At 38.1% G+C, this 57,671-nt stretch carries 49 protein-coding genes and 3 tRNA genes (2 of these 52 only partly in view); 30 read left to right on the top strand and 22 right to left on the bottom strand.

From position 1 onward, the window contains the following. A protein-coding gene (locus DSM106972_RS22260) for a glycosyltransferase (protein ID WP_127082767.1) crosses the window boundary here: on the top strand, positions 1-1,130 show its 3' portion. Its footprint begins 685 nt before the window's first position; 1,130 of the gene's 1,815 nt are visible here — the last part of the coding sequence; its start codon lies beyond the left edge, outside the window; it ends in the stop codon at positions 1,128-1,130. A 36-nt stretch (positions 1,131-1,166) separates the two neighbouring features. Here DSM106972_RS22260 and DSM106972_RS22265 read toward each other — a convergent pair whose 3' ends face one another. Continuing rightward, positions 1,167-2,528, bottom strand: coding sequence for a TrpB-like pyridoxal phosphate-dependent enzyme (locus DSM106972_RS22265; RefSeq protein WP_127082768.1), 1,362 nt, complete (start codon positions 2,526-2,528; stop codon positions 1,167-1,169). Positions 2,529-2,830: 302 nt separating this feature from the next. Beyond that, the gene (locus DSM106972_RS22270; RefSeq protein ID WP_127082769.1) at positions 2,831-3,991 is read right to left on the bottom strand and encodes a lipocalin-like domain-containing protein; all 1,161 of its coding nucleotides are present in this window, start codon (positions 3,989-3,991) and stop codon (positions 2,831-2,833) included. A 221-nt stretch (positions 3,992-4,212) separates the two neighbouring features. Here DSM106972_RS22270 and DSM106972_RS22275 point away from each other — a divergent pair, with 221 nt between their 5' ends. Both DSM106972_RS22275 and DSM106972_RS22280 read left to right on the top strand, forming a co-directional pair. Continuing rightward, positions 4,213-4,833 carry a hypothetical protein gene (locus DSM106972_RS22275; RefSeq protein ID WP_127082770.1) on the top strand — a complete coding sequence of 207 codons (621 nt, stop codon included), beginning with the start codon at positions 4,213-4,215 and terminating at the stop codon, positions 4,831-4,833. A 71-nt stretch (positions 4,834-4,904) separates the two neighbouring features. Then, entirely contained in the window at positions 4,905-5,693 is a 789-nt protein-coding gene (locus DSM106972_RS22280) for a dienelactone hydrolase family protein (RefSeq protein ID WP_127082771.1), read from the top strand. Between the two features lie 49 nt (positions 5,694-5,742). On the opposite strand, the gene DSM106972_RS22285 is transcribed toward DSM106972_RS22280, so the two are convergent. Continuing rightward, positions 5,743-6,285, bottom strand: a complete 543-nt coding sequence (locus DSM106972_RS22285) for a hypothetical protein (protein ID WP_127082772.1) — start codon at positions 6,283-6,285, stop codon at positions 5,743-5,745. A 122-nt stretch (positions 6,286-6,407) separates the two neighbouring features. Between DSM106972_RS22285 and cbiE the strand changes: the two genes are divergently transcribed. Next, positions 6,408-7,619 carry a precorrin-6y C5,15-methyltransferase (decarboxylating) subunit CbiE gene (gene cbiE, locus DSM106972_RS22290; RefSeq protein WP_127082773.1) on the top strand — a complete coding sequence of 404 codons (1,212 nt, stop codon included), beginning with the start codon at positions 6,408-6,410 and terminating at the stop codon, positions 7,617-7,619. 19 nt (positions 7,620-7,638) lie between these two features. Here the strand turns inward: cbiE and DSM106972_RS22295 are convergent, their stop codons facing one another. From DSM106972_RS22295 to DSM106972_RS22310, 4 genes are all read right to left on the bottom strand, one after another. Continuing rightward, positions 7,639-7,989, bottom strand: coding sequence for a hypothetical protein (locus tag DSM106972_RS22295; protein ID WP_127082774.1), 351 nt, complete (start codon positions 7,987-7,989; stop codon positions 7,639-7,641). A gap of 60 nt (positions 7,990-8,049) precedes the next feature. After that, complete coding sequence (locus DSM106972_RS22300) at positions 8,050-8,799, bottom strand: cobalt-precorrin-6A reductase (RefSeq protein ID WP_127082831.1); 750 nt, start codon at positions 8,797-8,799, stop codon at positions 8,050-8,052. A gap of 68 nt (positions 8,800-8,867) precedes the next feature. Continuing rightward, complete coding sequence (gene cbiD, locus DSM106972_RS22305) at positions 8,868-9,941, bottom strand: cobalt-precorrin-5B (C(1))-methyltransferase CbiD (protein ID WP_127082775.1); 1,074 nt, start codon at positions 9,939-9,941, stop codon at positions 8,868-8,870. Between the two features lie 119 nt (positions 9,942-10,060). Then, on the bottom strand, positions 10,061-10,576 hold the full coding sequence (locus DSM106972_RS22310) for an Hsp20/alpha crystallin family protein (protein ID WP_127082776.1): 516 nt from the start codon (positions 10,574-10,576) through the stop codon (positions 10,061-10,063). Positions 10,577-10,631: 55 nt separating this feature from the next. On the opposite strand from DSM106972_RS22310, the gene DSM106972_RS22315 reads away from it, so the two are divergent. The 4 genes from DSM106972_RS22315 (at position 10,632) to DSM106972_RS22330 (ending at position 14,204) form a co-directional block, all read left to right on the top strand. Continuing rightward, positions 10,632-11,483 carry an alpha/beta fold hydrolase gene (locus DSM106972_RS22315; RefSeq protein ID WP_127082777.1) on the top strand — a complete coding sequence of 284 codons (852 nt, stop codon included), beginning with the start codon at positions 10,632-10,634 and terminating at the stop codon, positions 11,481-11,483. 458 nt (positions 11,484-11,941) lie between these two features. Next, positions 11,942-13,261, top strand: a complete 1,320-nt coding sequence (locus tag DSM106972_RS22320) for a PhoH family protein (protein ID WP_127082778.1) — start codon at positions 11,942-11,944, stop codon at positions 13,259-13,261. Positions 13,262-13,353: 92 nt separating this feature from the next. Further along, positions 13,354-13,710: a Spx/MgsR family RNA polymerase-binding regulatory protein gene (locus DSM106972_RS22325; RefSeq protein WP_127082779.1), complete on the top strand. Its 357-nt coding sequence runs from the start codon at positions 13,354-13,356 to the stop codon at positions 13,708-13,710. Between the two features lie 80 nt (positions 13,711-13,790). Then, positions 13,791-14,204, top strand: coding sequence for a hypothetical protein (locus DSM106972_RS22330; protein WP_019489103.1), 414 nt, complete (start codon positions 13,791-13,793; stop codon positions 14,202-14,204). 24 nt (positions 14,205-14,228) lie between these two features. Here the strand turns inward: DSM106972_RS22330 and DSM106972_RS22335 are convergent, their stop codons facing one another. After that, positions 14,229-15,137 carry a phosphodiester glycosidase family protein gene (locus DSM106972_RS22335; RefSeq protein WP_127082780.1) on the bottom strand — a complete coding sequence of 303 codons (909 nt, stop codon included), beginning with the start codon at positions 15,135-15,137 and terminating at the stop codon, positions 14,229-14,231. A 27-nt stretch (positions 15,138-15,164) separates the two neighbouring features. Between DSM106972_RS22335 and DSM106972_RS22340 the strand changes: the two genes are divergently transcribed. Together DSM106972_RS22340 and aspS are read left to right on the top strand one after the other, a co-directional pair. Next, positions 15,165-15,977: a pentapeptide repeat-containing protein gene (locus DSM106972_RS22340; protein ID WP_127082781.1), complete on the top strand. Its 813-nt coding sequence runs from the start codon at positions 15,165-15,167 to the stop codon at positions 15,975-15,977. A gap of 286 nt (positions 15,978-16,263) precedes the next feature. Beyond that, positions 16,264-17,559 (top strand): aspartate--tRNA(Asn) ligase, encoded by a 1,296-nt coding sequence (gene aspS, locus DSM106972_RS22345; protein ID WP_127082782.1) that lies wholly within the window; start codon positions 16,264-16,266, stop codon positions 17,557-17,559. A gap of 68 nt (positions 17,560-17,627) precedes the next feature. Here aspS and DSM106972_RS22350 read toward each other — a convergent pair whose 3' ends face one another. The 4 genes from DSM106972_RS22350 to DSM106972_RS51500 all read right to left on the bottom strand — a co-directional run bounded on the left by DSM106972_RS22350 (position 17,628) and on the right by DSM106972_RS51500 (position 22,980). Then, positions 17,628-18,335 (bottom strand): hypothetical protein, encoded by a 708-nt coding sequence (locus DSM106972_RS22350; protein ID WP_127082783.1) that lies wholly within the window; start codon positions 18,333-18,335, stop codon positions 17,628-17,630. Positions 18,336-18,471: 136 nt separating this feature from the next. Beyond that, positions 18,472-20,592 carry a WD40 repeat domain-containing serine/threonine-protein kinase gene (locus DSM106972_RS22355; RefSeq protein ID WP_170213592.1) on the bottom strand — a complete coding sequence of 707 codons (2,121 nt, stop codon included), beginning with the start codon at positions 20,590-20,592 and terminating at the stop codon, positions 18,472-18,474. Between the two features lie 168 nt (positions 20,593-20,760). Further along, positions 20,761-21,873 (bottom strand): WD40 repeat domain-containing protein, encoded by a 1,113-nt coding sequence (locus tag DSM106972_RS22360; protein WP_127082784.1) that lies wholly within the window; start codon positions 21,871-21,873, stop codon positions 20,761-20,763. Between the two features lie 957 nt (positions 21,874-22,830). Then, on the bottom strand, positions 22,831-22,980 hold the full coding sequence (locus DSM106972_RS51500; protein WP_158632862.1) for a hypothetical protein: 150 nt from the start codon (positions 22,978-22,980) through the stop codon (positions 22,831-22,833). 207 nt (positions 22,981-23,187) lie between these two features. Here DSM106972_RS51500 and DSM106972_RS22365 point away from each other — a divergent pair, with 207 nt between their 5' ends. From DSM106972_RS22365 to DSM106972_RS22390, 6 genes are all read left to right on the top strand, one after another. Then, on the top strand, positions 23,188-23,709 hold the full coding sequence (locus tag DSM106972_RS22365) for a P-loop NTPase family protein (protein WP_127082785.1): 522 nt from the start codon (positions 23,188-23,190) through the stop codon (positions 23,707-23,709). Next, on the top strand, positions 23,699-24,355 hold the full coding sequence (locus DSM106972_RS22370) for a tetratricopeptide repeat protein (protein ID WP_127082786.1): 657 nt from the start codon (positions 23,699-23,701) through the stop codon (positions 24,353-24,355). Before DSM106972_RS22365 ends, DSM106972_RS22370 begins: the two co-directional genes overlap by 11 nt. Before the next feature lie 62 nt (positions 24,356-24,417). Beyond that, entirely contained in the window at positions 24,418-24,756 is a 339-nt protein-coding gene (locus DSM106972_RS22375) for a type II toxin-antitoxin system PemK/MazF family toxin (RefSeq protein WP_127082787.1), read from the top strand. A gap of 345 nt (positions 24,757-25,101) precedes the next feature. Next, positions 25,102-26,607: a C-3',4' desaturase CrtD gene (crtD, locus tag DSM106972_RS22380; protein ID WP_127082788.1), complete on the top strand. Its 1,506-nt coding sequence runs from the start codon at positions 25,102-25,104 to the stop codon at positions 26,605-26,607. Positions 26,608-26,760: 153 nt separating this feature from the next. Then, positions 26,761-27,468, top strand: coding sequence for a hypothetical protein (locus DSM106972_RS22385; protein ID WP_127082789.1), 708 nt, complete (start codon positions 26,761-26,763; stop codon positions 27,466-27,468). Positions 27,469-27,509: 41 nt separating this feature from the next. Further along, positions 27,510-27,731 (top strand): hypothetical protein, encoded by a 222-nt coding sequence (locus DSM106972_RS22390; protein WP_019489093.1) that lies wholly within the window; start codon positions 27,510-27,512, stop codon positions 27,729-27,731. Between the two features lie 204 nt (positions 27,732-27,935). Here DSM106972_RS22390 and DSM106972_RS22395 read toward each other — a convergent pair whose 3' ends face one another. From DSM106972_RS22395 to hslO, 3 genes are all read right to left on the bottom strand, one after another. Continuing rightward, positions 27,936-28,589, bottom strand: a complete 654-nt coding sequence (locus DSM106972_RS22395) for a Uma2 family endonuclease (RefSeq protein ID WP_233787403.1) — start codon at positions 28,587-28,589, stop codon at positions 27,936-27,938. Positions 28,590-28,681: 92 nt separating this feature from the next. After that, positions 28,682-30,790, bottom strand: a complete 2,109-nt coding sequence (locus tag DSM106972_RS22400) for a coiled-coil domain-containing protein (RefSeq protein ID WP_127082790.1) — start codon at positions 30,788-30,790, stop codon at positions 28,682-28,684. Positions 30,791-30,946: 156 nt separating this feature from the next. Beyond that, a complete protein-coding gene (gene hslO, locus DSM106972_RS22405) occupies positions 30,947-31,849 on the bottom strand; it encodes an Hsp33 family molecular chaperone HslO (protein ID WP_127082791.1) in 903 nt (300 codons plus the stop codon). 218 nt (positions 31,850-32,067) lie between these two features. Here hslO and DSM106972_RS22410 point away from each other — a divergent pair, with 218 nt between their 5' ends. From DSM106972_RS22410 to DSM106972_RS22420, 3 genes are all read left to right on the top strand, one after another. Continuing rightward, positions 32,068-35,571: a WD40 domain-containing protein gene (locus DSM106972_RS22410; protein ID WP_127082792.1), complete on the top strand. Its 3,504-nt coding sequence runs from the start codon at positions 32,068-32,070 to the stop codon at positions 35,569-35,571. A 203-nt stretch (positions 35,572-35,774) separates the two neighbouring features. After that, positions 35,775-37,448 carry an AAA-like domain-containing protein gene (locus DSM106972_RS22415; protein ID WP_127082793.1) on the top strand — a complete coding sequence of 558 codons (1,674 nt, stop codon included), beginning with the start codon at positions 35,775-35,777 and terminating at the stop codon, positions 37,446-37,448. A 78-nt stretch (positions 37,449-37,526) separates the two neighbouring features. After that, a complete protein-coding gene (locus tag DSM106972_RS22420) occupies positions 37,527-39,155 on the top strand; it encodes an AAA-like domain-containing protein (protein ID WP_127082794.1) in 1,629 nt (542 codons plus the stop codon). 173 nt (positions 39,156-39,328) lie between these two features. Here the strand turns inward: DSM106972_RS22420 and DSM106972_RS22425 are convergent, their stop codons facing one another. After that, positions 39,329-40,084 (bottom strand): sterol desaturase family protein, encoded by a 756-nt coding sequence (locus DSM106972_RS22425; RefSeq protein ID WP_127082795.1) that lies wholly within the window; start codon positions 40,082-40,084, stop codon positions 39,329-39,331. 166 nt (positions 40,085-40,250) lie between these two features. Here DSM106972_RS22425 and DSM106972_RS22430 point away from each other — a divergent pair, with 166 nt between their 5' ends. Then, on the top strand, positions 40,251-41,882 hold the full coding sequence (locus DSM106972_RS22430) for an MFS transporter (protein ID WP_233787404.1): 1,632 nt from the start codon (positions 40,251-40,253) through the stop codon (positions 41,880-41,882). Positions 41,883-42,114: 232 nt separating this feature from the next. Here the strand turns inward: DSM106972_RS22430 and DSM106972_RS22435 are convergent, their stop codons facing one another. Continuing rightward, complete coding sequence (locus DSM106972_RS22435) at positions 42,115-43,485, bottom strand: carotenoid oxygenase family protein (protein ID WP_127082796.1); 1,371 nt, start codon at positions 43,483-43,485, stop codon at positions 42,115-42,117. A 157-nt stretch (positions 43,486-43,642) separates the two neighbouring features. Between DSM106972_RS22435 and DSM106972_RS22440 the strand changes: the two genes are divergently transcribed. From DSM106972_RS22440 to DSM106972_RS22460, 5 genes are all read left to right on the top strand, one after another. Beyond that, a complete protein-coding gene (locus tag DSM106972_RS22440; RefSeq protein WP_127082797.1) occupies positions 43,643-44,212 on the top strand; it encodes a hypothetical protein in 570 nt (189 codons plus the stop codon). 214 nt (positions 44,213-44,426) lie between these two features. Next, complete coding sequence (locus tag DSM106972_RS22445) at positions 44,427-44,768, top strand: hypothetical protein (protein ID WP_127082798.1); 342 nt, start codon at positions 44,427-44,429, stop codon at positions 44,766-44,768. Next, entirely contained in the window at positions 44,768-45,892 is a 1,125-nt protein-coding gene (locus tag DSM106972_RS22450; RefSeq protein WP_127082799.1) for a M14 family metallopeptidase, read from the top strand. Before DSM106972_RS22445 ends, DSM106972_RS22450 begins: the two co-directional genes overlap by 1 nt. 153 nt (positions 45,893-46,045) lie before the next feature. Beyond that, positions 46,046-47,002 carry a GTPase Era gene (era, locus tag DSM106972_RS22455; protein WP_127082800.1) on the top strand — a complete coding sequence of 319 codons (957 nt, stop codon included), beginning with the start codon at positions 46,046-46,048 and terminating at the stop codon, positions 47,000-47,002. Positions 47,003-47,122: 120 nt separating this feature from the next. After that, positions 47,123-47,362 carry a hypothetical protein gene (locus DSM106972_RS22460; RefSeq protein ID WP_127082801.1) on the top strand — a complete coding sequence of 80 codons (240 nt, stop codon included), beginning with the start codon at positions 47,123-47,125 and terminating at the stop codon, positions 47,360-47,362. A 38-nt stretch (positions 47,363-47,400) separates the two neighbouring features. Here DSM106972_RS22460 and DSM106972_RS22465 read toward each other — a convergent pair whose 3' ends face one another. Together DSM106972_RS22465 and DSM106972_RS22470 are read right to left on the bottom strand one after the other, a co-directional pair. Then, complete coding sequence (locus DSM106972_RS22465; RefSeq protein WP_127082802.1) at positions 47,401-48,183, bottom strand: TrmH family RNA methyltransferase; 783 nt, start codon at positions 48,181-48,183, stop codon at positions 47,401-47,403. A gap of 117 nt (positions 48,184-48,300) precedes the next feature. Next, positions 48,301-48,382, bottom strand: a tRNA-Leu gene (locus DSM106972_RS22470). 177 nt (positions 48,383-48,559) lie between these two features. Between DSM106972_RS22470 and murA the strand changes: the two genes are divergently transcribed. The 4 genes from murA (at position 48,560) to DSM106972_RS22490 (ending at position 51,798) form a co-directional block, all read left to right on the top strand. After that, positions 48,560-49,939 carry a UDP-N-acetylglucosamine 1-carboxyvinyltransferase gene (gene murA / locus DSM106972_RS22475; RefSeq protein ID WP_127082835.1) on the top strand — a complete coding sequence of 460 codons (1,380 nt, stop codon included), beginning with the start codon at positions 48,560-48,562 and terminating at the stop codon, positions 49,937-49,939. Between the two features lie 130 nt (positions 49,940-50,069). Further along, the gene (locus DSM106972_RS22480) at positions 50,070-50,948 is read left to right on the top strand and encodes a M48 family metallopeptidase (RefSeq protein ID WP_127082803.1); all 879 of its coding nucleotides are present in this window, start codon (positions 50,070-50,072) and stop codon (positions 50,946-50,948) included. After that, positions 50,927-51,011, top strand: a tRNA-Leu gene (locus DSM106972_RS22485). The genes DSM106972_RS22480 and DSM106972_RS22485 overlap by 22 nt, the downstream gene beginning before the upstream one ends. 232 nt (positions 51,012-51,243) lie before the next feature. Beyond that, positions 51,244-51,798, top strand: coding sequence for a peptidoglycan-binding domain-containing protein (locus DSM106972_RS22490; RefSeq protein ID WP_127082804.1), 555 nt, complete (start codon positions 51,244-51,246; stop codon positions 51,796-51,798). 132 nt (positions 51,799-51,930) lie between these two features. Here the strand turns inward: DSM106972_RS22490 and DSM106972_RS22495 are convergent, their stop codons facing one another. From DSM106972_RS22495 to DSM106972_RS22505, 3 genes are all read right to left on the bottom strand, one after another. Next, positions 51,931-54,363, bottom strand: a complete 2,433-nt coding sequence (locus DSM106972_RS22495; RefSeq protein WP_127082805.1) for a two-partner secretion domain-containing protein — start codon at positions 54,361-54,363, stop codon at positions 51,931-51,933. A 124-nt stretch (positions 54,364-54,487) separates the two neighbouring features. Further along, positions 54,488-56,905 carry a sucrose synthase gene (locus DSM106972_RS22500; protein ID WP_127082806.1) on the bottom strand — a complete coding sequence of 806 codons (2,418 nt, stop codon included), beginning with the start codon at positions 56,903-56,905 and terminating at the stop codon, positions 54,488-54,490. 535 nt (positions 56,906-57,440) lie between these two features. Continuing rightward, positions 57,441-57,513: transfer RNA gene (locus tag DSM106972_RS22505), tRNA-His, on the bottom strand. Between the two features lie 115 nt (positions 57,514-57,628). Here DSM106972_RS22505 and DSM106972_RS22510 point away from each other — a divergent pair. Then, positions 57,629-57,671 carry the 5' portion of a DUF4359 domain-containing protein gene (locus DSM106972_RS22510; protein WP_127082807.1) on the top strand. 335 nt of this gene lie beyond the right edge of the window, so only the first 43 of its 378 coding nucleotides appear in the window; its start codon is at positions 57,629-57,631; the stop codon falls past the right edge of the window.

Genomic DNA, 57,671 nt, shown 5'->3' on the forward strand with positions numbered 1-57,671 from the left:
TTTACACACACTACTTGTTCATGGATGATGATATTGAACTTGATAGTGAAGTAATTTATAAACTTTTTCCCTTATATGAATATGCAAAACAAGATTTTGCTATTGCAGGGGGAATGTTAGACTTGTATAGAAAGTGTATTTTACATGAAGCTGGAGCTTTGTACAACAAATATACTGATGATGAAGGGAATCGAGAAAACCGAGATTTTAATATTACCTCTCTCAAAAAGAATACCGACTTAAGCGACCCTAATAATCTTAATCTATTTTTAGTAGAAGACCAAGCAGATTATGGCGCCTTCTGGTTTTTTGCGTTCTCACATGAAGTAGTGGAAAATATTGGACTACCATTACCTTTCTTCATCAAAATTGACGATGTAGAATTTGGTTTAAGAGTTAAGCAATATTTAAATAATGCAATTGTACCATTTCCATCGTTAGCAGTATGGCATGAACCTTTTTATGCCAAAAATCCCATATGGGATATCTATTACACCTTACGCAACGTACTTATCGCTAATACAATGCATGGGTATTTAGAATATTGGGCTACATTAAAAACAATATCCGGAGGAATGTTTTATAATTTGTTGCTTTTCAACTACAACAGCGCGCAAATGCATGTCAAAGCTTTTGAGGATTATTTGAAAGGCCCTGACTTTATCAAAAAAAATGACTCTGAAGCGCTACATAATCAAATATCAGCGTCTGTCAAAAATTTCAAAAGCCAACAAGTAATATCATCATCAGAAGACGTACCGAAAGATTATCAAATCACTAAAGTTGGAAAACTGCAAAAACTGATGACATTGATAACGCTCAACGGTCATTTACTACCACCATTCATGATTCGTAATGAAAGCGCGTTTATACACTACCCTGAAGAAATGACAAAACGCGATTCTATCTGCAAAGCATTCTCCAAGAGAAAAATTATAATAAAGTACAGCAAACTACCAGCTTTATATCACAACGAGCTAGATAATAAAGCTGCATTCAACATTTTGTCAACTTGGATAAAGTCCATAATTAAAAGCACTTTCGGATGGTCACGTATCACCAAACAGTGGAAGCAAGCATCAAAAGAATTAGCGTCAACAACATTTTGGCAAAACTACCTAAACTCATAAATTCTTGTGGAGCGGGCATCCCTGCCCGCCCCCTATTTAACCAACAACAGGCAACCCAGCCAAAGCCATCCCAATCTCTTCTGAACTGTATTCCAAATCAACCAAAAGCCCAGCTTGATAATCCGTATAAGCCTGCATATCAAAATGACCATGACCGCATAAATTAAACAAAATGGTTTTACTTACACCTTCTTCCTTACAACGCAACGCTTCATCAATGGCGCCTTTCACAGCATGGTTAGCTTCAGGTGCAGGCAAAATACCTTCCGCACGAGCAAAACTCAAACCAGCAGCAAAACAATCAAGCTGTCCATATGCTTTTGGCTCAACCAAACCCAACTCAACAATATGGCTTAACAAAGGCGCCATTCCGTGATAACGTAATCCACCCGCATGAATTCCTGTAGGTATGAAAGTGCTACCTAAAGTGTGCATTTTTACCATAGGTGTTAAATGTGCCGTATCACCAAAATCATAAGCATACTTACCTTTAGTTAAAGTCGGACAAGCAGCAGGTTCTACCGCGACAAAGTTAATATCTTGTTTTTCACCACGAAGCTTGGCGCCGATAAACGGAAAAGCAATACCAGCGAAATTACTACCACCACCAGTACAGCCAACAATAATATCAGGATAATCACCAGCCATTTCTAATTGAGCTAACGTCTCAATACCAATAACAGTTTGATGTAGTAGCACATGATTTAGAACACTACCCAAAGCATATTTAGTTTCGGCATCTTGTACCGCCATTTCCACCGCTTCGCTAATAGCAATGCCCAAACTACCAGTACTATTAGGATATTCCTGAAGTATTTTGCGTCCCGACTCAGTTTCATTACTCGGACTAGCAATAACTCTGGCGCCGTAAGATTCCATAAATGCTCGACGGTAAGGCTTTTGATGATAGCTAACCTTAACCATGTAAACTTCAACATCTAAACCAAAAAAGGCGCCGGCAACAGCAAGCGAAGAACCCCACTGTCCGGCTCCAGTTTCAGTTGTTAAACGTTTTGTACCCGCAATTTTGTTGTAATAAGCTTGAGGAATAGCCGTATTTGGTTTATGACTACCAGCAGGACTAGTACCTTCATATTTATAATAAATTTTAGCTGGAGTATCTAACGCTTTTTCTAAACGTCGGGCACGGTAAAGAGGAGTTGGGCGCCATTGACGGTAAATAGATTGTACTTGCTCTGGAATTTCAATAAAACGCTCAGTACTAACTTCCTGCTCAATTAACTGCATTGGAAACAGTGGTTCCAAATCACCAGGTGTAATTAATTTTCCCGTACCAGGATGCAACACAGGTGGCATTGGCTCAGGTAAATCAGCCTGAATATTATACCACGAATCAGGCATTTGATTTTCTGAAAGTAAGTATTTAATAGTATCCATAATTTATCAAGTAAATATTAATACTCATAGCTTGGGTAGAGGCTTTGCAGAACCCAACACCAATATCTACATATATATTACAGCTTGCGAAGATTATATATTTGTCATATTTTTCGTAGGTAAGAAGATTGGCAACGGAGTCTGGAATGGATGTAACGGATAAGTAATTTTAAAGAACTGGAATTTGTTTGTAACAAATAAATCATCCGTTACATCTGTTGAATCCGTTGCTAATCAACCCATTAAAACTAATGACATGAACTATTACAACTTAATATCATTAATTTTGTCGGACATCTGTGCTACAAGACTTCACTCAAATCATTATCAGCATAGCCAGTTAATTCAACATAGCCCTTTGCTTCAACCCTTTCCCCTTTCATCTCACCATTAAAACCAACCGCACCTTCCCAATAAACAGTGGAAATATCTAATTCTTGATTAGCCATTAACGGTTTTCCTTCCAAAGATAAATCTAATTTTGGAATATTAATCTGCCATTTTGAAGGATACTTAGCGCCATTATTCGGACTTTTCCAAGTATCTAAAACTTCTATTTGCCAATCTGTTGGCGCCAATTTTTGAACACTTCCATCAGCAGCAATAAAATTCCCACTAGAAAGTGGTTCAATTGTTCCATCTTCACGACGTAGCAAATACAGCATTAAAGCCGTATCGTTATTTAACTGTAGAGAAAACCAATCCCAACCAATATCACCTTTACTCAAGAAACTAGTAGAAAACTCGTGGTCTTTCCAACTTTTACCCGTAACTTGATAACTTTTATCTCCTATTGTTACAGTTCCAGCAGTTTTCTGCTGCACTATCGAATAATAATAAGATGCATTTCCAGGTTCTACACCTTTACGACTGTAACCTTTATCCCCTTGCAATACAGGTGGAATTGTTTGTTCTAGTACTAAATTTAAACTAACTTTATCAGTTTGTGCTTTTAGTTGAACTTTACCAGGCGCCATTTCTGACACAGACCAATTATTTAACCACACTCCATAAGGTTCAGACTGTGCTGAGGCAATATTAGCTGCTCCACGACTAAATTGTTCTTTTGGATAAAATTTATTAGCCGCAATATCACTGATAGTAAAGTGAGCAAAATATACTTGATTACTACGCCATTGCGAATTAGAGGTAAGTGTAACTTGTGGAGTTAACGCGCGTCGAAAGAAAGTTAACTCATATCCAAAAGGGCGCCCTGTATCGGTTTCCAAATTACCAGTATAGTACCACCACTCGGTTTGATAATCATTATGGGGTCCCAAGTCACGAGGAAATTCTAACTGTCGAGGCGCCAGTGCTTGTTTAAATTCACCAATAACAGGTTGATTATCAGCTAACCATTGAACTGTAGTACCTGTAGCAGTAACTCGTTGCCCAGGATAAAGGAAAGCAATGGCGCCAACGATAACGGCAATTGCTGTAATTATAGAAAATAGCTTTTTCATTTTGAGGCACGCGAGTTAAATATACTTATATAATACGTAAACACCAGCTATGGGGAATACAATAGAACTTTAGTACTTGAAGTCAATAAATTGTTATGGTGAGACTGCAACTTAAACAAATTAAAATCCTACATTACCAACTAAGAAAAATTACAATAATTATCAATTTCAGTATTTTCATTTATAATTAAATCTATAAACATAACAACCTTGAAAAGAAAATGGCTTTTAGCGATTACAGAATCATTGCCGAAGTACTTCAAGAATATCAGGTGACTTACATCGAAGATAATTTTATAGTTGAAACAGCATTTAATATATCAGACTACTTTCGTGAAGACTTAGAATTAATGCTGCGCGATGCAGTTGTCGATTGTTCAGAGTATGCAATTTGTGAAAATCTGATTTACCCTGTTATAAAAGAAGTTTGGAAAGCCTACCGTAGTAAGTTTATTTTGTGGAGTCACCGTTCTTTAAATTGTGACAAAAAATTATCAGGATACCCTGAATATATTTTAGCAACAAAGTCTCCTCTAGGAAAAATCGTATTCGATAAACCCTATTTTATTTTAGTCGAAGCCAAACAAGATGACTTTGAAGGCGCCTGGGCACAGTGCCTAGCAGAAATGATTGCCGCTCAAAGACTAAATAATAAATTGAAAGTAACTATCTACGGTATTACTTCTAACGGAGGATTTTGGCAGTTTGGCAAATTAGAAGAAAGTATTTTTACTAGAAACATAAAATACTATACCATTCAACAATTAGACGAACTATTCGCGGCAGTTAATTACACTTTCCAGCAATGTGAAATTCAACTAGAAAATTTAGTAGCTGCATAAACAGACTTGATATGAGAACACAAAACCAAGATTTTACAATGAAATGGCACGCACGGTTTTACTGAAAAAATATGACAAACATCGAAATTAACACTTCAATTGTTCAAATACCTAACAATGGCTTACAAATAGATGCTTATGTAGCTCAACCAGTATTGTCAGGAACGTTTGGCGCCGTTATGGTTTTTCATGAAATTTTTGGAGTTAATAGTAATATCAGAGATATTACCGAATTAATTGCGAAACAAGGATACGTAGTAGTGGCGCCTGCAATGTATCAACGTATTGCTCCCGGTTTTACCGCTGACTTTAGTCAAAAAGATATAGGATTTAGCCCAGAAGCCTTTCGGCTTGGCTTACAATACTACCAACAGGTAAAATATGAAGAAATATTAAGTGATATTCAAGCTACTATTGCCTACCTAAAAACTTTACCTAATGTAAAAGCTTCGGGTATTGGCGCCATTGGTTTTTGTTTTGGGGGTCACGTTGCTTATATGGCGGCAACTTTACCCGATATCAAAGCGACAGCTTCGTTTTATGGTGGTGGAATTACCACTTCGAGTTATGGCGAAGAAATTCCAACCATTAATCGCACAAGAGAAATAAAAGGCGCCATTTATACATTTTTTGGCACAAGAGATGTATATGTATCACAGTCAGAAAACGAACAAATCGAGGCAGAATTAAAAAAACATCAAATAAATCATCGTGTAATTAGATATGATGCAGAACATGGATTTTTCGCAGGATTATTCGTAGACAAGTACCCATTCTTAAAGCAGCACCCCAGTTACAACCCTGATGCTGCTGCTGATGCTTGGAAACATGTTTTAGAACTTTTTCAAAACAACTTGTAATTAAATTATAAAATTCCTGATTTATTGAAGTCGGGAATCTTTTTTACAATTAATCTCGATAATAAGGCTCATTTTCTAATAAATATTTAACATCAGAGTCTAGTAAATCTGATTGGTGTGGTACAGAAATACGATACATCTTTACCTGATAAGAGTGCTTACCAATTTTATGTCGTTTACTATAACCAAAAATGCCATCTCTTAAAAAAACTGTACCACCTTTCATTTTTATAACTGCTTTGTTGTTAAAAACTCTTAAATCCTCATCTCCTGACCAACTAACTGTCAGTTGGTTATCTTGATATCTTCCTTGGATATGAGGGTCCCAAGCTGTGTCTCGTTTTGGGTCAAACATCACTGGATGGTGAAGTCTTTTATTGCTAGGATAATTTTTTGTATCAGCTTCTCTAGCTCTTTGTTTAACTCTTTTTATTCCGAAGCAGGCACTTGCAAAAACGACCATGACTATGCCGGCAATTCCTGCAAATGACTCGGCGTCAATACCATTATCTCTACTAAAAGCTGATGGGTTCCGGATGAAGGGGTTATTATCCGGAATTGATGTAAAATTGTTTTTGGGACCTCTTGCCATTGTTGTAGACTTGAAATTTTATATCTTTAGTTTAGTTTATGGCTTTCTTTTTTACCACGGAGACACTCTTAGCGCAGAGAGTTATTGACGAGAAGAAAATGATATAGCAAGGTATGTATGAAATGAAATGGTTATCTGTAGTTGGGATAGGTGAGGATGGGCTTTCGGGGTTAGGTAATATTGCACGGTCTCTAGTTGACCAAGCATCTATATTGGTTGGTGGACGGCGCCATTTAGCGATGCTCAGTAATAATGATGGTCGGGAAAAAGTTGTTTGGAGTTCACCGATACAGCAAACTGTGGAAGAAATTATTAGAAGGCGCCCGAAGTCTGTTTGTGTTCTTGCTAGTGGTGACCCAATGTGTTTCGGGATTGGAGTTACGCTCACACGTTTTATTGATATATCAGAAATGACTATTATTCCCGCACCTTCTGCATTTAGTCTTGCTTGTGCGCGTTTAGGATGGTCTTTGACTGACGTGGAAACTTTTAGTTTGTGTGGGCGCCCAGTTGAATTAGCTAATTCATATTTTTACCTTGGCGCCAAATTACTTATTTTAAGCGCGGATAAACATACACCTGGAATTATTGCTGATAACTTGACAAAATCAGGATTTTGTGAAAGCAAAATTACGATTTTAGAACGAATGGGTAGTGTTGATGAGCGCATTGTTACAGGTATTGCTTCGCAAAATGGCGCCAATTTTAGAGATTTAGCGGATTTAAATACTATTGCAGTTGAGTGTATAGCTGATGTTGGAGTTACTGGCTTATCAAGATTAGCAGGTTTACCCGATAATGCTTATCACCATGATGGACAGTTAACCAAGCGCGAAGTTAGGGCAGTAACTCTAGCTGCACTGGCGCCAAAACCAGGAGAATTGTTATGGGATGTAGGTGCAGGTTGTGGTTCGATATCTATAGAGTGGATGCGAAGTCATTCTTCGTGCCGTGCAATTGCAATTGAACAAAGTACATCAAGATTAAAATATATATCTGATAACGCAGCAAGTCTGGGTACTCCATATATAGACATAATTCAAGGAAAAGCACCTAATGCTCTACAAAATTTATCTACACCCAATGTCATATTTATAGGTGGTGGTGTAACATCCGAGGGGGTATTAGAAACTTGTTGGCAAGCATTACCTAAAAATGGGCGCCTAGTAGCGAATGTCGTCACTATAGAAGGAGAGCAAAAACTATTTGAATGGTATCAAAAAGTTGGAGGAGAATTATCTCGCATTGCAATTCAAAGAGCAGAACCTATAGGTAAATTTATGGGGTGGAAAGCAATGGCGCCTGTTACACAATGGTCTGTAATAAAATCATAATTTTTCATAATCTCTGAAACTATTTATACTCTTCATTTTCTATGCATTTACGTAAATTTTGAAGAATTATTAATCTATATGTAGCATCTTGATAATTTTGCTTAGATGAAGAATTACCTAAAGAACCAACTAATTCGTCACTCTCTTGAACAATAGCGTTACGGAAGAAGTCGCTGAATTTCCTCCGGTTCATACCTTCAAGTTGAATTGCAGAAACTTTTGCAGTTTCTCCATCTACCGTAATTTCTTGAGTTTGAGGTTGACCAATTTTAGAAAATTGGGATTGAGCTAACCAATGATAAAAATCATCAGAAATTTCAATAGCTTCAGCTTCTTCTTTATTATGTAAATAAAATGTGATATCTAACATTAACTATCCTCCTGAACTATCAATTGTGTAAACTTAACTTCAAAACTTTCTTCAAAAAATTTAATAAACACCTAGTTTAGACACTAACCACGCCATCGCACCCTCAACGCAAGCAGTCCTTTTTACTTCTGGCATTGCTGAACGCTGTACCATTAGGACTTTTATGCCTAGTTCCCGTGCTGCGATAATTTTTGCATAAGTGGCGCCACCACCGCTATTTTTACTGACAATAGTATCTATATCGTACTCAAGCAAAAGTTTCTTTTCGTCTTCGAGTGAAAAAGGTCCACGTGCAAGTAATAATTTGCCCTGCGGTAAAGGTGTGTCGGGTGAGGGAGGGTCTATCGCGCGCATCAAAAACCAGATATTATTGAGATTGGCGAAAGGCGCCAGTTGTTGTCTACCAATGGTGAGAAATACTCGTTTTGCTAAACTAGGGAGAATATTTGCTGCTGTTTCGACACTTTCTACTTCTATCCAGTTATCATTTTTGTCTTTTTCCCATGCGGGACGAACAAGCATTAAGCTAGGTATTTTAACTTCCTTGACAGCTGCTGCTGCATTCCATGATATTTGGGAAGCAAATGGGTGAGTTGCGTCGATAAGTAAATCTATTTGTTCTGTTTGTAAATATTTTACTAAGCCATCAATACCACCGAAACCACCTATCCTAACAATTCCTGATACTTCACCCGGTTGGCTAGTGCGACCTGCAAGTGACACTCTTACCTCCAAACCAGGTATGTTAGAAGCCATTGCCGCAAGTTCGGAAGCATCACCAGTCCCACCCAATATTAACAATCGTTTCAACATCATACACGTATGTAAATAGACCCAACTAGCAACGGATAGAGCGGATGTAACGGATAATTAATTGGTCATGAAAAACCATCCGTTACATCCGTTGCATCCGTTGCCAGAATTACCCCCTTACGGTCAAATAAAATAACTTTCACTCTTAAACAAACATCAGCATATTTTTTCACATAACTCTCCGCTTTCTGGCTAATTTTCTGTGCCAAATACCCAAATACATTATCTGCCAACCCCAAGTTAATTAAAACTTTATGTGCTGCGTCTGCTGTCTTCGCTTCTAATACTGCTTTTACTGCTTGCATATCTCCCCCTATTTCTACTACAGCAGCAGCTATAATTTCTAACTTCGCATCAGCTAAATGACTCGATGTATTAAAAATACCGCCGGCTAATTTAATTAACTTTCCTTGATATCCTAATAATAATACTGAACTCGCTTTATACAATCCTGCTTCCACAAGCAAGGCGCCTATCCAGTTTCCAGTTTGTACAATAACATCTTCTGGTATAGATAAACGTTGTGCGACAGAGAAACCATTGCTACCTATACAAAATACTAAATTCGGATTATTTTTAACTTTGTCTTGTAAATTAGTACGGAATTCTTCTAAGTGTTCTTCAACACTTAGTGGTTTTGAAATACCGCTGGTACCTAGTAAAGCTAAACCTTCTAATATACCGAAAGCTTCATTTGATGTACGTTGTGCAAGCAGGCGCCCTTCTGGAAAAATAATTCGTACTGTCGCAGTTTTATCTTCGGGTATTATAGATAATAAATTTGTCTCAAATAATCGACGAGCAAAGCTGTAAATAGCTGCTTCACCCATTTGATTTTTGCCTAACCCTTCACCCGCTTCAAGTACCAATACTTGCTCTTGTCGTGGTGATAACTTTACTAATGCCCAAATTGGAGTATTCTTTGTTAAATCTAAATTGTCTCCTGGGTCGCTTTTTGTAATAGCCAAAGCTGTATGCGTTTCTAAACCAGCAACTTGCTGTATCTCTATTATTGCTGTATTGTCAAGCAAATCAAGAGTAACAGTAGATATAGATTCTGTTGTATTTTGTAAGCGAAGCAAAGCAGCCTTTGCCGCAGCAACCGCGAAAACTGGTAGAGTGTAACCTGTACGTGCCATTAGATAATTTTAAATTTCTCTTGTGGGATGGGCATCCCTGCCCGTCCCAAAAGTTTAATACAAAAGGCGGGCAAGGATGCCCGCTCCACAAGATATATCTCCACAAGAGATATAGATAATTATGCCTTTTGAACTGGCACATCTAAAATTTTTGGCGCCTCCCACGGTGCATTTGAACCAGGTAGCGCACGGTTGTCGTCACCGAAGTTGATTTTCACGACTTTAGATTTGGTATCTTGGTCTTTGGGTAATATCAAAGTTAAGATACCATTTTTGAATTCAGCATTTACCTGTTCGTTTTTCACAGGTATTGGTAAGTTAATAACTCGTTCAAATTTACCATACTGAAATTCCGTATGATAAAAGCCCTGTTCATTTGAGTTATTATGGTAATGTATTTCACCCTTGATTAATACTGCTTGTCGTGCGACATGAACCTCTAAGTCTTTACCGTCAATACCAGCTATTTCAGCGCGTAAAATCAAGCTGTCGTTTGTGTCTCTTAATTCGATATTTGGTTTTTGTATTGCTGGTAAGTTATAGCTACTACCTCCAAATATCTCATCAAACATTCTATCCATTTGACGGTGTAAGACTTGAATTTCTTGAAAGGGGCGCCAGCGTATTAGTACCATACTTATAATTCACATAAATGCCTTTTCTTTGAATATAGCGAGAATTTTCAAAATTATGCCTGTACGTTATACTCATACAAAAACTGATATCGAGCTATCATACCTCGAATGGAATCAAGGAAACGAGCCACTGCTGTTGTTGCACGGTATGGCAGATAATGCCTTAGTTTGGCTGAGTACTGGTGAGTATTTAGCACGTGATTATCATATTGTGGCGCCAGATATGCGTGGTCATGGTGAAAGCGGCAAACCTGAAAAAGACTATTATAGTTTTGAGCTAGCAATAAATGACCTCGAAGCACTAATGGATAAACTCGGTTGGTCATCTGCTCATGTAGTAGCACATTCGTGGTCGGGAAAGCTTGCGGCAATTTGGGCACGCAAAAGTAGGGGGCGCCTGCGGAGTATGATATTGGTAGACCCAATTTTTATTTGGAAAATACCTAGCGTTTTTAAGTTAACTTTTCCATTTTTATACAAAGTATTACCTTTCCTCCAAGGAATGGGGCCTTTCTCTAGTTATGAAGCTGCTATAGAAAAAGCCAGACAAATGAACCAATATAAAGATTGGACACCTTTACAGCAAGAAGTTTTTCAAGCCAGTATTGAGCAAAAATTAGATGGAACTTGGGGTAGCAAATTTACTATAGCCGCACGCGATGGAATTTTTGAGGAAGTTATGCGCGCTCCTGGTTTTACAACACCCATTGATACACCGTCTTTGTTTATCCAGCCAGAAAAAGGTGTAAATCGTCAAGAATGGCAACTCAAACCCTATAAAACTTACCTAAAAAATTTACATGTGACTAGAGTACCCGGTAATCATTGGGCATTTTTGACTAAACCGGAAGAGTTTAATCGAACGGTTGAAAAGTTTTTGGGAGAGCAAAAAGACTTATTGACCTAGAAAACCTGTCAGTAAAAGTGGCGCCAGAATTAGTACGGCTAAGATAACCACCACAGTTACAGGGTCGATGTTGATAATGTTCTTGTCAGGTTCTGGCATACTGCACCTTGTGTTAACTTCATAGCTAATTTTACATAAAAATATCATTTTGTTTCTAGATGGCTCGCAAATAAACCCGAAATTTTACGGTTGGTGTCAGGCGCCTGTCTGGTGGAATATATAAATATAGGTATACTTACTGGATATTTCAGGGCTGTTTAAAATAGCTTTACTTTCGATTGAATATCTTTTGGTATAAACTATATAACACTTTATAGTGTAAATTTGTCTTGTAAATAAATACAAATAAGTTTTAAATTTTAAGTTGAAATTTTGAGAAGTTTGATATTGAATCTCAAACTCAACCTGAGCGAATCTAAAATTTATTTGGCTTTGGGTGCCAACATAAAATAATTACTATGAAAAAAACCTTTGTCCTTGATACCAACGTTTTGCTACATGACCCGACCGCGATATTACGGTTTCAGGACAATGATGTGGTGTTGCCTATTACAGTGATAGAGGAACTCGACCGCTTTAAGAAGCAAGCGGAAATGACGGGACGTAACGCACGTCAAGTATCACGTTCTTTAGATGCTTTACGTGAACAAGGTCATTTAATTGATGGAGTCACAATTAATAACAGCGGTACCGTCAAAGTAGCTCTTTGTAGCAGAGAAATACTAAACTCGCTTCCGGTTGAACTCGCACACGGCAATGGAGATAACGCAATTCTTGCAGTTGCCTTAGAAATAAAACGGACAGGAGCATCGCACGTAGTCCTGGTAAGTAAAGATACAAACCTACGTATTAAAGCTGATGCAGTTGGATTAGAAGCAGAAGACTACGAAACCGATAAAGTTGATATCGATGAACTATATACAGGTACAGCAGAAGCACTTGTTGAGACATCAGAGGTTGACGAACTATATAAATTGGGATGTGTGATGCTTGATACCAAGTTTTTCCCAAACCAAGCTGTAACTCTTGTCGATAAATCAAACCCTTCACACACAGGTTTGGGAGTAGTTAGCCACGGTAGAATTATTCCTCTAGCTAAAATTTCTAACGGTAGCGTTTCGCGCATTCAACCCCGTAACCGTGAACAAAAATTTGCTCTTGATTTATTATTGAACGATTCTATACCTTTGGTAACGCTAGTTGGCAAAGCCGGTACCGGAAAAACACTGCTTGCTATTGCCGCAGGACTACAAAAAGTTGCTGACGAACGTATCTACACTCGGTTACTTATATCTCGTCCCGTTGTCCCAATGGGAAGGGACATTGGTTTTTTACCAGGAGACATCGAAGATAAACTCACTCCCTGGATGCAACCCTTGTATGACAACTTTGATTTAATCTTTGGTACACAAGACCCTTCTGGAAAACCCGCACACTGGCGCCGGGGACACGAAGAACTCATTGAGCGTGGTATGCTGCAAATCGAACCATTAACTTATATTCGTGGTAGAACCATACCCAAACAGTTCTTGGTTGTTGATGAAGCGCAAAATTTAACACCCCACGAGGTAAAAACTATCCTCACACGCGCAGGGGAAGGTACAAAAATAATATTAACAGGAGACCCAGACCAAATAGATAATCCATATGTTGACGCAGCAAGCAACGGTCTAACCTACATAGTAGAACGTTTCAAAGAAGAACCCCTAGCAGGTCACATCACCCTAGGCAAAGGAGAACGTTCTAACTTGGCAGAACGAGCAGCATTATTGCTTTAAGAGTGCTGAGTGCTGAGTGCTGAGTGCGAAACTCATGACAATAAGCTTGCAAATGTAAGATGCTCCCATTTTTCAATAATCTAAAATCTAAAATGAGTATAGAAGTTTACGGTATTCCTAACTGTGGCACCTGCAAAAAAGCTTTGCAATGGCTACAAACTAATGAGATAGAGTACGAATTTATTAATACTAAAGAAAGCCCTCCTGCACGGCAATTAATCGAAGCTTGGGTAAAGAGTTTAGGTTCGCTACCAATGCGGAATACTTCCGGTCAATCTTACCGTGCATTAGGTGAAGAAAGAAAAACTTGGAGCGATGAACAGTGGGTTGAAGCTTTTGCTCAAGACACCATGCTACTAAAGCGTCCTTTATTTGTAAAAGAGGAAACAGCAGTTATGGTTGGGTTTAAAGGTACAAATGAAGAAATACGCGAAAAATTGGGGATTTAGATACTGAGTATACTAAATACATGTATACTACATCCGAGATGTGACAGAATCACTATAGTGTTGTAATTCATCCAGATTCGATGTCTTCAAGTAATCAAACCCTCGATTTTGCAATCCAACGCTTGCGGGAAGTACGTCGCTTACTGCTGCGTCTGCACAAAGCGCTTTTAGATTCGGAACGGACCTTATATGAGCAAATATACGGACATATCCAGTCGAGTAATGAGTTCCTTGGGCTAGTTATAAACCATGAGTGGTTTAACTGGCTACATGGAATTTCGCAGCTAATCGTCCGAATGGATGAAGTGTTGTTTTCAAAACAGCCTGTAGCAATTGAACAGCCTAATGAGTTATTGGAGCAAGCTCGAACGTTACTCCAACCTAATAATGAAGGTACACCTTTAGAGCAGCGATACTTTCACGCAATTCAACGTGACCCTAATATTGCTTTGATGCACGCTGAATTGGCACAGATGCTTAGTGTTGAGCGTTAATATTTGTTGGAAGTACGTGGGTGGTTATTTTTGGGTGGGGTTGGCATAAAATCCTAGGTGGTTGGCAACTGGACGAGCTACCATTGGCAGTTTTGTATGAATTGGTGCGTTAAGAAGTTTGGCGCCATTGGGGGTAGATATTGCCAAGGTTGTTGAACCTCCTCCGTCAAGGTTTAGTGCTGTATAGGCGCCAAATTCTGTTATAAATTTAGTCAATTCGGTTTTAGTTAGTCCTTCACTATATAAAGGTTGCTTACCATCTACTAAAACTAGCCATAACTTTTTACCTTCTTTGTCAACTGCTGCGGCAACACGCGGGTAAGGTTTATCTTTATTGTCAATTTTACTCTGGGTTTTGCCGCGTTGTATCAAAATTTCGGCACCTGCTATTCCATGAACTGTACCCGCAGGACATTCTTCACCACCTGGAATTTGAACTTGGTTATTTGCTGTAAAACACAATACATTCCACTTTGGTTCTACTGACGAATAGGTCTTACTATTTGATATAAGTTGTCCCAATACATTTGCCGTATCATTTGTCTGTGGATAATAATCCCAAGGTGTAGCTTCGCGAAAAGGATAAAAGTAACTGCCGTTAATAGCTAGCTGTAGTTTCAACTCATTAACGAATTCAGGTATAGTTTTGGCTATAGTTTCTGTATCTGTTTTTAAAACACTTGCACCTGGAGTTACAAATGGCTTGACTCCAGGCGCCGTTAAGTCAATGCTGATGATATGTATCAAGACCGGACGTGGTGTAACACGCGCTATACGCTGATAAATAATACCTTGAAATAATTCACGCTGCTCTGCTGTGCGAGGTGGGCGTATAAAATGTAACCACCCATATAGTATTAATGGAAAACCCAGTATAATCGTTCCTATTATCAAGGCAATATTTTGCTTACGAATTTTGACTTGATGCTGCATCGCTGGTTTTAGTTCCGAAAATCAAATATGGATTCTTCCCACCTTAACTTTTCAAATCAAAATTTGCAAAATCGCTCGTTTAAAGGACTTAATTTGAATGGCGCCAACTTTAGCGGTGCGGATATTCGCGGATGTGATTTTAGTAATGCACAGTTAAAAGATGTTAATTTGACAGGAGCCAAGATTGGTCAATCGCCAAGGGTTTTTGTTTTTGTGCTAACGATTGCGTGTGTAGTAGCTATTATTACGTTTAAAGCAGTCAGTGAAATGTCGTTTGGTGTACTTGGACGCACTCCTGAAGAGTCAGCCTGGTCTTACAGTGTAGCTTTGTTTGTTAGTTTGGGTATAGCTGGGTTGTGCGCTAGTTTAAAGCGTATTATTAAAGAAAATTCTATTTTTTACCGTTTGACTACAATTATATCCGGCGCCGCTTCTGGAGCTTTACTTGGGTTTTATTATGGTGGTAGTAGTCAAGGTAATAATCCTCAAATTGCGGTGATATCGGCAGTTTTCGCATCTTTGGTTATGGCATTTGTATGCTTTAAATTTAAAACTGGGTTTGTACGGGTTGTGGTTGCGGTTACTGGTTGTATTACAAATTATGGGTTTGCTTTTTTACTTAGTAGTTTGGCGTTTGCCTTTCTAAGTATTCCAAATATTTTATTAGGAAGTATTTTTATATGTCTGACTTTATTTGCTACTGCATCAACTATGTTTTGTTTGCTACAGGCAGTTAAAGAAATTACTAGTGTTGGTGTTACATCATTTAAAGGCGCCGATTTATCTAATGCTAAATTTGATGAGTCGGTTTGCAACGGATATAACGGATGTAACGGATGAGTTATTTGTCACGTTGCAATGTTTTTAGATTTTATGTAGTATGGTTGTAACTCGTGGAAGAGGAAAGACCCCTCTGAGAGGTTTACTCGAAAAGGAAATGTTAATTAAGATGGTTAGCATTGGCGATTAGTAGGGTAAAACGTATGTGCAACGAGACTGCAACAAGGTGTCATGTTCATGGTGTGCTGACTTGAAGTTAACAGTGCGCGGGATGTGGAAGCTGGATGGTACCGCCGTTAATACGGTTCCAGCGAGTAAAACTTAACCCATATAAGGGTTTTTTGTCATGGTACTTTGCTCAAAAAGATTTATTGCTTCGTTGGAAGCGTCGTTAACTGAAGTAGTTGTGATTTGTGGATGGATACTGCATCTGCGAGAACTTGCTCGTACTACATTTATTGTCGTCAAGGATTGTAGTGGTCAAGTGCAATGTGTTGTAGCTTCTGAGTTGGTGCGAGACTTGAAGCTCAAGCTCGATGAACCTTTGGAAATAAGAGGTAAAATCAAGCCCGATAAACGAGCTAAACTTGGTTTTGAGTTAGAAGTTATTGAGATTAATGTTCTTAATCAAGTATCTATACTGCCTTTTAATTCCAGTTCAGATATTTCTGATATTGGTATCGAAACTATCTTGGCTTACCGTCCGTTGTCGCTGCGTCATAGTGAGATAGGTGATATTTTTCGGATACAAGCAGCTATTTTGCAATACTTTCGGCAATTTTTAGGCGCCAGATATTTTACTGAAATAGTCACATCCAAGATAGTATCTAGCGGAACTGAGGGTGGAACTAATTTGTTTGAAATCAAATATTTTGAACGTCTAGCATACCTTGCTCAAAGTCCGCAGTTTTACAAAGAGTATGGTGTTTCAGGTTTAGAGCGAGTGTTTGAGACTGGTTACGTTTATCGTGCAGAACCTCACGCAAGTAGTAGACATTTGACGGAATATTACTCTTTAGATTTGGAAATGGGGTTTATTAACAGTGCTGAAGAAGTAATTGAGTTAGAACGAGAGCTACTAACGTTTATTTTTGAGCAGTTGAACCAAAACTTCGCAGACCAACTTAAACATTACAGAACAAAATTACTTCCCTCAATGTTGAATGTACCCACTTGGGAATTTACAGAATGTTTGAAACTACTTAATCATCACTTTGGTCGTAACGACCTTATTGACGACCTAGACCCAGAAGCTGAACGTCAACTTTGTCAGCTAGCGGAAGCCGAAACAGGAGTCGCAGCGCTGTTTGTAATTGGTTTTCCTTTATCTGCAAGACCTTTTTACACATACCCGCGTGGTCATGAAGGCGCCTCACAAAGTTTTGACTTATTATTTGAAGGCATTGAAATTACAACAGGTGGGAAAAGATTACACAAACGCGAAGATTTAAAACAATCCTTAACAAATCGTAATCTCAATCCCGCCTCATTTGAAAATCATTTACAAATGTTTGAACTAGGAATGCCACCACATGGAGGACTAGCAATTGGTTTAGAACGTTTAACTTCCCGAATCTTAAATCTACCCAACGTTCGACAAGCATCGCTTTACCCACGCGACAGGTATCGAATCACACCATAAAAGTGCTGAGTTATGAGTGCTGAGTGCTGAGTTTGGAATAATACTCAGCACTCAGCACTTTCAACTAATTATTGAATATCCTTCAAAGTTGTATCGTAACCGCTAAACATTTCTAAATAATCTAAAATTGAAGTACCAAATTCATCGCGCGAAACTTTACCCTGTACAAGTAAATTTACCATGTTATCTGGCCCGCGTAAGTGTGTAGCAGCAAGAAGACCCGAAAGTGTAATGGTGATAGTTTTTAATTTATTACCATCTTTAAACTTGATGGGTTTATTAAGATACTGATTGATTGATTTGCCTCGCTGTTTGAGTAGAGAGTTTACATCTTGCCAGTACACAGCAAAAGCTTCTTTGATTGCTGTTTCTTGTACATTTGGGGAATTTAAAAATTTGTTTTTACTATCAATACCACGTTTGTTAGTCCACGTTCCACGCCAATAATTCTTATCGGCGCCATTCCCATAGTAAACTTGTGCCTTGTAATAACCCAAACGTCTTAATAAAACTTCTGCAAACTGATACTTACCAAGGAAATATAATTGAGGATTAATAAATCTATACGCAGTGGCGCCTGTTCTGCCTGTCTCACGTTCTCCAAGCGCATTTAACATGTCTTGAAAGCTACCTTTTCTTTTTGAAGCTTGATTTTGTTTTGTATTAACTATTTCAGCCTGTGTACATAGATAAGGGTATTTTACATTGACAGTGTTATTTATATCAGTAATTTGAACAGTTAATAACTGCGAGATTAAAAGTAATGTAGAATACATGTGGTTGCTTAGGTAAATTCAATCTCATTTTAAACCTAAGCTATGTTGATATAGATGTATCATGGAATACATGTATAGACGTTACATGTAACGTCTATACAGGATTTTGAACGTAACAGGTTTTGGACGTTAGTGTTCAAGGAGTAATTCTCCAAATTTTAATAGTGCCATCTTCACTACCACTGACAAGTGTTTTGCCATCTGTAGTAAAAGCAATAGACCAAACGCGGCTATTATGACCTTGCAGGGTGCGAATTTCTTCACCACTGAAAGGATTCCATAATTTAATCATTGTGTCACTACTGGCACTAGCTAACATTGTAGAGTCGAAACTAAAGGCAACAGACCAAATTGTATCGGTGTGACCTTGAAGCATTCGGTACTCCTGACCGTTGGATACATTCCAGAGTTTGATGGTTCTGTCGCTACTTCCACTAGCAATTTGATTACCATCTGGACTAAAGGCAATTTGCGTCACGGTATCTTTATGACCTTTTAAGGTACGAAACTCTTCTCCAGTGGAAACGTTCCATAACTTAATAGTTTTATCATTACTTCCTGCTGCAACTACTTTACCGTCAAGACTAAATGCAACTGATGTAACTCTACTTATGTGACCTTTAAGGGTACGAATTTCTTCTCCTGTGGCAATATTCCAAAGTTTTATTGTTTTATCAGAGCTACTTGTAGCAAGTGTTTTTTTGTCTGGACTAAAAGCTAAATCGGTAATAGCATCATTATGACCTACAAACGTGCGGATTTCTTGCCCTGTTTCAACGTTCCACAGTTTTGCTGTTTTATCAGTGCTACCACTGGCTAAAGTTTTACTATCGGCACTAAAGACAACTTTCATTACACTTTGATTGTGACCTCTCAGCATACGAATTTCTTCACCATCCAGACTCCACAGTTTGATAGTTTTGTCAGTGCTACCACTAGCTAAAGTTTTTCTATTTGCGCTAATTGCAACAGACATCACGTAACCTGAATGTGCTGAAATTGTTTGTTGCAAGAAAGCACTGCTGGGCAAACTACTAATCAAAAATGTTGGCGCCGTTGGAAATATTTTGTACCGCATATAGCCGTATATTTGCGTACCAGTTAAACTGACCACTAATACGGCGCTACTTATTAATAAAGATTTTGCTATTTTGGTATTTGCGAGGAACGCTGAACGTATAGATGCAAATTTAGCTAGGAATTGTGCTAGGGGTGAGGGTTTAAATAACCGTTGTGATGAGAACCGACGCTGATTGTTTGTTGATAAGGAAGGCAAAGGAATTTGTCCATTGGAGGTTGATGAAGTGGCGCCTATATCTAAATCCCTTTGTACTTCTTCAGCCGATTGATAGCGCTGGTTGATATCTTTTTTAAGCAGTTTATCAAGAATCTCTCCCAATTCATTAGATACTTCATGTCGAAGATGATGGCGCCATGAATTTACCCAACTGTATCCGTATTCTGTCCATAGTTGGAATGGTGAAACACCAGTCATTAAATGAAAACACGTGGCGCCTAGACTAAATAAATCACTAGCCGGATACGCTTCACCACCGTTAATTTGTTCAATTGGACTGTATCCAAACGAACCAATGGTTGTGCCTGGTTTAGTTTGGACTGTCGCAGTTAACTGCTTTGAGGCGCCGAAGTCAATCAAAACGATATCACCACCACGTTTGTGTATTCCTGATGTTGATGTATGTGGTGTCGAGCGAAAAGTACTGTATTGAAGTGAACGACGCATGATATTTTGAGGCTTGATATCACGGTGAATAACTCCGTGTTCGTGAATAAAATTCAGTACAGGTAACACGTACATAAATAATTCACGAATTTGAGCCTCATTAAAACTTGTTCGCTGTTGCAGTTCTCTAAATAAATTTTGACCTTCAATAAACTCTTGGACGAGATACAAATAATTATCTTGCTCAAAGTAGGCAAGCAACGTTGGAATTTGCGAATGTCTCCCAAGCTCTTGTAAACGTTTGGCTTCTTCCTTAAAAAGCTCAATAGCCTTATTTAAAGCCCATGTACCTTGGACTTTGGGTGCTAATTGCTTGACAACACAACGTTCATTAAGCTTATCAACATCTTCTGCCAAATAAGTTCTGCCAAAACCTCCCTCATCGGAAAGTACTTTAGTAACACGATAATGACCTCGAAGTAATATGGTCAGAGGTGCGCTGCAACTCTGGCAATACTGATTTGTGTCAGGATTGATAGGACTGGGGCAATCTGGGTTTAGGCAGCAGAGCATCTTCACAGCAACTTTGTTCCAGTATAGATGTTAATGATAGCGCTAGCTAATAAATATCTCTGCTAATTTGCCTAATTTTTAATTATTTAATCTATTTAAATTAAGAAACCAGGTTTCTGATTAAAAATTGTCGTTTTCATTACAAGTTGTAAACAAGAAACCTAGTTTCTACAATTCTAGGTGCCAGACCTTAATAGTATTATCGAAACTGCTACTAGCTAGATTTTTGCTGTCTGGGCTAAAAGCAACTGACCAAATACGGTTACTATGTCCGATGAATGTATTAATTGCTTTACCTTTTTGTACATTCCAAAGTTTAATAGTTTTATCCCAACTTCCACTAGCAAGAGTTTTACCATCTGGACTAAATGCAACAGACCAAACGCGGTCAGTATGTCCCTTTAAAGTACGTATTTCTTCATTATTTTCAAGGTTCCAAAGTCTAACAGTTTTATCCCACCCTGAAGAAGCAAGAGTTTTACCATCGGGGCTAATAGCCAATGCTGTAACCGCACTATCATCATGTCCAGCCAGAGTTTGTACTCTTTGCCCTGTTTTTAAATCCCAAATTTTGATTTTACTGTCGAATTGAGTAGCTGTAGCAATTATGGCTTCATGACCTCGTTTACTCAAACTAAATTCTTTCGGTAACACTGTAATAGCCAGACTATTAATAACATCACAATTCCCATTAATCGTCCTGATTAATATTCCTTTCGTTACATCCCACACTTTAACATTCTGGTCCCAACCTCCGCTAGCCAAAATGGCACCGTCTGGACTAAAAGCAACAGACTGTACAGATGCAGCGTGTCCAGTAAGAGTGCGAACTTGTTTCCCTATACTGGCATCCCATAATTTTACAGTTCCATCCAAGCTGCCACTTGCGAGTATTTTACCGTTAGGACTAAACGCAATAGTATTGATTTCCTGAGTATGCCCTACAAGTGTGTCACGTAATTTTCCTGTAACTACATCCCACAGCTTGATTGTTTTATCGCTACTTGCACTAGCAATTGTCATGCCATCAGGACTATAAGCTACTACCGACACTGTTCCCAAATGTCCAGTCAGCGTCAAAGCTTGTGTTACCCCTGTTGCATGTGCCAAGGGACTTATTCGAGACATATTTGTTAATGGTTGCCAGTACCAGGCGCCTCCGAATCCTAAAAAAGCGATAATCAACATTAAAAATTTGTTGCAAGAAATATGCTTGATAGGTTTTATAAACTTTGTAAACTTTATAACATTAATTTGAGATAAAGACTTTTTAGCACTCATATTATATATACTGCATTACGGATTTTTCCAGTATTATCACTAAGTTCGGTTTGTAAACTTAGTCTTGTAATTACGTACAATTAGCTGGTGAGAACACAAAATATATGAAAATTTCAAGGTAACTTTACGTATTTTTCTATAATAGATATAAAAATATCAATTATGAGAAGTTTCTTTAAATACATCCCTATACTAAGTGTATAAATGCGTCTATAATACTGATTTGCTCTAATGCTTCTATTGACTACAATCTATAGACATAGATAGTTCATGTATATTACTGAAATTAAATATTGAATTCACACAATCTTTAAAAATCAACATAAAATTTGCCTAAATCTTTAAGAGAATTCGCGTTGCATTGTTCAAAGAGGGAAATTGGCAACGGATGTAACGGATGTAACGGATAGATGATTTTACACCAAAAGCAGATTCAAATTGCATTAGTCACGCAGCGTAAACGGAGTTTTCCCGTTATCCTAAGGATATCCCGAAGGGTAGGGTAGAATCTGAGTTCTGCCTTGGATATCATAATACAGCGGATTTAGTGTACATGCGGTGCATGTAGAGACTGTACATGTACGGTCTTTACAAGGTTTTGGGCATTATGTATGTACCTCATATACCTGATATTTGCTGTAAAACTCTAGATTTTCCCGATTTGCAGTATAAATAACGATAATTTGTGATAATCGGCTTTTAATAGTACTACTGGTTTACTTCAAAGCACCATTTTTGGTATTACTGGCTTAGTTTGCTTTCAGGCTGGCGCCCATTAAGTACTACTCTTTCACATCAAGTGACTATTCTTAATCTTACAATTACTTGAAATCTTTATTTTTGGTACTACTGGTTGAGCTAACCAGTAGTACTGTTGGCTCGATTAGTTTCAGGTTGCCGCTTTGGAAGTCTACTACTGGTTCACATCAAGTAACTATTTTAAATCTTGCAATTACTTCAAATCCGTATTTTTGGTACTACTGGTTGAGCTAACCAGTAGTACGATTGGCGCCCATCAACTACTAAATAACTCGGCGAGAATAAACCAAAATTTGTTAAAAAACGTAAAGCTAGAAAATTAGTTTGTAGTAAGCGATGCGCTTCCACAGTGGCTACGAAGCTTTAATTATTTAAACCGACTTACTCGTTTATTTTAAAACGCTATCTCATCTCTACATTACTCTCTGTGTGCAGACGCTCCGGAACCGAAGCGCATCTACGTGTCTCTGTGGTAATAGACTAAGTATTTTTAACTTATTAAGCGTAAAGTCTACAGAGGATGAGGTAACATAGCGTTGGTTATTTTAACTAGTTATGACTCAAGATTTTCAGTTCTTAAAACGTCTATACAATGCTTTCGACCCGTTTCGTCCTTTGCCCGCAGGTGACCCAGCATACGTAAACTGTAATAGTGTGCGGGGAGATGGTGATATTTTGGTGGGAGTCGGTAGAGAAATTTTAATGTCCGATAGAATGACCTGCCAGCTTTTCGGTGGTCATCGTGGCGCCGGAAAGTCAACCGAGTTGCTACGTCTTCAAGATTATTTAGATAAACAAGGTTGTTTTGTTGTTTATTTTGCCGCTTATGAAGAAGATATTGAGCCAGAAGACGCACAGTATACCGATATACTATTAGCCTGCACGCGACATTTACTTGAATCTTTAAAGGATAACGCTAATCCGGCGCCTCTACTTAATTGGTTAAAAGACCGTTGGGAAGAATTAAAAGACTTTGCACTATCTGAAGTTTCTCTGGAAAAAATTGGTGTAGAAGCACAAATTGCCCAGTTTGCAAAAATTATAGCTAATTTGCAAACAGAACCAAGTGCTAGGTAAATTAGGAAAGCTCAACAAAGCAATTGAATCCTATGATAAAGCAGTTGAAATTAAATATGATTACTACATAGCATGGTTTTACAGAGGTCTTACGCTGATTGACTTAGAGGGATTAGACGAAGCTGTTACATCTTATGACAAAGCTCTTGAAATTAAATTTGATAACTATGAAGTATGGTATCACCGTGCTAAGGTGCTAGGTCAGTTAGAAAAATGGGACGAAGCAATAGCGTCTTGCCATGAAGCAATTAAAATTAAACTTGATTACCTTGAAGTATACTATTATCTAGGTAATATACTGGTTGACTTAGGAAGATTAGACGAAGCTGTTGCAGCTTACGATAAAGCTGTTGAAATTAAACCTGATAAATACGAAGCTTGGGATAGTCGTGGGTACGCTTTGTTTCAATTAAGAAAATTAAAGGAAGCAATACAATCTTACAATAAAGCAGTAGATTTAAACCCTGAGTATGCAAATGCTTGGTATAATCGTGCTTGTGCTTATGGTCATTTGAATAATGTTGACTTGGCACTGCGAGATTTACAACAAGCAATTAATTTAGATGCTGAGTATAGAGAAATGGTCAAAACTGATGTTGATTTTGATGGTATTCGTGATAACGCGCGGTTTATGGCACTATTATAGATAGCATTTCAATGCGAGCAAAAATGAAAGTACTTATATTTTAAAGAACAGGATTTCAGTTTGTGAAGGGTAAAGTTGTTTTAGTAAGTTTTCCGTTGGATGATTTATCTTCTATTAAGGCACGTCCGGCAGTTTGCTTGACTAACCCTGTAGGAGCAAATCAACACATCACTCTTGCTTTAATTACTAGTATGATTCCTTGCGAGTTACTAGAGACTGATATTGTTATTAATACGAGTCATCCTGATTTTCCTACCAGCGGTTTACACAAGGCTTCAACTATTAGATTAGACCATTTAATAACGCTGCGTCAGTCGCTTGTTCTACGTGAGTTAGGGGAATTTTCTCTAGAAACGCAACAACAAATTTTAGATAAATTACTCAATTTTTTACGTGCCTAGTTAGAGACGTTACATGTAACGTCTCTACATGTATTTTATAAACTAAATATATTTTATTAATTGCAGCTATAAATAATTATTTTCGATTTAAATTTTTGTTATTAAGCTAATATTTATCACTATTTCTATGTTGATTTTATTTATGCAATAACTATTTACTTGAACCTTGCTGTTGAGACAACCAACGCTGTTATCGCTTGCGCTACCTAGCCATATTGTTACCGTGCCAAGATTTGTGTGTCAGAAATTTTACTAGTCTGACTTATTTACTCAGAAAGATGTAACAATATAAGTAGATATGTTAAAAAATCTAAAAGTTAGAGTAAAAATGCCAAGGTAAATGTTATGGGTAAAAAACCTCGCGTGGTTGTCATCGGCGCCGGAATTGGTGGACTAACTGCTGGTGCGTTATTAGCGCATCGTGGATACGACGTTTTAATTCTTGACCAAGCGTTAGTACCGGGTGGTTGCGCTTCGACGTTTAAGCGTAAGGGTTTTACCTTTGATGTTGGCGCCACTCAAGTTGCGGGGTTGGAAGCAGGGGGTATTCATCACCGGATTTTCTCGGAGTTAAATATTGATATACCAGAAGCTACACATTGCGACCCAGCTTGTGCTGTGTTTCTACCTGGAGAAAGTACTCCTATTAATGTTTGGCGTGACCCAGTAAAATGGCATGAAGAACGTATTCGTCAGTTTCCTGGTAGCGAACCATTTTGGGGATTATTAGCTGAGTTATTTAAAGCCAGTTGGCAATTTCAAGGACGCGACCCTGTACTGCCACCACGCAATGTTTGGGATTTGTGGCAGTTGACTCAAGCTGTGCGCCCAAGTACTTTTATTACTGTACCATACACTTTATTTACTGTTGGTGATGCACTGCGCGCGTATAAGCTAGCTCATGACCAACGGTTACGAACATTCTTAGATTTACAACTCAAGTTATATTCACAGGTAAGTGCCGAAGAAACTGCGTTACTTTATGCCGCAACTGCATTATCTGTCTCACAGGCGCCGCAAGGTTTATTTCATCTCAAAGGCAGTATGCAAGTTCTGAGCGACTGTTTAGTCACTGCTTTGGAACGTGATGCTGGAAAGCTCTTGATGCGGCATAGTGTAGAAAATATTATTGTTAAGAAAGGTAAAGCTGTTAGCGTCACAGTTAAAAACCAGAAAACTGGGGAGATGTGGGAAGAACCCGCAGACCATATAGTTGCTAACGTCACAGTGCAAAATTTAGTGCAGCTGTTAGGAGACAAGGCGCCACGGGGTTATAAAAAGCGCGTAGAAAAACTTCCTTCACCATCAGGCGCCTTTGTTATATATCTTGGTGTTGACGCAAGTGCTATTCCTGCTGAATGTCCACCACATCTACAATTTTTGTATAATCCCAATGGCCCAGTTGGGGAAAATAACTCGCTATTTGTTTCTGTCAGCCATGAAGGTGATGGACGGGCGCCTGCTGGTAAAGCGACAATAATAGCCTCGTCGTTTGTCGATGTGGAACGATGGTGGAAGACCGAAGATTATGAAGCTTTAAAACAAAGGTTTACTTCGGAAGCAATATCACATCTAAATAAATATTTTTATTTAAAACCTGAAACTATCGTTCATGTTGAAGCCGCAACACCCCGCACTTTCTACCGCTATACTGCACGCTCTGAAGGGATAGTAGGAGGAATTGGGCAACGCATTCCAACTTTTGGCCCTTTTGGTTTTGCTAATCGTACACCTATACCACGTTTGTGGCTAGTCGGTGACTCTACGCATCCAGGTGAAGGAACTGCTGGTGTTAGCTATTCTGCGCTAACGGTAGTCAGACAAATTGAAGCAGGACTTCAGATAAGTTAATATAGCAGCAGTCGTGAGTTAATTAAGGCATTTAACTAAATAAACATGTAAACCGGAGGTTTTACCGTTATCCGGAGGATATCCCGTTAACGAAGTTTTCCCGAAGGGTAGGGTAGGATAAAACGTGATTAAGGAATAATTCTGGATTGCTGTATGGTATATGCGACGGTAAGTTACGAAACGTTTCAGCGTCAAAAGTATCCAAAGTTTGGGCATGATAATCCTCACCCAATGAATTTTGAGTTTTGGCTATATATGGTCGAAACTGGTTATTCTGCTTGGGAAGCACGCGAAGAATTTGGATGTACAAATAAATTACGCGAAGGTCCTATTTGGTGTTTTCAAAGACATGGGATGTCAAGTACAGTACTACCAGATGGGTGTGTTGTACATATAGGTGGTGAGCATGAAGAGTATTTTGACCCTGATTATTGTATATATAATGATGTCGTCGTAAAACATCCCAATGGGGAAATTAACATTTACGGCTATCCAATGAATTTTTTTCAGCCTTCACATTACCATTCGGCAACACTCGTTGATAACAATATATATATAATTGGAAGTTTGGGATATCAACAAGACCGAGTTCTTGGTGAAACGCGCGTGTTTTTACTCGATTGTGATACCTTTGAAATGAAAAAGCTAAATACCAAAGGTGAAAATCCTGGTTGGATTTATGAACACAGCAGTGAATATATTCAAGAAAAGAACTGTTTAAGAATCGAAAAGGGTAAAATTATTACTTTTGATACAGATTCCGAAGGAAATTCCGAAAATGACAAAAATGTCTATGAAGAAAATCAAGAAGTCTTTTTGTTAAACCTAACTACTAAGCAGTGGTTTGCTGTTAAAAAGTAAATATTATACATAAGAGATACACATAACTACACATAAAACTTATGTCACTATCAAAAACTGAAGCAAAGAAATTACTCGAACGTCTTATCTTTGATACCGACCGTCCTCATGAGTGGATAGAAGATATTTGGAGCTTAAGTCCAACTTTGGGAGAAGATGCTGCAAAGCTTGTTGAAGTGTTTGAAGCTTTAATTGAATGTTGTCCACAGGAAAAGTTGGAAAATTTAGTACAATTCTATTGCCGAGAAGTTCTAGAATCATAAACAAATATAAATATTGTGGGATGAGCATAAATCTTGTGGGATGGGCATCCCTGCCCGTCCCAATATTAAGAATTGCTAAGTGGAGTTTTTAATTTTAATTTAACGTTATGGAAGTATAGGTTAAGGGATGCGGAGTTATTTGGATAAAAAGTATACTAAAAATTTAATAATCTTAGACGCCAAAATTCTTAGTACTATATTTTATTAAAATTTAAGATTAGGGAGCGTTTCTTCAAATTCTTCTAGTGCCTGAAGACTTCCAACCTGCCAATTTCTTTCTACAAGTTGAGGAATAAGCTCTGTTATGGGTATTTGAGGAAAGGTTGGACTCGTTTCAGACTTTGTATATTTTTTAGCTTGCAGCAAATAAATGGTTAATTTACCGCTATTATATATCCATACTTCTGGAACTCCAACTGACTCGTAAGCCTCAATCGTTGTTTTTGAAGTAACATCACTTTCTATTGCTAAATCTGGTGGAGGGTCACCTGGTTCAAGGCGCCTACGACCAATCATGGTTTGATAGTTTTGGATGTAAAAACAGGCATCTGGTTCTACACCAGCTGCACCGTGGTTTTTAAAAGTAGTGGAACCAAAAGGTTGATAGCGCACACCTTTGGCTCTTAATAAAGTTTTAACGATATCAGAAATAAAATCTCTTGGTATTTCATGCTCAGGCAGAGGAACCATAATTTCTAAAGTACCCTGGTAATAAGCTACTCGTGACGTGCGCTTTTGACCTAATTCCTGTAATATAGTTTCAAATTCCTGCCAGGTGACATTAGAAATAGTGACAACGCTACCAGGAGCAAAATGCATTTGGCTAATAGGTTTGACGACACTAATAGTTGTAGCCATTTAAATATCTCCTTTAAAATATAGTTTAACAATAAAGGGCACAGCGAAATGCCATGCCCTTTAGCTTCTAAAAAAAGATTAAAAAGAAAGTTTTATAATCCGTTTGTAGTAGTATTTTGTGATTGTTCGGTTTGCTGCGGTTCGGGTTGTGGTGGTGGTTCTGGGTTGAGATATTCACGCCATGTACGTATTTGGTCACGTGCAGAGCTATGTGCTGCTGTTCCACGTGGAATTAGGCGTGCTGTTTCGATTGCGCGTCCTAGGTCAGATTCGCTCTGGGTACGGGCAATATCTAATATTTGCTGACTCCACTGGTCAATTGCTGGGTTGACGTCGTTACGTAATAAGCTGCTTTCTGGCACTCTCTTCGCTAAACGAATTGCTTGAGCGAGTGCTTCTGGTGTTCCTTGTAACGCTACTTCCCTTGCTTGCTTCCAGTCTTGACGTGCATTTACTTGTCCTTGCCAGTCACCTATTGCGGATAAAGCTTCATTTGATAATGCCCTATTTCCTGTTATTTGGCTCGCTGTTTGAATTGCTGCCGATAAATCGCCGCTGCTAGCCAATTCACGCGCACGGTCTAAATAAGGCTGGTCTTGAGCGCGTTGTATTATTGCTGTCCATTCAGAAATTCGTTTGCGTGCTTCTGGATATAATGCCCGTCCACGACGAATTTGACTTGCTTCGGTTATTGCTGCTTGTAGTGAACCTGCATCTTGCACTAGCGCTAACTGTTCGGCACGGTCTAAAAATGGACGGTCTTCAATTGTTTGAATTTGCCCTACCCAACGATTTATTTCTCTACGAGCTTCTCTCGCACGCGGATTACTTGCTGGTACTAATTGTGCCTCAGCTATTGCCGCTGTTAAATCAGTTACCGTTCCTTGTGTAGCAAGTGTACGGGCTTTGTCTAAACGTGTTACGTCCTGTATTTCTAACTGCCAGCGAGCTATTAAACCCTGTGCTTTTTGATATACTGCCCGTTCTGGACTGATTTGCTGTGCTTGGGCAATTGCAGACTCTAAGCCGGACGTAGTACCAATCCAAGCATTACGCTGTGCTTCGGCAATGGCGATGAAATCTTCAGTTTCTGTTTGTAAGTTGGCGTTAGTCGGTATTTGTTGAGCAATCGAAATTGCTTCATCAGCTTCTTGACTATCAAGCCTTTTCTGGGCAATATCGAGCATTTGGCGCCCAAACAGCGGAATAGCTTCTTGCGCTTTTTGGTACATGTAGCTATCAGCAGTTACCGACTCTGCTAACTTGATAGCTTTTTTCAAATTATCAATATTACCGTTTTTAGCTAAATCTTCAGCTTTGGCTAACTTCTCACCATCTTCACGAGACTTAGCAATCAGGTTATTTAATTGCTGATACTTGGTAGTTTGCCAAAACTTATTGTTTACGCGCAGTAAGCGAGAAGCATCCATAAACGCTTGTTGCCAGCGTGCGTTACGCATTCCTTCTTCGGCTTGTTTGTAGATTTCTTCGCCTTTTGACCAAATCGAACGCCATTGCTCGATTTTGTCTTTAACGATTTTGGACGCTGGCATGTCAGATGGGATACGGTTAGCAGTGGCAATAGCTTCATCTAATTTGCCTTCCTGAAAGCTAGTGTCCGCTAATCGTAAAACATCCCGCGACCATTCTTCAAGATAACGGTCTACCTCAGCACGTAAGGGATGGTTGGATGGCAATTGCTTAACAAGGTTAATAGCTTGCAGCAAATCTTCTACATTGTTTTTAGAAGCTGCCACTTGAGCGCAGTGTAAACGTACCGAAGCACTCGCGAGGGGCCAAAAAATTGATGGACAATTGGGCGCAGCAGGCAGTTTCAACAGTATTGCCATAGACATAAAAGCTATAGTACCTGGTACAAAAGCCAACAAACCAGTCCATAGCACCCAACTTTTTGTCCAACGCGGCAATTTCCACTCTGTAGATGATGATGTCTCATCTCGCAACTGACCGTCAGTTTCGAGGCGGGAATTTTCCCCGCGTTTTGGTTGACGTGATGGTGTCACTTGTTTGGATTTACTCGCTTGTTGCTGCTTCACAGACTTTGAGTTTGAATTTGTACCTGGGACATTTGGCGCTTTTTGGTCAGAGGGTTGCCGTTGCCGGGATAGTTGGGTCATGTTTTCTGACTCGTTTCCTGTGGTACGCGACCAACTTTCTGGAATATCCCGTTCTGTCGTCATTGCTCACACCATAGTAATTTTACAGCGATTCGTTTTAATAACGAAACTTGCGTTGTTGCCATAGTAACTTCCTCGTTGAGAAAAAGCTAGCTTCTGCACCATCTTTTATCCACAGATATCATGAAGATATATTTTTTACAGTCCTATTTTATACCTTTACGAAACAGATGATTCGGCTTGCAATTCATTGATTACACTTGCCAAGTCGTCAATACTTGCTTGGTATACTGTGCCGCAAAACTCACACGTAACCTCGGCGCCATTGTCTTTAACAATCATGTCCTCCAATTCAGTTTCCCCTAACAATTTTAAGGCGCCAAGTACCCGTTCAAACGAGCAACCGCAATGAAAGCGAAGCATTTGAGTTTCAGGGAAAATAAAGAGTCCCATATCTCCCAGCAAATCTTGAAAGATTTCGGGCAAAGTTTTACCAGCTTGCAGCAATGGCGTGAACTCTCTAAGCGCCATCATTCGCGACTCTAAAGTTTCTACCAGTGCTTCATCGCGTGCAGCTTTCGGCAAAACCTGTACAAGCAATCCTCCTGATGCTGTGACTCCACTCGAATCTACAAACACACCTACCATTAATCCGGAAGGGGTTTGCTCGGAAGTTACTAAATAATGAGCAACATCTTCGCCGATTTCTCCTGATACTAGTTCCACAGTACTCGAATAAGGATACCCGAATCCAATATCGCGCACAACATAAAGAAAACCTTTACCAACGGCGCCACCCACATCCAATTTTCCTCTAGGGTTGGGCGGTAAATCTACGTGCGGATTATTTACGTACCCTCGCACCGTACCATCTAAACCAGCATCAACTAACAAACCACCTAAAGGTCCATCACCTCTAATTCTCAAATTTACGCGCGACCCAGGTCGTTTCATACTCGAAGCCATTAGCAACCCCGCAGTCATCGACCGACCCAATGCTGCCGTCGCTTCTGGTGATAGTTTGTGGCGCCTGCGCGCTTCATCGGTTAAACGTGTAGTAATTGCACCAACTGCTCTAATTCCCCCATCTGCCGCTGTCGCGCGAATTAATTGGTCTGCCATGAAAAACCCTTACATTTCTTAATACACACTGTAACTAATTGTAAAGTCTTAACGGTCAATAGTTAGGTGTGGTTTACCGTTCAACACAAATAGTAATTACTTAAAAACTAAAAACAATGACTAAAAAATATTGAAATTTACACGATAGTATTGATAAAAAAACATTTTTAAAGTAAATAATATTCCATTAACTTATAATTATTGAGTGGTTAATTTGTATGAACGAATCCCATTATCATCTCGGCGGTAGTTTGGGTCGTGATGCACCCAGTTACGTGGTACGTCAGGCAGATCAAGAAATTTACGAAACTTTGAAAGCTGGAAAATTCTGCTACGTCCTCAACTGTCGTCAAATGGGTAAGTCTTCGGTACTAGTGCGTACTAGTTATCGATTGCAACTTGAGGGTTTTAAGTGCGCGTTTTTAGACATGACGCGCGTTGGGAGTCATGATACAAATTTACAACAGTGGTATTATGGTATTATCGCAGAACTATGGCGAGCTTTAGGTCTTTTTGGGCAAGTTAGTTTAAAGAATTGGTTAAATGAGCAGGAAAATGTATCTCCTGTTCAAAAATTGAGTAATTTTATTGAAGATATAGTTTTAAAAAAAATATCTACCGAAAAGATAACTATTTTTATAGATGAAATTGATAGTGTTCTGAGTCTCAATTTTCAAGTTTCTGATTTTTTTGCTTTAATTCGCTTTTGCTATAACCAAAGAAGCGTTAATTCTGAATATAACCGTTTAACTTTTGCAATTTTTGGAGTTGCGACACCCTCCGATTTGATTACCGATAAAAAGCGTACACCCTTCAACATTGGCACCGCAATTGAAATACACGGTTTTTCCTACCATGAAACAGCACCTTTAGTCAAGGGATTAATTGGAATTGCTGAACCCGAAGAAGGCATGAAGGAGATTTTAGCTTGGACTAGTGGGCAACCATTTCTCACACAAAAGTTATGTCACATTATTGGGCAAGAAAAGGGCGCCTCAATTAAAGATATAAAAGATATAATCTACAAATGTATTATTGAGAATTGGGAATCGCAAGACGAACCTGAACATTTGCGAACAATACGTGATAGAATTAAGCATAATCAGCAGGCTGGTAGAATACTAGGAATTTATCAACAAATATTACAAGAGGCAGCAGTAAAAGTTGATGATAGTCGTGAGCAAATAGAATTAATATTATCAGGTTTAGTTGTCAAAGATAAAGGTTTTCTTAAAACCAGATGTCAAATATACCAAGAAGTATTCAATCTGGAATGGGTCAGACAGCAATTAAGCAATCTTCGTCCTTATTCTCAAACTTTTGACGCTTGGATTAGTACAAATAAAGAAGATACATCGCGACTTTTACGTGGACAAGCTTTAATTGATGCTCAAATTTGGGCACAAGGTAAAAGTTTAAGCGATTTAGATTACCAGTTTTTAGCGGCAAGTATGGAATTTGACCGTCAGCAAGCGTCGATGATTTTACAAGCACAGCGTACTAAAGAAATTGAAGCACGACTTGCTGAGGAACAAAAAAGACAAGAAAGTGAGAGACGAGTTACTAAGTTACAAAAATTATTACTTTTAGCTGTAAGTGGCGCCTTTGCAGTGTCTACTACTTTAGGTATAACAACTTGGTTGCAATATCGTCAATCAGTACAAAATGAAATAAAAGCACTTGCAATTTCTGCTGATGCGATTTTTGCATCGAATCAAGAATTAAATGCGCTGGTAGCAGCAATTAAGGCAAAGCGAAAAATACAACAACATAACTATATAGATTCAGAAATTAAAAACAAAGTTGAATCTGTTTTAGAACAAACTGTTTATGGAGTTAGTGAATATAATAAGTTAATAGGACATAAAAGCGGAGTTGCAACAGTTGCTATTAGTCCCGATAATCAAATTATTGCCACAGGAGGCGCCGATAAAACTATAAGATTGTGGAAATTAGATGGTACCAATTTTAAAACTATTAAGGCTCATGGTTCTACAGTATGGAAAGTTAGATTTAGTCCAGATGGTAAAATTATTGCATCAGCAAGTTTTGATGGTACTATAAAACTATGGAATTTAGATGGTACTTTCATAAAAACATTTAGAGCGCATCAAGGTGCTATTTGGGATATTGCCTTTAGTTCTGATAGTAAAATACTTGCATCCGTGGGTTCTGATAGATTCATTAAGCTTTGGAATTTAGATAAAAGCTGCCAAGAAATAAAGTGCAATATTGGGACTTTCAAAGGTCATAATGCTGTAATTTCAAGTATTACCTTTAACTCAGATGCTAGTATAATTGCAACTACAAGCTTTGATAGAACAATCAAAGTTTGGAAAAAAAATAAAACGGGATATAGTGTCTTTAAAACTATAAAAGGTCATTCATCTTCAATTGCACATGTTGCTTTTAGTCCTGACGGCAAAATGATTGCTTCTGCCAGTGAAGATAAAACGGTAAAATTGTGGCGCCTAGATGGAACTAATATTGGTACTCTTAAAGGACATGAAGCTGGGGTATTAACAGTAAGTTTTAGCCATGATGGGCAGATGATTGTTTCTGCTGGTTCAGACAAGACTATTAAAGTTTGGAGACCAAATGGTATTTTAATCAAAACCTTTGCAAAGCATAACGGCAAAATATTAGATGTTGCAATTAATACAAATAATGATGTAGTAGCTTCAGCAAGTATAGATGGTTCAGTCAAACTGTGGAAAGTTAACCCTGGCTTATCAACCGTTTTCTATAGTCAGAATAATACCGTTTTATTTCCTGCTTTTAGCCCAGATGGTAATATTATTGCTTTTGCTGATGCAGAACGGTCGATTAGCCTGTATAAAAAAGATAACATATTGCTACAAAGTACTAAAAGTCAAGGTGCCTCACTTGCAACAATTGCATATAGTTCGGATGGAAACAATATTGCTGTAGGAACTGAGGATGGCAGTATAGAACTTTGGCAACCGAGAATAGATAAATCCTTATCCAGGTTAAGAGCTTTTAAGGCACATGATGCATTAATACTAACAATAGCATTTAGCCCTGACGGACAAACTATAGCATCAGGAAGTGATGACAATAGTGTTAAGTTGTGGAAGTTAGATGGAAGTGTGGTTGCTACCCTAAAAGGGCATCGTTCTAGAGTCACAACAGTTAAATTTAGTCCAGATGGTAATTTGATTGCCTCAACGTCTTCTGATGGTAGAATTGCTCTGTGGAAGCGAGACCAAATGGGGAAGTTTCGCATCTATAAAAGTTTTGAAGCTCATAATGCTCCTGTTTGGGGACTCAGTTTCTCTCCAAAAGAAAATATAATTGCCTCATCTAGTTTAGACGGAACCATCAAATTTTGGAATATAGATGGCACTATTGCCAAAACTATCAAAGATAATAAAAGTTCCTTCAGCAGAATTGAATTCAGTCCTGATGGTAAGATAATAGCGGCAGCAACTTGGCAAAACACTATCAAACTCTGGAATCGAGATGGAACTTTACTGAAAACTCTTACTGGACATGAATCTACCGTTTGGACAGTTGCTTTTAGCCCTGATGCCCATTACCTAATTTCATCAAGTGATGACCAAAAGGCTATTTTATGGAATGTTAAGCACATTTTAAATTTAGACTTTTTACAACGCGCTTGTAGCTGGGCAGGTGACTATCTCAGAACAAACGCGGAAGTTCAAGAAGACAGGCGCCTGTGCGATGACGTTAGTAAATAAGTATTATCAAACTATTAGAAGCGAATATTTATAACAAATATTACTTTAATAAGCTCTATAATATTCTATGGCAGCTATATAAAGCTAAACTGCCGAGCGATGAAAATATTATAAATTACAGTTGTAAAATATACTATTAAACTGTAACATTTGTCTTCGATAAGTTTTATCTAAACTAACTTTTAATACAAACAATACAAACAATGAGCTTAGAGACACCTTGGGAACCTGTACCGCTAAATTCGCATTTCTACATTAGACATAATCATCTAGAAGAATTGATATATCAAGAACTTCACAAAGATGGAAGTCTCATCCGTATCAAGTCACCACAGAAGACAGGAAAAACTTCTTTGGTACTTCGCTTGCTAGCTTATGCTAAAACAATTCCCTACCATACAGTTAATTTAGACTTTCAATTAGCTGAAGAGGGTATTTTTACTTCTCTCAATAAGCTTTTATTATGGTTTGGTGCCAATGTTAGTCAGCAGTTGCATATAGCTTCGATGATAAAAGAATACTATGATGAGTTTATTGGGGAGAAGGTAAATTGTACTATATATTTTCAAGAGTATTTGCTAAAGCAAGTAAATAAGCCAGTCGTTTTAGTTTTGAATGAACTCAACCGTTTGTTTGAATATCCTGCTGTTGCTCAAGATTTTTTAGCTTTACTGCGTTCTTGGTATGAAGAAGCGAAGCATAACGATGGTTTTAAGCAACTTCGCTTTATATTGGTATATTCAACGGAAATTTACATACATTTGAACATTAACCAATCTCCTTTCAATGTGGGATTACCTGTCAACTTACCAGAATTTACAGTTGAGCAGATACAGCATTTAGCGAACGTGCATAATTTGAACTGGGAAGGCAAGGTTGGGAAGAGTAATGCTTTTGAACTACATGCTTTAGTAGGGGGACATCCTTATTTAATTCGACTTACGCTTTATGATTTGGCTATGCATTCAGATAATAGTTTAAATTATCTCTTAGAACAGGCACCAACGATTAGCGGTATTTATAGTACTTATTTACGCGGATTATTAGCTCAAGTGACAAAAAATCCCGAATTTGCAGCTGCACTTCAACAATTGATTAATAACGGTGGTAAAGCTAGATTAAATCATCTGTTAGCTTATAAATTACAAAGTTTAGGATTAGTAAATATAAATAATTTAGATTGTACGTTTTCCTGCGAGCTATATAGAAAATATTTTTCTTATCAGAATTTAGCAGAACTAAATGTCTGGCAGTACATGAAAAATTTACAACAAGATAATCAATATTTAGTACAGTTATCTAATTCAGATTATATCACAACGCTTGGTAATGAGCGCTATTTTGAAACTAGTTTAAATCAAGTATGGTCAATGGTGGCTGAAGAAGAGGCGCCTTTATCTCTGATATTATTAGATATTGACCATCTGAAAATTTTTAATAAATATAAAGGTTGGGAATCAGGAAACTCATCGATTCAAAAAGTAGCTAATGTTATTCATGATGTCACAATTAGCTTTTATACAGTCGGTACATTTACAATTAGAACTGCACGTTTTGGAGGTGGAGAGTTTGGCATAATCCTTCCTGGAAGAACTCCAGAAATTGCTTTTGACATTGCCGAAAGTATCCGTAAGCAAGTTATGAATTTAGCAATTGCACACGATAATTTAGTCATGTCTGGTCTATCTGCTCCGATGTTGACTGTAAGTTTAGGAATTGCATCAACTTTTATTGATGATGATATCTCACCTAATAGATTAATCCAAGCAACACGTAATGCACTTTATCAATCAAAGCGAAACGGACGTAATAGTATTTCGTTTAGTACCATTTATAACTGTGGTTTCGATATACCATCAAGTCAAACCCAATATTAAAAAATAATTAAAATAAATTGCCAACATTCTACTGATATACTATCAATTAGCTTAAAAAATAAGTGGATTGGCATTAACATGTTAGTAAATTATTACTGTATACCAAGTGGGCCAGTATCTTTACATTCAATATACTATATCCGGCGCCAGGTAGAAAAAATAATTTATCAGGAAGTATGTAAAGAAGGAAGTCTTATCCGGATTAAAGCGTCTCAGCAAATGGGTAAAACTTCGCTTATATTTCGACTAATCGAGCAAACAAAAAAAATTAATTATCAAACGGTATATATCGATTTACAGCTTGCAGACCTAGATATATTTACTTCTATAGACAAATTTTTGCACTGGTTTTGTGCAGTTACTTGTCAACAATTACATTTAACAGCAAATTTAAATAATTACTGGGATAATGATATTAACTGCAAAATTAATTGTACTATTTATTTTCAAGAGTATTTATTAAATAATATAAATAACCCTGTAGTTTTAATTATTAACGAGTTAAATAAAATATTTGAATACCCTGATATTGCTCAAAACTTTTTAGGATTGTTACGTTCTTGGCATGAAGAAGCAAAACATAATGATGTATTTAAAGACTTGAGGTTAATTTTAGTTTACTCAACAGAAATTTATATAACCTTAAATACATATGAATCGCCTTTTAATATTGGATTATCAATTAAACTACTTGAATTCAGCTTAGAAGAAATTCAGGAATTAGCTGCACTTTATGGGTTAGGCTGGAGTACAACACAGCACAATCAAGCTAAAGAACTGGAATCTTTAGTAGGGGGACATCCTTATTTAGTACAACTTGCGCTTTGCGAATTAGCCAGGTATGCTTCTGATAACCCGCAAGCTATATTTAAAGATGTCATAAAGCTTGACGAAATTTATGCTACACATTTACAAAGATTACTTATAACACTTCAAAAGTATCCAGAATTAGCAGTAGCGTTCCAAAAATTAATTCAATACGGTGATTCAGTACAGTTAGACAATAAAATTGCATACAAACTTGAAAGCATCGGTTTAATCAAAATAGAAGGGAACCGCTGTCGTGTTTTTTGTGAGTTGTACCGTCAATTTTTTGCACAGCAAGACTTCGACCGAATATTTTCTCAAAAGCAAACTGATACGCATACACCTATCAATACACATATTCATTTGATTGATAACACTACACAAATTTATAACAAACGTTATCTTGATGCTTTTTTAGATTATTGGTGGCGAAAAGCTAATGTTGAAAATACTCCATTATCAATAGCTTTATTCGATGTTGACAATTTTAGAATATATAACGCTATGTATGGGCAAGAAGCAGGAGATATATGTTTATGGCAAGTTGCAAATGTCGTTCGTAATACTGTGGATTATAATAAACAAAATGTATTAATTGCACGCTATAAAGATGATGCTTTTGCAATAGTTTTGCCAAATACTAATGCCAGAAAAGCTGTTAAAATAGCAGATAATATTCGAGAACAAGTTAAAAATTTAGCTATTAAACATGTTATCACTACAAATAAAATGTTAGAGTTTCCTATTGTTACTATTAGTGTTGGAGTTGCTAGTGTAATTCCAGATATGGATGTATCTCATAATGTTTTCACTGATGCAGCTGTAAAAGCATTAAATGAGTCGAAAAAATTTCAAGGTGATTATACTTTTGTTAGTTGTAATTTTCGGTATGGTTTTTAAATTGTAATTTATTCTTATTCTGAGCGTAGCAAATAATCTATAAATTTTTTGTCATTCTGAGCGTAGCGAAGAATCTCTATAAGTTTGTGTAGTATTAGATGTTTCACTGCGTTCAACATGACATTGCTAAGTTATGATTAGATGTTTCACTACGTTCAACATGACAATATTGTTTAATTATTTTTTAATGGGAGTAGGATTAATTTTAGTATATTCAGGTCATGGTTGTGTTGAGATAAACCTAGCTTGATTTTTTCTGGATACTTTGGATATGAGTAAGATTTAAACATTTTATCCCAAAATGAGAAAAAACTTGCATAGTTAGATTGACTTTCTTCAAAAACCTGTGAGTGGTGTAATCGATGAAAGTTTGGGGTTACAATGATTTTACTTAGTAATTTATCGACTTTTTTAGGTATTGCCCAATTACTATGGTGAAAAACTAATTCGATAGCTAGTGTCAATTCATACACCAGTAAATGTACTGGTTGAATACCGAATAACCATACTAATAGAAGTTTCGGTATATTAGATGATATTACTTCGACTATGTGAAAGCGGTATGCTGTCGATGTATTCATCGAAATTTCTGTGTGGTGAACTTTGTGAAATCTCCACGCAAATGAAAAGCTGTGCATCATGCGATGCCATACATATAAATATAAATCAAGCAATACAAAAGATATACAAATTGACAACCAAGGTAGTTTGACATAATGCAAAAAGCCATACCACATTTTCTGGCGCCATATCCAATGTAAAACCGCAGCTATTGTCAGACTATTTACTGTAACATTAAGAACACCCAAAATAATATTAGGGTAAGTTCTTTGGTCAAAGGTAGATTGGAAATGAAAAAAGGGAAAGATATTCTCTAGAAATCCAAATAATAAAACACTACTAACAATAGTCAGCGATTGCCAATCCATTTTTAAATTATCAACTCCTATCATGGTATCAACATGTCAATTTTGCTACTAGCCTTTTATTGTTCTTTCGTCTGTTATAACTTTTATTTTGGTCATGTAGTTGCATATTGTATGTGAAAAATATATCCTCTGAAGCAAAGGCTCTTATATTCACTTTGCTTTTTATATGGCAGCATCAGCAATATCAACATCGATGTGGAGTCCACTTAAACAGCAGGTATTCCGCGCGCTCTGGATAGCTTCTGCAATATCAAGCGTTGGAACTTGGATGCACGATGTTGGCGCCGCATGGTTAATGACAACTCTGGCGCCTAATTCTCCAATACTCGTTGCGTTATTACAAGCTGCATCTAGCTTACCCTTTTTCTTACTGGCTTTACCTGCTGGCGCCATTGCTGATGTTGTTGACCGTCGTCAGGTTCTACTGTACACCCAATCTTGGATGCTGTTAGTTGCTACTTCGTTAGGTTTATTAACAGTAACAGGAATAGTGGCGCCGTCGAATCCCGCTTCACCTTGGATATTACTAGGTTTAACTTTTGCGATGAGCATTGGTAGCTCGATGAATATGCCAGTGTGGCAAGCTGTAACACCCGAACTTGTCACAAAAGAAGAACTACCGCAAGCAGTGACGTTAAGCGGAATAGTCGTTAACCTTTCACGCTCAATTGGTCCAGCACTAGCAGGTATAATTATTGCTTCAGCGGGAACAGGTGTAGTATTTTTACTCAACGCAGCATCATTTATAAGTGTAATTTGGGTAATTTACACTTGGAAACGTGTACATCAGCAAAGTGTTTTACCTGCCGAACGTGTCGTAGGCGCTATCCAAGCAGGTGTTCGCTACGTTAGTAATGCACCAGTATTTCAATCAATTATATTCAGAACAATTGGCTATATTTTCTTTGCTAGCGCGTTGTTTGCATTACTACCTTTACTTGCACGTAAAGAGCTAAAACTTGATGCTTTGGGTTATGGTATTATTTTGGGTTTTTGGGGAATCGGCGGATTAGCTGGAGCTTTTGTATTACCCAAGCTGCGACAGAAGTTTTCCATCGACAGAATAGTTGCTGGTTGTTCGGCAGTAATGGGTTTAATGATGCTGATAATTGCTTCACAACGTAACTTTTACATAACTTGTGCAGTTATGTTGTTAGTGGGAATTTCTTCGTTAGGGGTAATGGTAAGTTTGAATGTAGCTGCTCAAAGTGCCGTACCAAACTGGGTAAAAGCGCGCGCTCTTTCTGTACAGCTATTAGTATTTCAAGGTGGTATGAGTTTGGGGAGTTTGCTGTGGGGTACTTTAGCTCAACATACTACTTTATCTACATCTCTTGCAGCAGCAGGCATTGGTTTGTTAGTAGCCATCTTTATTACTGCGCGTTTTCGGCTCAAATGTTCAGAACTTTTAGATTTGCGAGCATCGCTACATTGGGATCAACCGACACATGCTTTTGAACCTTGTCCAAACGATGGACCAGTTTTAGTAACGCTTGAATATTATATTGACCCTAATAAAGCCGAAGAATTTACTTTAGCCATGCAAGCACTCGCACAAATTCGGCGCCGTGACGGTGCAATTCAATGGGGATTATATCAAGATGTATCTAATCCAAGTCGTTTTGTAGAAACAGCACTCGTCGAATCTTGGGCAGAACATCGGCGCCAGTTTGAACGAGTAACAGTGAGTGATAAGGTAATCGAAGACCGAGTGCTTGCCTATCATATTGGCTCGGAGGCACCGAAAGTTTCAGAAATGCTTTACTCAAAAAAGAGAGTAGAAAGTGCTGAGTGCTGAGTAAAAAGTTAGGAGTTAGGAGTGCCTTTAAATGTCATGCTGAACATAGTGAAGCATCTCTATAATTTATCAAGTCAGCATGACAAAAAAGAGATGCTTCGTTCCTCAGCATGACAAAAAAGAGATGCTTCGTTCCTCAGCATGACAAAAAAGAGATGCTTCGTTCCTCAGCATGACAGGAAAAAGATGCTACTCATCCGTTACATCCGTTATATCCGTTGCCAGGGACTATTTAAAATGAAACCCAGGCGCCATGAAAACCGTAAGGTACTCGTTGAGGAATAAGTACACGCGCGACTGGTTCACTTGTGATATCTTGAGCGTTAATAATTACAAGTTCTGATGTTTCGGTGTTGCTATCAAATACGAAGGTGATCAACCAACCTTGGTCTTCGTGTGTGTTTTTGTTAGAGGGTGCAAATACTGCTTCACCACCGTAACAACCTTTGCCAAAGTTATGAATTTGCGATGTTGATTTTTCCAAATCGTATTTAATTACACCATCAAATAAAGGTACAGAAGTCGGCGCTATTTTTCCACTATAACCGTAACGAGTTTTTCGTCCTTGTAGGTTTTCGTTGATGCGCGGAAATTCAGATGGTGTGTCATCGAGCATTTCTTCGCATACGCTTCCGGTTTTTAAGTTAAATTTCCAGCGATATAAGCGAGGAATACCTCCATCTTCTTGTGTATTTTCTGACATTAAAACATTAGTGTGACTCATGCGACAAGCAATAAGTACTACTTCGTCTTCTTCTTCGTAAGCGTTGAGGGTATGGAAAATATAACAAGCAGGAGTTTCAAACCAGCGAATATTACTATTATTTCCATGACGTGGCAGAATACCAAAACGACTGGGTTTGTTACGTTCAAACATTAGTCCTGGTAGCCCTTGTTGCATTCGTTGGATACTAAAAGTTAAGGGCAAGTCCATGAATATTGTATAGTTTTCGGTAATTGCAAAATCATGCATCATTACCGCCATTGGTATATCAATGGGTACTGTTCTCAATAATTCGCCTGTTGCTGATACTACACTGTATTTTACGTAAGGTGGTGCAAAGCCATAACCGAAGAACATCATTTCACCCGTTACTGGGTCTACTTTTGGGTGTGCTGTAAAGGCTGATGTTAGCTTGTTGTTATAAGTATATTCCCCGATTGTATCTAACTCTGGTGTTTTGATAGCGTGCGGCGCCCCACCTTCCCATGTTGCTAATAGTTGACCTGCGTGCCATACGAGTGCGGTGTTTGCTGTGTTTTTTCCTGGCCCATACTGATTATTTGGTTGTGGAGGTTCTAATAGTCCGCTCCATACAGCTTTACCAACTTGGTTTTCTATGTGAAAACCCCGTGTTCTGATATAGCGGTTGCGGTATGTAGCTTTACCGTTATTAATATGAACACCGTGGAGCATTCCATCTCCGTCAAACCAATGGTATTGACCAATAGGCGCCCATTGAGGGTTTGGACCATTACGGAGGAACATTCCTGATAGTTCAGGAGGTATTGTACCAATAACTTTTAAAGCATCACTCGTAATTTCATCCTTAACTGGGGCGAAATTACCTTCCAGATAAGGATTGGCTGTCGTTACTGTCATGTTTGTGTGTGAGTTCGATATGTAATCTCCTGTACTATTCTGGCGTGAAAATATTGAGTTGGCGAGGTAAAGATATAAAAACTGTTTTCAAAGTCACTTGACGCTGGCAAATATAACTGAAATACTTTTTCTTCATTCTAATTCGGCAACAAGTATTATGTTTAACAAAAATACCAGTGTGTTTCTACTGGCTTGCTTAGGAGTGCCAGTATGTTTTGTTTTGACTTGTATTGTCGGTTTTGCAGCACCAAAACCAGTTAAAAAACTAGTTTCGACCAGTAAGTTAGAACCTTTATCTCAAACAGCATGTATCGGTATTAGAGATTATGTTGTAGGTAGCCTTAAAAAAAAGCCTTCAGAAATTAAGTTAGAATCACAGATATCATTTGAGGACACAATTAATAAGGTTAAAGGAACTGCGTGTCAGATAACGACGCAAAGCACTGCTAAAAGCTTTAAATCTATTGCCGATGTTGCAAAGCCACTAGAAGCAATACTTATCAAACAAGAATGGAAAGAAGAGAAAAGTGGCGCCGCTGATGGTTCTGAAGGTAAAATAATGAGGTTTAATAAAGGTAATAATTTAGTATTACTCAATATTGAATCAAGTTTGCCTAAAGATGTGAAATGTGCGGCTGATGTACCAATTGATACTTGCTATCAAAATGCAAAGCCTGAACAAATCAAATATAAAATTGTCTTAACCGGAACACGCACAACCAGGTAAGGGCGGGTTAACCGATATCTTGGCACTGAATGAAAAATTTCCTAAACCCGCTCTTAAAGAATGTATTAGTAATTATTAATACATTTTTTTTATGCAGCAGCTACTATAACAGCTTGGATAACAAGAGATGTATAGTGATGTCGAGTGCTGTATGTGTTTAACGACACTATACTTTGCATGTGAAACAATCAGTAATTGATTATGGTTTACATCTATGAATCTACTTGATTGCACAACTTGGATTAAAAAGCTAGTGTTATTAACAACATTAATGGTAGCTACTAGTGTGAGTTTATCATTTGATACTCCCGCAGAAGCACAGTTAAATCCTCGCCCCAGTATTTTTAAGGAGTACCCTTACAGACGCGCTCAAGGGCGTAAAGTTAAACGTGGCTCAACTCTAAGACCCAAAGCTAAACCACCTAATATTAAAGCCAAAAAACGAGGCGCCGTTGCAAATAACCGCAGAAGACCTTTTACGAAAGTGGAAAAAAAATCACCCAATCAACCGTTAACAATAGAATTTCGCGCTCCTGAATATCCTGGTTCACGTTGATGCAGCCTATTATTGAGACAATTCCTTTGCGACACATGGCTTCTGGTGATGTTTTGTCACTACAAGTTTACAAGTTTATCGGCGCCCAATCTGGCAAAAAAGTTTATATCCAATCAAACTTACATGGTGCCGAAATTTCTGGTAATGCTGTAATACATCAGCTTATTGAATTTTTGTTAAGTATCGATGCTACTTATTTAGTCGGGGAAATTTGGCTGGTTCCCGTTTGTAACCCAATGGGAACAAATGAACGCGCACAACACTTTTCGCCAGGACGCTATTGTACCTACGAAGCGAAAGACTGGAATCGGATTTTTTGGGACTACGAAAAAGAAGCTGATGATTTAGCAGCTTTTGCTAAATCTCAACTTCTGCTGGAAATAGAGGTCGTCAGACACAACTATCTAACCATTATCAAGCACAAATTCGCTCAACTTTTAGAAAAAATTAATTCTTCGAGCAGCGTCCCCTTTACTCAAAAGTTCCGCTACAAGCTACAGTCACTTAGTTTAGATGCTGACTATTTGATTGATTTACATAGTTCAACCAATCAAGGGTTGAATTATCTCTATTATTTTCATAACCGTGAACAGAGTTCTAAATATTTTTTACTTGATTTCGGAATTTTACTAGATGAGTATGATGGTGATGCGTTTGATGAAGCTTTTATTAAACCTTGGCTAGCTTTGGAACAGCACTTTCAATCTCTAGGTAGAGAAATTAAGTTTGATGTCGATGCTTGGACTCTTGAGCTTGGTACGGGAATGCAAATTAATTTGGATTCTGTAACGCGAGGTATTGAGGGGATTAAAAATTATTTGATTCAAAAATGCGTTCTTAGTAATTCTCTTTTTTTTGAAAGTACTAGATTAAATAATCAAATGATGTTTATTAGACGCGCTGATATCAAATATTTTGCTCCGATTGGCGGAATGATTCAAGATAGAGTCAATTTAGGTAAGTCTGTGAAAGTGGGAGAAATTATTTATAAGATATTAAGTTTTAATAAGCAGGGTGAGTTACCTCAAGTAATCGATATACACGCGCAAGCCGAGGGGTTAGTTTATGATATTTCGACTAATCAAGCGGTGAATGAAGGCGAATTTGTGATAGGGGTGGGTTAATACAATAATTGTGAATATTTTACGGGCAAGGATTAGAGTTCCACAAGAAGATTATAGTCTAGATATAAGGCATAATAATAGATTAGACTTGGGTGGTAGTATTTACCAGAAATCAAGTAAGGTTAGAATCATAATTTAAGGGTGGAGTTATAAGTGAGCAGTATTGAAAATGACATGTATTCATTTTCAGAAGAGGTGATGATTCCCCAGGCACCTCCTGAATTTAAGTCGGGATTTATCGGTATTATTGGTCGTCCCAATGTCGGTAAATCTACTTTGATGAATCAATTAGTAGGTCAAAAAATTGCCATAACTTCACCCGTGGCGCAAACAACGCGGAACCGTTTGCGTGGAATTTTGACGACACCAAAAGCTCAGTTAATATTCGTCGATACTCCAGGAATTCATAAACCCCATCACCAATTGGGTGAAGTTTTAGTACAAAATGCCAAAATAGCCATTGAATCGGTTGATGTTGTATTATTTGTTGTTGATGCTTCTGTGAGTTGTGGTACGGGTGATTTGTACATTGCTGATTTAGTTAGTCGTAGTCAAACTCCTATAGTTCTAGGATTAAACAAAATTGACCAACAACCACAGAATGCCGATGCAATTGATGCTAGCTATATGCAGATGGCTGAGTTACACAAATGGCAGACGATTAAGTTTTCTGCCCAAAACGGTCAGGGACTGCCACAGCTTGAAGATAAATTAATCGAAAGGTTAGAAACAGGACCCTATTATTATCCACCCGATTTAGTTACCGACCAACCCGAACGCTTTATTATGGGTGAACTTATCCGCGAACAAATACTTTTGCTGACACGCGAAGAAGTTCCTCACTCTGTTGCTGTTGCTATCGACCAGGTTGAGGAAACACCTACTATTACCCGTGTTATCGCGACGATTAATGTTGAGCGCGATTCGCAAAAAGGAATTTTAATTGGGAAAGGTGGAACTATGCTCAAATCTATCGGTAGTGCCGCACGTGAGCAGATTCAAAAATTGATTGCAGGTAAAGTATATCTAGAATTGTTCGTGAAAGTACAGCCTAAATGGCGCCAGTCACGAATTCGACTCGCTGAACTTGGCTATCGAGTTGAAGAATAGTTAAGAATAACATAGTATATTTGATGCATGTTGATAGTTTTTTTGTATGAGTGGGAATAATAATTAAGGAAATTAATAGTTAATTATTTATTCAACTTATAATTACTTTCATTTAAGACGATGGAGCCAAACCAGCAAGAACAGCGACTCGCTGCCGACCAAGATTTCCTTAAATCCCTCAATGAACTAGAAGATATTCTCCAAGAAAACCTTCTAGAAGACGAGGCACCACTACCCGAAGAGCAAATTCCAACTCAGTCACCTGACGAACTAAACATAGACCTGGCAGCTTGGGAGGATGCAGTCGCTGACATCGAACAATATTTTGAAAGTAAGCACAAAAAAGACCCCTCATCGTAATAATTACTTCAGTAATTACTGAATTACTAAAGTAATTATTACAATGAATGCTTCTGTCGCATTGCTTCGTATAGCAGCAGTGCTGAGGCAATGGCAACGTTTAATGACTCAACGTTTGCGCTAAGGGGTATATTCACTTGTATATCCGCCATTGCCACCAATTCTTCTGATAACCCCGCACCCTCATTACCTAACAAAATCAAACTTGGTTTTTGCCAGTCTACTTCCCAATAAGTTTTTGCGGCGCCTGGTAATGTTGCCACTATTTGCATTCCAGCGTTTTTAGCTAAACTAACTGTATTTTTTAAATCTTCGCTTACAGACATTGGAACTCTCAACCATTGCCCTGCGCTCGCTCTCATCACTTTAGGGTTGTCTAAATCGACACTCCCTTTACTAAGCCATAGTCCAGATACACCCGCACCAGCAGCCGTGCGAACAATTGTACCTAAATTACCTGGGTCTTGAATTGTCTCTAAAGCAAGCACTAACCCAGAAAATGGTATTTTTTTTACTTGATAATTCCGCTTGGCCGTTGTAACAACTCCATCCGGTTGTACTGTTGTTGCTAACGCACTTAATACTTCTTCACTGACTACTTCTGCACGCATACATTTTTGAGAAGCTTTCTCCCACAGTTCAAAATGTGTTGTTTGCCATTTTTCTGTGCAACATAAAGTCATTAAAGGATAATCAACAGCATAAGCTTCTTCTAGCAAATGCGTTCCTTCGAGTAATAGCAAATCCTGACTGTGACGCTCTTTAGAAGAGTGCAGCTTGCGAATTTGCTTTACTAGAGGATTTTGTAAACTTGTTAACATAAATAGTGTAAAGTTCTGAGTGCTGAGTGCTAAGTAGGAGTTTAAAGATATTACTCAGCACTCAGCACTTTTAACTCAGCACTTCTCTTTGCACTCAGCACTTTTTACTTATTAAAATGCGGAACTCGGGACTTGAACCCGAAAGCCTTGCGGCACATGAACCTGAATCATGCGCGTCTGCCAATTCCGCCAGTTCCGCTGGCTTGTTTTAACTAACAGTCTATAATTGTGACTTACTTATCTTTTCTTGTCAATACCGTACTTTTGACTCTTGATGTAATTATTTTCTTGTTTATGTAGTCTAAAAATGTAGACAAATTAATTCTTTACTGTAGAATCTTAACCAACTTCCAACGTATAAATTTAATTCTTGTTTCTGGAGGGTAGGCTTATCAGTCCACTTAGCGGCTTATCAGATGCCAAGTCGTCACCCGAAGCAGACTCCTCAGTCTTGCAAATATGGGGAGGGCATCCTTTACAGGGCCATGTCAAAATTAGCGGAGCCAAAAATTCGGCGCTGGTGTTAATGGCTGGTGCTTTACTATGTTCTGAAGATTGCCGCATTCGCAACGTGCCAATGCTGGCTGATGTGGAGCGCATGAGTCAAGTTTTATTAGCTTTGGGTGTTGGTGTTAAGCGCGATGGCGAAGTATTAGATATCAACGCCAAAGACTTTGCTACTTCTAAAGCTCCTTATGAACTTGTCACCCAGTTACGAGCAAGCTTTTTTGCAATTGGTTCGATTTTAGCCCGATTGGGTGTAGCTCAAATGCCTTTGCCTGGTGGTTGTGCCATTGGCGCCAGACCTGTAGACTTACATGTTCGTGGTCTACAAGCGATGGGAGCAGAAGTACAAATTGAACATGGCATTTGTAACGCTTACGTTCCTGGTAGTAACCGTAGGCTCAAAGGCGCCAAAATTTATCTTGACTCTCCTAGTGTAGGCGCCACCGAAACCTTAATGATGGCGGCAACATTGGCAGACGGTGAAACTCTGATTGAAAATGCTGCTCGTGAACCAGAAGTAGTTGATTTAGCGAACTTCTGTAAGTCGATGGGCGCCAAAATTCAGGGTGCTGGCACAAGCACAATTACAATTGTTGGTGTAGAAAAATTACATTCAACTGATTACACAGTAATTCCTGACCGTATAGAAGCAGGCACGTTTTTAACAGCGGGCGCAATTACACGTTCAGATTTATTATTATCACCAGTAGTACCCGAACATCTTTTGCCAGTTATTGCCAAACTACGAGAAATGGGGGTTCCCATTATTGAGGAAGGAACTAATAGTCTACGTATCAAGCCAGCAGATGCTCTTAAAGCTGCTGACATTGAAACGTTGCCACATCCAGGTTTTCCTACCGATATGCAAGCTCCATTTATGTCGTTGATGGCTGTAGCAGATGGCGATAGCTTAATAAACGAAACTGTATTTGAAAATCGCCTGCGTCACGCTTCAGAACTAAATCGTTTAGGAGCTGATATTCGCGTTAAAGGCAATATTGCTTTTATTCGAGGAGTGCCTGTACTATCTGGTGCGCCTGTAATTGGTAGTGATTTACGTGCTGCTGCTGCTTTAGTTGTAGCTGGTTTAGCCGCTAGCGGTCTAACAACCATCAAAGGATTACAGTTTTTAGACCGAGGTTACGACCGTCTTGATTTGAAATTACTTTCAGTAGGAGCAAAAATTAAGCGCGTCTCCGAAGCTGAAACTGAAGCAGATGAAACCGCACCTTATTTGGCGCCAAAGTAAAACCAAAATCAAATTTTTGATTTGATTATAATCAACTCTTGTGGGTTGGGCATCCTTGCCCGACCCTTTATATTATCTCGTTATAATATCTATAGCAATTGGTGCGTTACGCACCCCACTACACTTAATTATGTCTATATTAAAAAATCAATTAATTGGTTTGAAAGCTGACTCATTTCGCCATCCTCTTGACTTAGAAGCCACCAAAGCGCTCAAGCAAATACCAGGACTGGATATGATGGTGCGTAACCTTTTAGGACCTCTGGCAGAACAGGTTTTTTACGTCGAAAATATTGCTTCCAGTGTTTTGGTTGGACAAAACCAACTCCCAGAACTTCACAATTTGCTCCTCGAAGCTTGTAAAATGCTCGATATTGAGCCACCACAACTTTACATTCGACAACATCCGGCGCCAAATGCCTATACTTTTGCAATGCGTGGTAAACAACCATTTATCGTGGTTCACACTTCGCTCATCGATATGCTAACTCCTCAAGAAATTCAAGCAGTTATCGCACACGAGTTAGGACATCTTAAATGTGACCATAGCGTTTATTTAACTCCAGTTAATTTACTAATTCTAGCCGCTACTGCTGTCCCTACAGTCGGCGCCTTTCTTGCCCAAGCTATACAAGCACAGCTTTTAGAGTGGGTACGATGTGCTGAATTTACCTGCGACCGTGCTGCATTACTCGCAACTGGTGACCCCAAGGTCGTAATGTCAGTACTCATGAAACTTGCTGGTGGTTCCCCAAAGATAGCGCCGCAACTCAACCTTGATGCATTTATTGCTCAAGCACGCGACTATGATGATATTAGTAAGACCGAAATTGGCGAAACCTTTAAAGCTGCACGCACCGCTCAACTTACCCACCCAGTCCCTGTACTACGCGCTCGCGAAATTGACCGCTGGTCTTCTAGCAAAGAATATCAAAAACTATTGCAAAATCATACGAAGGTAGATTATAATAATGAGGTTGCACCCAAGGGCGGGTGGCGAAACTGGTAGACGCAGCAGACTCAAAATCTGCCGCCCTATAAAGGCGTGAGAGTTCGATTCTCTCCTCGCCCATGTTTGTAAATAACACAAAACTTTAAATCAGAAGTTCTGGATAAGAAAAGACGTAATTTAATACGTCTTTTTTTTTGTTCAAGTAATAATCGCTACAGATAAGTATAATTTAATAGGTTTTGATATATAAATATGAATTTTTGATTGATTTTTAGTTGTAAATGCGTACTTTTCCGGAATCAGATACTTTTTAATGTCAATGGAAATGTGAGCGGTAGTAAAACGATATACAATGAGCGATATTGGGCTGCTGATGACGAGCATATTGGTAATGAGGCAAAAAGTTTCTGACAATTTGCCCCAACAGCTTGTGGTTCAGCACGAAAACGATTTATTTAATACAAATTCAACACATTTACCCAATTCAACTGCAACGCTTCAGGTGACACCACCTGAGTTTACTCAGCTTGGTGATACTTCTCCTGCTGTCGTATTTTCATCTAATTATAAAGTAAAAGGAATACTAAGTAATATTTTAGCTAAAGTTGTTTCTGAAAAACAGTTATTGACACAAGGAGAAATAGTTGCAGATAAAGACAATAATTATGTGATAGTAGCAATTAACCGTAGAAGAACTACGAGCAGTCTTCCAACGGTAGAATTTGGTGATTCAGGTACTTCAGTACGAGTTATACAAAAGTTATTAGTATCCAGTGGTTATAGTATAGAAGTAGATGGTTTTTTTGGCGCCTTGACTGAAACCGCTGTCAAAGCTTTTCAATATCAACGTAATATAGTAGTCGATGGAATCGTTGGACAAAATACTTGGCTCGAATTAACAAGATGAGAAGTCTTGGTCTATACAAAGAAACCGGGTTCCTACGCAAATCGTCATTGTTATTGCAATATATCAATAAAGAAACCCGGTTTCTAAGATTCTATACGTCAGTTCTGTAAATTTGGCGCCAACGTAGCAAAATTAATGACATAGACCGCTATTGGCAAGTGCTAGTTCTCCGTTTTGAATTATAAAGGTGTCAGCTTCAATAATTTCTGTTGATATTTGAGTATTGGGTAAAGTTGTACGAGTATTAGGGTTCCTTAAGTCATTCCAAATTGCCTGTCCAAGTAAATTTTTTGTCGGGTTTTGCGGTATTCCCCCTCTTCCTGTAATCGTAAAGTGACTGCGTGCGGTTTTGACGGTGCTACATTGTGATGATATTTGGGGAGTTTCAATAATTTGAACTGGTAGTGGAGTTTGGTTAGTTGTTGGATCGGTTTCATTTGTGTTAATTTTGACGACTCCGTTTAGTGAAGGATTACCACCTGATGCAATTATGTCACTAAATGGGGTCGGTGTTAGACGATACTCCATTCCGATTAAACCTTGTGTATTAATTAAAACTTGACCTCCAAAACTATTAGCGGAATTTGCTGTTATATCGCTGTTTTCTAAGGCAAGAAGTGTATCTGTATTAATAGTAATATTACCTCCATTTGCCTGCGTACCACGTGCGTTGGTTGTGATACGACTTTGGTTACTAAGTGTTAATTGTTTCGTGGTTAAAAAAATATCACCTCCTCTTCCTTGAAAAGTGGTAGCGGTAAGTTCTGAATTATTGGCTAATTCAATATTTTTACTGTAAATTTCTAATTTGCCGCTATTACCAAACCCTTCATTACGAACGCTAATACGTGCAGAGTCTTGAATTGTAACTTTTGGAGAGGTGATGGTAACACTACGTGATTCACCTTGAGGAATTGCTGGAAGTGGACCACCAAAAGAATCTCTCAACTGAGGTGGAGCTATATTGACACTAGAACGAATTTGGCTAGGAATTAATGAACCTGGGTAAATTCCTCTTACTATTACTGATTCTTTAGCATTAATGTTTATTCTGCCAGCTTTGGCATCTGAGTAAATAGTTGTGCTAACTAAACCACCATCAAGTACTTCTAGTTTATTAGTATTAATATTAATATTTCCTGGTTCGCCTGTACTTAAAGATGATGCACTAATAGCACTCACAACAAAGCCAGGGGCGCCATATGTTCCAATAACAGAGACTTTATCACTAGCTTCAATATTAACATTACCACCTTTACCGTTGTTCCATACCAAGGCGCTGATACTTGCTCCTTTAGTTACATCTAGGGTTGAGGTTTTTATGTTTGTGTTACCAGCAGTACCTGAACCACCTGTTTGGGCGCCTATAAAAGTTATTCTCGCAGGACTTGCGGCAGATACACCATCAATTTTGAGAGTTTCGCTACGAATATTAACATCACCGCTATTTCCAGAACTGTTGTTGCGGTTAGTAATTGTACTGCCATCAGTTAAGTTAATCGTTTTTGCTTGAATATTAATATCACCGCTTCTTCCTATATCTGCTGCTTCGCTAACTATTCCCGCACGTAGTAAAGCAGCAAAATTATCACCACGAATATTAAGTGTTTGTGCAGTGACGTTAATATCACCACCACGACTAGAGTTAAAGTTTTGCGAGATGGCAACACTACCACCCAACATATTGATTTCGCGTCCACGCAACGTTATTTCACCCGATGGTGCTGTGTGTCCACCACTGGTATTTATCCCAGCACGGTTAATTAAGTCAATATCACCCGATGGTATTTTTGACTCATAAGAAAAAGATATTATATTTGGATTATTAATCTTTACAGTTTCGTTTTGTGCAGTACCGATATGAACGTCACCACCATTACCACCAACTGTTCCACCATTAAGTTCAAAAGTACCAGCGATTAATGCTAAAGTTTTACCACTGTTAACATTTAGTTGACTAGGAACTGTGGTTTGAAATATTGGAATATTTGCGGCACCACTACCGCGCATTTGATATCCTGTACCTGTAACTAATATTGATTTTGGTAAGTCATTATTAAATACTAATCCAATGGGAGCGCTGATAGTTAATAGTGGTTGCCTTGGCGCCTGAATAGCTGTATCAAATAAAGTACCATCGGCGAACTCTAGCTGTGAAGCTGTTGAAGCTATAAACGAACCCCCAACATTTAACCGCGCGTTGGAACCAAATATAATACCATTAGGATTCAACAGATATAAATTGGCGCCACCAATCACGGTAATTACACCATCTATTTTGGAAACATTCCCTCCTGTTACTCGCGTAAATATATTATTTGTATTATTTGCATTAAAAATTACTTCATTATTCGTATTAATACTGAAATCACTGAAACTGTGAAATAAGTTTGAACCGACTTGTATACCACCATTAACGGTAATTTGATTACCAACTTGGTTGATTGTAGTTGGGTTTTGCAGAGTACTATCAGGTGTAACTGCTATACATGGCGCCGACCATCCTGCAATCGTAGTTATACTTGTATATACAATCTGCATAAGTAAATTACGGTAGTAAGGCATTATACAAGGATTTATTATTTAAAAATTTTGTTCTTATATATTTACCACAATAATGTTGTAGAGACGTTACATGTAACGTCTCTACATGGTAATGTTTCTACGTGTGATGTATGATACTATATACTTACCGATATTTATGCTGTTCTAACAATTGCTGCGCGCGAGGTTTATAGATAAGGTGAAACAATGCTTCAATATAACGTAACAAGTCTTCACGCTTTTCTTTGGATATAAAATTCCAGAAACCGTATGTACGTGCAAGAGATAAAAGTTTAGTTGTATGAATTTTCCAGGTGTAAGCAGTATAAACTCTTTCAATACCGCGCTTTGAAATTTCATCCCAGTAAGCAGGGTTACTATCGCATTTAGTCACAAAGTCGTAAAGTTTGCTGGCAGTCTCTTCCAAATTGGTAGGGTTGATATAAAAACCGTTGACTTTATCTTGAATGATTTCTAGCGGTCCACCAAACTGAGTTGCAAAAGTTGGCATTCCTGTAATCATCGCTTCTAATATAGTCAGACCAAAAGCTTCAAATAATGCAGGTTGAACAAAAATACCCTTATGGTCGGCAATAACACGGTAAATTTCGCCAGAGTCTGTTTTAGAAAGACGCACACCTAACCAACGAATTTTCCCATACAGGTTGTACTCGTCGATAATTTGATAAAGTTTAATAATTTCATCACGTTCCTCATTATCACCTGACTCTTCAACTCGTAACTTTCCTGCAACTAAAATTAAATTGCAGTGTTCTTGTAATTCTTGACTTTTACCAAAACATTCAGCTAAACCTGTTAAATTTTTGATACGGTCTAGACGTGCCATTGAGAAAATAGGACGTTTACTTGGGTCTTCTAGTTTTCCATATATTAGTGCAGGGTCATCGAGAGTAAACAACATTTCTTCGAGTCTGAGTCTGTCAGTTTCAACTCGCTCTTCGTTACGGGTGTAGGGAAAATAGTAACTTTCGTTTACTCCTGGTGGAACTACGTTGAATTTTGGACTAAATAATTCAATCCCATTTACAACGTGGTAAAGTTCGGGCATTGTAAAACATTTGTACGATTCATATTGTCCAATACTATCTGGGGTGCCAACAATTTCTTGATAGGTACTACTAATTACAAAATTAGCAGCATTCATTGCCAACAAGTCAGCGGTGAACTGCATAGAGAAATGATACTTTTCTTCTAAATCTTGCCAGTAAAGGTTGCTAAATAAGTATTTAGATTTTTCTAAAGCGTGTGCGATATTGCACTGAGTCACTTTCATTCGACGTGCAAGTAAAAACGCTACCAAGTTACCATCCGAATAATTACCGACGATTAAATCGGGTCTACCTTGAAATTCCCCTATTAATTCTCGTTCAGCATCAATAGCATAAGTTTCTAAATACGGCCAAATCTCAAATCTGGATATCCAGTTTTGTGTCATATTTGGGTTAAACTCGCGGAACGGTACACGTAAAATCCAAGCATTTGTAGTACCGTAGACTTTTTCTAAACGCTGGTTGCAAAGTGTACCGTCGTTATTGGAAATAAGACGTGACAGAATTATTACTTTTGGTTGTACATTCAGTTCACCGAGTCCTGCTAAAAGCGCATCTTCTTCGAGTTGCGTCTCTAAATTTTTAGCTTGGTCGAGTACATAAACGACTTGACCCCCGGTATCTGGTCTTCCTAATACTCCTTCTTGTCCAAACCATCCATGAGGTGATACCAATACTATATTGAATATCATTGGGATGCGTGATATGAAAGTTTCCAGAGTTTGAGGCGCCGGAGAGTCGATTAAATCATCTAGAATATTAAGAGTTTCAAGGACTCGTGCAGCAGTATTTCCCCAACCTGGTTCAAACCCCATCGTTTGTAAGTCCAAACGAAACGTTTCTAACGGTTCATATAATGGAAGGTTGCTGATAAATGCAATAGCTGCTTTAATTTTTTCTGAAAGATGCTGCTGAGATTGAATGCGTCCATTGATTAGTAATTGGATACCACGATATTGGTGCAAACGCAAAAAATTAAATAAACTTTCTTGCCATTGTTTCGGGTCAGCAAAAAGTTTACTCGAAAGGTAACGGTTGAGAAACTCCACACCTTTCCCAATATTTTTAGGGTCGCGAATTATGGGTGAATAATCGTAAAATGGACCAAAATCAATTTCTAATAAGTCACCTTCGTTTGGATAATAGCGGTTAACCAAACGGTCACGCATATCCAAAAGGTCTTGCACAGTCATCGCTTCAATACTCAAATCAGAAGTCAACAAGTAAACTTCTTGACTCGCTATTTTAGAACGAATAATAAAGCAAAGATTAGAGTCTTCTTGAATTATCTCTTGAGTATAATAAATTAGCTTACTTAGATGTGAACTTTGAGTATGAGCATTTTTTTGATGTTTTGTACAAAAATCTTCATATAAATTTAAAATGTCGTTCCGCAATAAATAACGCTTCTCACACAAACGTAATTCACTCATCAATGAACGTAAATCATTTTTTTCATCACTATTTAGGACTGCTTGCAATAATTCAGACATGATATACCTTGTTTTTTATTTTTATTCGCCCAAAGTTATACTTACACTAACTACAAGTTCCTTGCACTCTAACTAAAGAGATAATCCTGCCAACGGATGTAACGGATGGTTGATTTTTAACAAAAGTTTATTTTGCGAGTTTTTTATTTCAGCTAATTTTAATATTAGTAAAGTTAAATCAAGTTTTGAATAGATAGATATTATAACTCAGCCAATATGTCTATAATTGCAGTACAAAATCCAGAAACAAATCCATTTTGGGTTTCAGTGATTAAATATCACAGGAGATTGGTATGACTAACAATACGCAAAAAGCAATTATTGATGACCATAGTGTCCCTAGCATATTTATGACACTTTTGGCTATCTTTTGCGGTATCACGGTTATTTTCCTTCTAGGCATTTTCTAAATACTAACTGTCGTCATTCTCAATATTGACTGTCATTAGGTTGCTTTATAACTATAAAACTGTAGAGATATTTAACTTTGTAATTCTCTACAGTCTTTTATTACTTATTTGCTTGTATAATTAAGGGCGAACGATGGGACTTGAACCCACGAATGGTGGTACCACAAACCACTGCCTTAACCACTTGGCGACGCTCGCCACGTCACTAAAACATAATAGCACACAAAAAATAAAATAGGCAAGAGTAGTTCAAAAGGAACGGATTGATTTTTTTTCAAGTCTGATAATTATAGCTAATAACCAATTTAAGAGCATGAAATCAGCGATTATTACAGGTGTGGGAGTTTTAGGACTAT

Origin of the sequence: Dulcicalothrix desertica PCC 7102, assembly GCF_003991905.1 — a bacterium.
GTDB classification, from domain to species: Bacteria; Cyanobacteriota; Cyanobacteriia; order Cyanobacteriales; family Nostocaceae; genus Dulcicalothrix; species Dulcicalothrix desertica.

Coding starts and splice junctions, on each gene's coding strand:
- DSM106972_RS22445 (WP_127082798.1), top strand. CDS start 44,427: ATGAATCTACTTGATTGCACAACTTGGATTAAAAAGCTAGTGTTATTA.
- DSM106972_RS22295 (WP_127082774.1), bottom strand. CDS start 7,989: ATGTTAGATATCACATTTTATTTACATAATAAAGAAGAAGCTGAAGCT.
- DSM106972_RS22310 (WP_127082776.1), bottom strand. CDS start 10,576: ATGGTACTAATACGCTGGCGCCCCTTTCAAGAAATTCAAGTCTTACAC.
- DSM106972_RS22450 (WP_127082799.1), top strand. CDS start 44,768: ATGCAGCCTATTATTGAGACAATTCCTTTGCGACACATGGCTTCTGGT.
- DSM106972_RS22480 (WP_127082803.1), top strand. CDS start 50,070: ATGTCTATATTAAAAAATCAATTAATTGGTTTGAAAGCTGACTCATTT.
- DSM106972_RS22430 (WP_233787404.1), top strand. CDS start 40,251: ATGGCAGCATCAGCAATATCAACATCGATGTGGAGTCCACTTAAACAG.
- DSM106972_RS22435 (WP_127082796.1), bottom strand. CDS start 43,485: ATGACAGTAACGACAGCCAATCCTTATCTGGAAGGTAATTTCGCCCCA.
- DSM106972_RS22340 (WP_127082781.1), top strand. CDS start 15,165: ATGGATTCTTCCCACCTTAACTTTTCAAATCAAAATTTGCAAAATCGC.
- DSM106972_RS22275 (WP_127082770.1), top strand. CDS start 4,213: ATGGCTTTTAGCGATTACAGAATCATTGCCGAAGTACTTCAAGAATAT.
- cbiD (WP_127082775.1), bottom strand. CDS start 9,941: ATGGCACGTACAGGTTACACTCTACCAGTTTTCGCGGTTGCTGCGGCA.
- DSM106972_RS22400 (WP_127082790.1), bottom strand. CDS start 30,790: ATGACGACAGAACGGGATATTCCAGAAAGTTGGTCGCGTACCACAGGA.
- hslO (WP_127082791.1), bottom strand. CDS start 31,849: ATGGCAGACCAATTAATTCGCGCGACAGCGGCAGATGGGGGAATTAGA.
- DSM106972_RS22490 (WP_127082804.1), top strand. CDS start 51,244: ATGAGCGATATTGGGCTGCTGATGACGAGCATATTGGTAATGAGGCAA.
- DSM106972_RS22410 (WP_127082792.1), top strand. CDS start 32,068: ATGAACGAATCCCATTATCATCTCGGCGGTAGTTTGGGTCGTGATGCA.
- aspS (WP_127082782.1), top strand. CDS start 16,264: ATGGTACTTTGCTCAAAAAGATTTATTGCTTCGTTGGAAGCGTCGTTA.
- DSM106972_RS22385 (WP_127082789.1), top strand. CDS start 26,761: ATGGTATATGCGACGGTAAGTTACGAAACGTTTCAGCGTCAAAAGTAT.
- DSM106972_RS22420 (WP_127082794.1), top strand. CDS start 37,527: ATGTTAGTAAATTATTACTGTATACCAAGTGGGCCAGTATCTTTACAT.
- DSM106972_RS22440 (WP_127082797.1), top strand. CDS start 43,643: ATGTTTAACAAAAATACCAGTGTGTTTCTACTGGCTTGCTTAGGAGTG.
- DSM106972_RS22265 (WP_127082768.1), bottom strand. CDS start 2,528: ATGGATACTATTAAATACTTACTTTCAGAAAATCAAATGCCTGATTCG.
- DSM106972_RS22365 (WP_127082785.1), top strand. CDS start 23,188: ATGACTCAAGATTTTCAGTTCTTAAAACGTCTATACAATGCTTTCGAC.
- DSM106972_RS22335 (WP_127082780.1), bottom strand. CDS start 15,137: ATGCAGCATCAAGTCAAAATTCGTAAGCAAAATATTGCCTTGATAATA.
- DSM106972_RS22285 (WP_127082772.1), bottom strand. CDS start 6,285: ATGGCAAGAGGTCCCAAAAACAATTTTACATCAATTCCGGATAATAAC.
- DSM106972_RS22270 (WP_127082769.1), bottom strand. CDS start 3,991: ATGAAAAAGCTATTTTCTATAATTACAGCAATTGCCGTTATCGTTGGC.
- DSM106972_RS22460 (WP_127082801.1), top strand. CDS start 47,123: ATGGAGCCAAACCAGCAAGAACAGCGACTCGCTGCCGACCAAGATTTC.
- DSM106972_RS22465 (WP_127082802.1), bottom strand. CDS start 48,183: ATGTTAACAAGTTTACAAAATCCTCTAGTAAAGCAAATTCGCAAGCTG.
- cbiE (WP_127082773.1), top strand. CDS start 6,408: ATGAAATGGTTATCTGTAGTTGGGATAGGTGAGGATGGGCTTTCGGGG.
- DSM106972_RS22415 (WP_127082793.1), top strand. CDS start 35,775: ATGAGCTTAGAGACACCTTGGGAACCTGTACCGCTAAATTCGCATTTC.
- DSM106972_RS22360 (WP_127082784.1), bottom strand. CDS start 21,873: ATGAGTGCTAAAAAGTCTTTATCTCAAATTAATGTTATAAAGTTTACA.
- DSM106972_RS22395 (WP_233787403.1), bottom strand. CDS start 28,589: ATGGCTACAACTATTAGTGTCGTCAAACCTATTAGCCAAATGCATTTT.
- DSM106972_RS22390 (WP_019489093.1), top strand. CDS start 27,510: ATGTCACTATCAAAAACTGAAGCAAAGAAATTACTCGAACGTCTTATC.
- DSM106972_RS22320 (WP_127082778.1), top strand. CDS start 11,942: ATGAAAAAAACCTTTGTCCTTGATACCAACGTTTTGCTACATGACCCG.
- DSM106972_RS22315 (WP_127082777.1), top strand. CDS start 10,632: ATGCCTGTACGTTATACTCATACAAAAACTGATATCGAGCTATCATAC.
- crtD (WP_127082788.1), top strand. CDS start 25,102: ATGGGTAAAAAACCTCGCGTGGTTGTCATCGGCGCCGGAATTGGTGGA.
- DSM106972_RS22350 (WP_127082783.1), bottom strand. CDS start 18,335: ATGTATTCTACATTACTTTTAATCTCGCAGTTATTAACTGTTCAAATT.
- DSM106972_RS22500 (WP_127082806.1), bottom strand. CDS start 56,905: ATGTCTGAATTATTGCAAGCAGTCCTAAATAGTGATGAAAAAAATGAT.
- DSM106972_RS22330 (WP_019489103.1), top strand. CDS start 13,791: ATGTCTTCAAGTAATCAAACCCTCGATTTTGCAATCCAACGCTTGCGG.
- DSM106972_RS22280 (WP_127082771.1), top strand. CDS start 4,905: ATGACAAACATCGAAATTAACACTTCAATTGTTCAAATACCTAACAAT.
- DSM106972_RS22495 (WP_127082805.1), bottom strand. CDS start 54,363: ATGCCTTACTACCGTAATTTACTTATGCAGATTGTATATACAAGTATA.
- DSM106972_RS22425 (WP_127082795.1), bottom strand. CDS start 40,084: ATGGATTGGCAATCGCTGACTATTGTTAGTAGTGTTTTATTATTTGGA.
- DSM106972_RS22325 (WP_127082779.1), top strand. CDS start 13,354: ATGAGTATAGAAGTTTACGGTATTCCTAACTGTGGCACCTGCAAAAAA.
- DSM106972_RS22355 (WP_170213592.1), bottom strand. CDS start 20,592: ATGCTCTGCTGCCTAAACCCAGATTGCCCCAGTCCTATCAATCCTGAC.